Below are 57,228 nucleotides of genomic sequence, written 5' to 3'. Positions count from 1 at the left end.
ATTGGAGCTGACACGCAATGTCTGAACAGGCTGAAAAAGAGATCGAAGTTACTCAATCTTCAGAAGTTAAAAATGAGGAAAACGCTTCAGCAGAAGCGAAAAAAGCCACAGTGGAAGAGGTTGAAGACTTAGTGCTGGAGCCGATTCCTGAGCAGCCGGTTGACCCAAGTCGCTTGGCGATCGAGGAACGTCTACCGGAGGATATTGATCTTGCAGACCCTGAGCTCTACTTTAACCGTGAGCTGAGTCACCTTCAGTTTAACGCACGGGTATTAGAGCAAGCGATGGATGAGAACCATCCGGTGCTCAATCGCCTAATGTTCCTATGTATTTTTAGCTCGAACATGGACGAATTCTTTGAGATTCGTGTCGCGGGCCTTAAGAGTCAGATCGAATATGGCCGTGAGAAAAATGGTCCCGATGGCATGCACCCACGTAAGGTGCTGCAATTAATCAGTGATCATGCCCATCAATTAGTTCGCCGTCAGTACCGTATTCTGAATGACATCATCTTCCCAAAACTAGCGGAAGAGAACATTCACTTTATCCGTCGTTCCGTCTGGACAGAAAAACAGGCTGCATGGGTCAAGCGCTATTTCCGTGATAACGTGCTGCCGATTATTAGCCCGGTGGGCTTGGACCCTGCGCACCCATTTCCTCGATTGGCCAACAAGACCTTCAACTTCGTTGTGGAGTTAGAAGGTCGTGATGCGTTTGGCCGTGAAAATGGTCTTGCCATTGTGCCTGCACCAAGCTCGTTACCACGTTTGGTGAAACTGCCAGACGATGTTTGTGATGGCGGTGATAACATGGTCTTCCTATCGTCAATCATTCACGCGCACGCGGATCAGTTGTTCCCTGGCATGACGGTTAAAGGCTGTTTCCAATTCCGTCTGACGCGTAATGCGGACATGGAAGTGGACTCTGATGATATCGGCTTGGACTTGGCCGGTGCATTGCGTACCGAACTGCAAAGCCGTCATTACGGTAGCTCGGTGCGTCTTGAGATCGCCGATAACTGTCCTGCGCACATTGTGGATGCGCTGTTGGCTCAGTTCGACCTGTCCGAGCAAGACTTGTACTGCATTGACGGTCCTGTGAACCTAAGCCGATTGATGGCTGTATTGGAGCTGGTGAACCGTCCAGATCTGACTTATCCGCCATTCTCACCAGGCTTGCCAAACAAACTGGCGAAATCGGGTGGTATCTTTGAAGCGGTGCGCCAGCGTGACTATCTATTGATGCATCCGTTTGAAAGCTTCTCGCCGGTCATTGATATGCTGAGTGAGGCGGCCAAGGACCCCAATGTCATCGCGATTCGTCAAACCCTATACCGTACCGGAGCTCGCTCGCCGATTGCCAATGCCTTGGTAGAGGCGGCCCGTAATGGTAAAGAGGTGACCGTGGTCATCGAGTTACGTGCGCGTTTCGACGAGGCGGAGAACTTGGCGTTAGCGAGCCGTCTACAAGATGCGGGGGCGATTGTGGTTTACGGTGTGGTACGCCATAAAACCCACGCTAAGATGATCCTTATCGTACGTCGTGAGGGGGCTGAATTAACCCGTTACGTTCACCTAGGTACGGGTAACTACCACGCAGGTAACGCACGCTTATACACTGACTACAGTTTCCTAACGTGTGATAAAGAAATCGGTGATGATGTGCATCGCGTGTTCCAGCAGCTGACCGGCATGAGTAAAGAGCTGAAAGTGAAGAAGCTGCTTCACGCTCCTTTCACGCTACGTGATCGCCTATTGGATATGATTGCCCAAGAAGCGGAGAATGCGAAAAAAGGCGAGCCAGCGCGTATCATTATCAAGGTGAACTCACTGACAGAGCAACGCTTGGTACAAGCGCTTTACAAAGCGTCTCAAGCGGGTGTGAAGATCGATCTGATCGTGCGTGGTATTTGTACACTGCGTCCAGGGATCAAAGGCGTCTCTTCCAATATTCGTGTGCGCAGTATTATTGGTCGCTTCCTTGAGCACACTCGCGTCTACTACTTCTATAACAACCGCATGCCAATGGTGTACTTGTCGAGCGCCGACGGTATGGACCGTAACCTGAATAACCGTGTGGAAGTCGCCTTCCCAATACAGGATTACAAGTTGGCCCGTCGTGTGAAGCAAGAGCTTGAGTATTACCTAAAAGACAATACCCAAAGCTGGCTATTACAAAGTGATGGCTCCTACCAATTATCGAAACCGCGTAAGGGCGAGTACCGCAGTGCCCAGCGCGTACTGTTGCATGATCTAGCTGATAACGCCCGTTAAGTCCTTATCTTATCCGATTCGCTCTTTACCGAAGGCGATTGAATAATCGCTTTCGGTAGAGGGTTCTGACACATTTTTATTGCCATAGTCGTAACTTCGCTTACTATTAAACTCATACCGGCGCCTTGATTGGCATCAGCCTTGGAGTGACGATATGAGCAATGCAGCAGACCTATTGGCAAGCTACGGCCTCTCTTTTTCTCAAGGGAGAGACTTTGTCTACGCTAATCTGGGTAATCCTCAAATTATTTATAGCACCGCATTTGAGTATGGCGTTACTTTCTCGATGCTGGCCGAGCTATATGGACACGGTGTTTCGGACGCTGAGGTCATTGGCTTTTTTGATGCATTGGGCTTTGATACAGCGATTCCACGATTACTGGGGACAGAATCCGGCACTCTAAACTTAAGTGCGAGAAGTAATAGCATTTCGACCTTATCGGCGAGTGCCTCTAGCAGCACGCCTTGGGTAGATAGCCTGATCAGTGGTGAGAGCTGGGACAGCAGTTTTGTTACCTATGGTTTTCCGACTTCAATGCCTGCCTCTTATGCCTCGGATTTTGATCTCAGCTATGGCTGGAGAGCGCTTAATAATCAAGAGCAAAGTGCCTTCAGCAATGTTGTGGCATCACAAAATCAGTACATCAATACTGACTTGTTACTCTCGTTTGGCACCATTGAGGTGAATGCCTCGGCGGTATACCAGTCTTCCTCTGAAGCGTTTGCTTACTTCCCTGGAGATGATCTAGGAGGCGATGTCTTTTTAAACCGTGAGGCAGGGAGTGAATACTATTACAGTGTTGGAGGTTATGGGATTTTCACCATGGCGCATGAGCTGGGGCACGCTATGGGCTTAGAGCATTCTTTTGAAGGTGTGCGACTGAACAGCGCCTATGACAATACCTACTATACGGCCATGAGTTATACCTTGCTTGGTGGCTATGAAGTAGAAGCATTGGATCAAGGTTCTAGCTATTCGACCTATACCGTAGATGCGTATCGTAATGAGTTAGGCATTATCGATGTCGCCGCTCTACAAGCCATTTATGGCGCAGATATGTCTACCAATACTGGCGATACGGTGTATGTCTATAATGAGGCTGAGCGTGCTTTTACCACAGCCTCAGGCCATTACCATACCATTTGGGACGCGGGTGGAACGGATACGCTTGACCTGAGTGGCGCTGAATATAACAGCACCATTAATCTAAACGATTACACCTTATCCTCAGTATCGCAGCGTACCAGCTTTGAAGAAGCGGTCGATGTTGCATATGCAGCAGGACTCACCAATCAATCGGCGATCGCCTTTGTCCAAGGCTTTATTGATGACCTAGGTGACGAGGCATTTTTAAACCAGAATAATCTAGGGATCGCCTACGGTGTGGTGATTGAGAATGTGATCACCGGGTTTGGCGATGACAGTGTGATCGACAACGAAGTGAATAACCAAATCTACACTGGCGTCGGTAACGATATTGTTTACTTGGGGGCAGGGGGCTATGACTACGTCGATGGTGGCACAGGCAATGATATCGTGGTGCTGAATGTCGCGTCTTCTACTGTAAAGACATCATTAGATAGCGATGGCTATCATTTATTAGCGGATGACTTTGCCGCGACCTTAGTGGGTATTGAGACCATTCAATTCACGGATACCAGTATTTCGATTGCTTAGTGTCTAAGGCCTTCTCACAATCCAATAAAAAAGCATGCCGTTGGCATGCTTTTTCGTTTTTGCTTATCAGAAAGTCTAATTAGTCTTTCTTTGGACGCGGCGCGTAGGCAAATACATCCGAATGGCAGTTGGCTTCTTGAATGCCTTTGGCTTCCAGTTGATCCAAGGTGCCGTAGACCATTGGCACAGAGCCGCTGATAAAGGCATGGCTATTTTGCAGCGCCAGGTGGTCTTCAATGATGGCTTCGTAAAGCCAGCCAGTACGGCCATCCCAATCGTCACTTTTCTCATTCACGACTACATGAATATGGAAGTTTTCCGGTGATTGGTGGCTGTTGATCCAGTCCATTACAAAGGTGTCTGCTGCGGTGCGTAAGCCCCAGTAAAAATGTACTGGGCCTTGGTAACCTTTGTGGACTAGGTCGTCAAACAGGCTCTTCATTTGTGCAAAGCCAGTACCGCCAGCGATCAATAGCAATGGCGCATCCAAGTCTGCTGGGACTTTCTCGATGTGAGCATCGCCGCCAGGTAGAACAAGATCAACGCTAGCGTTGTTTTTTAGATGTTCAATGACCTTGAATGCCAAGGACTCTTGATCGGCAACCAAAATGTATAGGCTAAGCGTTGGCAGTTCGTGTGGTGCACTACCAATTGAGTAAGGGACTTTCTCCCCCGTTGGTAAGGCGATCATTAAATATTGCCCAGCGATGAATTGGCTGTCGTTGACTTGCAAATCCACTTTATAAACTGTGCTATTTAGTGATTCGACTCGAATGACTTTAGCGTTAACGTCTTTCACCTAGATAACTCCATTGTGCTCTCTGGCAGCTGTTGAGACAGCTTTCTAATAATTTTAGCGCATGAATCCACGCGATGGGCGCCATTATATCGATGCTTTTTGCATAAAAAAAAGCCACTTTCACATAAAAGTGAGGAAGTGGCTTCTGTGTATCCTTTATGGAAACGCGACTTACTTATTCTTGCCTTTCATTGACTCGAAGAAATCGTCGTTAGTCTTGGTCACTTTTAGGCGGTCAATCAAGAACTCTGTCGCCGCGATGTCTTCCATCGGGTTGAGTAGCTTGCGTAGAATCCACATACGTTGTAGTTCGTCTTCTGTGGTCAGAAGGTCTTCACGACGTGTGCCTGAGCGACGAATGTTGATCGCAGGGAAAGTACGTTTTTCAGCAATCTTACGGTCAAGGTGTAACTCAGAGTTACCGGTACCTTTAAATTCTTCGAAGATAACTTCGTCCATCTTAGAGCCAGTGTCTACCAGTGCTGTGGCAATGATGGTCAAGCTGCCGCCTTCTTCTACATTACGCGCTGCACCGAAGAAACGCTTAGGACGTTCTAGGGCGTTAGCATCCACACCACCTGTTAGGACTTTGCCTGATGAAGGGATCACAGTGTTGTAAGCACGGGCAAGACGAGTGATCGAGTCAAGTAAGATAACCACGTCTTTTTTGTGTTCCACTAGACGTTTCGCTTTCTCGATGACCATCTCTGCTACTTGTACGTGACGAGCTGGTGGCTCATCGAACGTAGAAGCGACTACCTCGCCACGTACGGTACGTGACATCTCTGTTACTTCCTCAGGACGTTCGTCGATTAGAAGTACGATCATGTGACATTCAGGGTTGTTGCGAGTGATCGCGTTAGCGATGTTCTGCAACATGAACGTTTTACCCGCTTTCGGCGGAGATACGATTAGAGCACGTTGACCTTTACCCATTGGTGCAACCAGATCAATGATACGAGAGGTAACGTCTTCTGTAGAGCCGTTACCTGCTTCCATCACTAAACGATCGTCTGCAAACAGTGGCGTTAGGTTTTCGAATAGGATTTTGTTACGTACGCTGTCAGGCTTATCAAAGTTGATTTCGTTAACTTTTAGAAGCGCGAAGTAACGTTCGCCATCTTTTGGTGGGCGAATTTTTCCGGCAATGGTATCGCCTGTACGTAGGTTAAAACGACGAATCTGACTCGGTGAAACGTAGATATCGTCTGGACCCGCTAGGTATGAGCTATCAGGAGAACGTAGGAAGCCAAAGCCGTCTTGTAAAATCTCAAGGATGCCGTCGCCGTAGATATCTTCACCACTTTTCGCGTGGCGTTTCAGAATCGCGAAGATAACATCTTGTTTACGGGAGCGGGCAAGGTTGTCTAACCCCATTTCCGCAGCGATATCTAATAGTTCGGGTACTGATTTCTGTTTTAGTTCGGTAAGGTTCATAAACGAATTTAGTTGTTAGCTCATATGAGGAAAAATGACGGGACCATAGTGATGCAGTAATACAGCTATACATGATCAATGTCGGAAGTATTTATGTGTAAAAGTGCTTTTCGACACCGAATACCGGCTACGGGCATAACCATGGCTGGAGTTCTATCAGTTCGCGATGGGCGAAGTCGAACAGCGTGTATTACTTGATTGGAGTCTTACAGCAGCCACTCGATGAGCCAGCAATCTATAAGACTGGTTAACTATAGTGCGACAAATTCCCGAGGTCTATAGTCAAAAAGGTTTAATAGCGCCTTTTTTGTTAGTTTTTTGACCGTATTCAGTAAAAGTTTTGCCCTTAGTGGGGCTTTACATCAAAAAAGTCCATGGAATTTGCCCATGACAGATGGTGCCAAACCGGTTAATCTTCCGCTCATTAGTTGAATAATCGAAAAGGCGTTGATGGATGCAATCACTTTTAGTGCAACAATCGCATGATTTTCCATTCGAAAAAATTGCAGCGATAGACCTAGGATCAAACAGTTTTCATATGGTCGTCGCACAAGTTACCCATGGGCAACTGCGTATTACTGGCCAATACGGTGACAAAGTACAGTTGGCGGCTGGCTTGCAAGACGATGACACTTTAGATGAAGCATCGCAACAGCGAGGCATTGATTGTATTGCGCAATTTGCCCAAGTGATTGATGACTTACCCCTTGGTTCAGTACGTATCGTGGGCACCAATGCCTTACGTGCGGCGAAAAACCGTTACGACTTTATTTCCAAAGCCATGGATGTGATCAGCCACCCAGTGGAAATCATCGCCGGTCGTGAAGAAGCGCGACTTATCTATGTCGGTGTGGCGCGTACCATGGATCACGGTGACCAAAAACGCGTGGTGGTGGACATAGGTGGTGGTTCAACAGAGTTCATTATCGGCCAGCAGCTTGAGCCGATCTTAACGGAAAGCTTGCACATGGGGTGTGTGAGTTACCGTCAGCGTTTCTTCCCAGATGGCGTAATTACCAAGTCTAACTTCCAAAAAGCCGTAACGGCGGCACGCCTTGAGTTACTGAGCATCCAAGATGATTATCTTGACGAGGGCTGGGATGTGGCGATTGGTTCATCCGGTACCATTAAAGCGGCTTATAACATTGCCGTGGAAAATGGCTGGAGCAAGAAAGGCATCACCCCAAAAGTCCTAAAACAGATCCAGAAAGAGCTGTTTGAAGCGGGTCATGCTGACAAGATCAACCTGTTGGGCTTAAAGCCAGAGCGTAAGTCGACCATTGCGGCGGGTATTGCCATTTTAACGGCAGTGTTTGAGTGTTTCGGCATTAAGCAGATGGATTTCTCAAACGGTGCCCTGCGTGAAGGGGTGTTGTACGACATTATGGGTCGTTATGCGGATACTGATATTCGTGAGCGCACCGTTAGTTACATGTTGAACCAGTACCATATCGACATGGAGCAAGCGAAATTAGTAACCCATACGTCCCTGTCGATGCTGGAACAGGTTAAAGACAGCTGGGGCTTGGCGTCGCTTTCCAGTGAGGACATTCTGCGCTGGGCAAGCTTGTTACATGAGTGTGGCATGGGGATTTCCCACAGCCGTTATCACAAGCACGGCGCTTACATCATCAGTGAATCGGATATGCCGGGCTTCTCGCAGCAGGAGCAGCAGGCGCTAGCGTCTTTGGTATTACGCCATCGCCGTAAATTTACCCAAGCATTGGAGTTTCGCTTTACCAAGAGCGATCAGCAGGATTTAGATCGTTTAGCGATTCTACTGCGCATTGCGATCTTATTGCATATCGATCGCAAGGAAGGGGATATGCCGATCTTTACCCTTAAAGCCGACGATAAGTCTTTGCATGCTGAGTTCTTGCCAGGCTGGCTGGATGCGCGCCCTCTGACACTGGCCAACCTACAAAGTGAAGCCGATTATTTAGCCATGGCAGGCTATACCCTGACCTTTAAATAAGTCAATCTGCAGCATAATGACAGCGCCCTGTATCGGATTCTCCTGTATGGGGCGTTTTGCTTTCTGCTAAGCGGCTGATAGCGGTTATTTCGTAAGTTTATAAAGCCCAATCCATCCCTGCTTTCTTGCTCTGCGCAGCGGCTCATAAGATCGTATATTTTCTTTTAAAAACATTATCTTAAGAAATTACCTTAGTTGGTAAAAGGTTGCATGATAGCGAACTAAAGATCGCGAAACTAATACCAAGGTATCAAGACATTAGCGTCAAAATCCGTATAATCTGCGACAAACCTGCTTAAAACCCTTGCACGGTTGATCGCTTTGCTTCTGAACGGCGTATTTCTGTGAAGAACAGCGTTCTCAGGGGAGTAATGAAGAAGTGCAATGATCTTTACCCAGATTGCAAAGGGACAGTCCGAATGCGTCTGTTTCGGTTCGTATTCGCACCTTCCCTTATAGATGGTTAACAGCCTTTTTCCGAATTACTCTCAAACTACAACTGGCTATGATACGGCGAACTCATATGACCTCAAACATTGTAGACGTACTACTCGTTGGTGGTGGTGCCATGAGCACTACCCTTGGCATGCTACTAAAACAGCTCGACCCTTCACTTTCCATCACCATGGTTGAGCGTTTAGAAAAAGTAGCGCAAGAAAGTACCGATGGTTGGAACAACGCGGGTACCGGACACGCGGCCTACTGTGAGCTTAACTACACCTCACCAAACCCTGATGGCACGACCAACATCGACAAAGCCGTCAACATCAACGCTGCCTTTGAAGTGAGTCTACAGTTTTGGTCTTACCTAGTTGAGAAAGGCCTGCTACCTGAGCCAGCCCAATTTATTAACCGTGTGCCACACCAAAGTTTTGTCTGGGGCGCGGACAACGTGAAAAAACTGAAATCACGTTTTGAAGCCATGAGTGCTCACCCTGCATTCCGTGAAATGGAATACACCGAAGATCGTGCCACCATGGCCGAATGGATGCCTCTGATCATGCAAAACCGTAGCGGCGATGAGCCGCTGGCGGCGACCCGTATTGAGCACGGTTCAGATGTTAACTTCGGTGCCATTGCCCGCAATATGGCTAAGTTCCTAGAAACGCAAGACGGTGTTAACATCGAGCTGAGCGCGGAAGTAGAAGAGTTGAAGCAACTCTCTGATGGCACTTGGAAAGTGACCGTGAATCAGAAAGGCCAGCGTCGTGATTTGCAAGCGAAATTTGTATTCCTTGGTGCGGGTGGTGGTGCGTTACCATTGCTACAAAAATCCGGCATCAAAGAAGGCAAAGGCTACGGCGGCTTCCCAGTAAGTGGTCAGTGGTTAGTGTGTGAGAAACCAGAATTGGTGCAACAGCACTTGGCCAAAGTCTACGGCGCTGCGCCGATCGGTGCGCCGCCAATGTCGGTCCCCCACTTGGACACGCGTATTATCGACGGTAAAAAAGCCATCCTGTTTGGTCCATTTGCCGGCTTCACGACGAAATTCCTTAAACAAGGTTCGGTCTTTGACCTGATGAAGAGTGTTCGTGCGGACAACCTTGGCAATATGCTGAGTGTCGGTAAGAACAATATGGACCTGACCAAATACTTGATCAGCGAAGTGCGTCAGTCGCACAAAGATCGTTGCGACTCACTGCGTAACTTCTTCCCTGATGCCCAAGACCAAGACTGGCGCTTGGCTTATGCTGGCCAGCGTGTGCAGATTATCAAACAAGGCCCAGATGGTGCCGGTAAACTTGAGTTCGGTACTGAAGCCATCGTTTCCGAAGACGGTTCCATCGCCGCACTGCTCGGTGCGTCACCAGGGGCTTCGACCACGGTGAACACCATGATTGGTATTCTTGAGCGCAGCTTCTCTGAGCGTATGCAGTCAGGCGAGTGGCAAGCCAAAATGAAAGAAATGGTGCCATCTTACGGCGAATCGTTGGTGGACAATACGGATCTGCTGCTTGAGATTCGAGCACGTACCCTTGAGACATTGCAACTGAAGCCGTAAGCTTTAGTTCCCAGCTTTTCAAGCCGACCTCATCGCAAGTGAGGTCGGCTTTGTTATATTTAAGGAAATCAACATGACAACTTACGCTGAACGTTCTGATGCACTATGCGACACCCTGCGTGATCTAGAGCATCAAGCCGAAGACGGCGACCAATTGTTTTACTGTGCGTATCTACTGGGCTTGCTAGGCCTACACAGCGCCGCCGAAGGTGACGGCGCGGATGAATTCGATGCTTACTTTGAAACTGAATTGAAAGCGACATTAGAAGCGGAAGGGGTTTCTGAAAAAGACCAAGATGCGATCTTAGCGCTTTGGAATCAGGTGAAGTAAGTTCTTTCGTACGCCCCGACTCCGTCTGGGGAAGTAGACTCTCAATCGCGGGATGCAACCCGCTCGTACGACCCGGCTCCGTCCGGGGAAGCAGGCTTAATCGCGGGGTACAACCCGCTCGTACGACCCGGCTTCGTCCGGGGAAGCAGGCTTTGAATCGCGGGGTACAACCCGCTCGTACGACCCGGCTCCGTCCGGGGAAGCAGGCTTTGAATCGCGGGGTACAACCCGCTCGTACGACCCGGCTTCGTCCGGGGAAGCAGGCTTTGAATCGCGGGGTACAACCCGCTTGTACGACCCGACTCCGTTCGGGGAAGCTGGCTTTGAATCGCGGGGTATAACCCGCTCGTACGACCCGATTCCATCGGGGGCAGGGGCTTCAAATCGCCATCAGGAGATGGCTCGTACGACCCGACTCCGTTCTGGGAAGCGGGCTTGAATCGAGGGGTAATTTCCTTCGCACAGCGAAGTCCTACAAAATGTCGCTCGAATGAAAGAACATTGTTCGCTAAGCTCAGTCTAATTCCATATAAGAGTTCTGTTATGTCTGAAGATATTCGCTGGTTACAACGCTTTGATCACTTCAAGAAAGCCTATGCACAACTCCAAGAGGCGCTTCAGCTAATGTCTGAGCGGGAGCTTAGCAATATTGAGAAACAAGGCTCTATTCAGGCATTTGAGTTTACTTATGAACTGGCTTGGAACGTACTGCGTGATTACTTGATCTGGCAAGGGATTGAGTCTGTATCAGGCTCTCGCGATGCCATACGCGAAAGTTTCAAACGTGAACTTATCTCGGATGGCCATGCGTGGCTAGCGATGCTACAAGACCGAAACCGCACAGTGCACACTTATAACGAAGCCACTGCGAATCAGATTATCGAGCATTTGCGTACTCAGTACGCGCAGCTTTTTGCCGAGTTTGTGGTGACGTTTCAGGCAAAAGCTGATGAAGAGTTGGCAGGTTTTTAATGTCTGATCAATTTGGTTTAACTTCCTCTGAAATACAGCAAATTTGTTCAGTATTTGCGCAATTTCCTGAAGTCACTCAGGTGTTAGTCTACGGCTCGCGAGTGAAAGGCAATTATCGAGCTGCCTCCGATATTGATATGACCATCATGGATGAAATTGATTGGACGCTATTTAACCGAATAGAAGCAGAGCTAGATGACCTGATGTTGCCGTATCAAATTGATTTATCAATCTTTTCTCAAATTGAAAACGATAACTTGATTGATCATATCCAACGTATTGGCCAGCCGATTTATCAAAGACTATAAAGCAACTTTTGTACGGCCTGGCTCCGTTCTGGGAAGCAAGCTTTGAATCGCGGGGTACAACCCGCTCGTACGCCCCGACTCCGTTCGGGGAAGCAGGCTTTCAATCGCGGGGTACAACCCGACTCCATTCGGGGAAGCTGACTTGAATCGCGGGGTACAACCCGCTCGTACGACCCGGCTCCGTCCGGGGAAGCGGACTGTCAATCACGGGATGCAGCCTGCTCGTACGACCCGGCTCCGTCTGGGGAAGCAGACTTTCAATCGCGGGATACAACCCGCTCGTACGACCCGACTCGATCGGGGAGCAACGCAGATCACATCCCCATAAACAGCGGAATCAACACTGGCACTAAAAAGCTCATAATAAAGCCGCTGGCGATGCAGACGGGGACGATTTCAGCGCCGTGAACTTTGCCCAGCAAAGGTAGGGTGAAATCCATCGCGGTGGCGCCGGAGTAGCCAACGGACAAATGGCTATTAATACGGGCAAACATGGGAATCAACATCAGCGCGACGATCTCTCGGCCTAGGTCGAGTAAGAACGCTGTGGTGCCGAGCACGGGATCACCAAGGCCGGTAATTAAAATGCCCGATAAACTGTACCAGCCGAACCCCGAGACCACCGCCAAGCTTTTATGCCATTCTAAGCCAAGCAATGAGCCTGCGATTAGGCCAGCAGCTAAGGTCACGGCAACCGTGGTGCAGGCAATGGCGACGCCTTGGGTATTGAGGAACAGTTTGCGCAAACGAAAGTTGCCGTGACGAAGCTGGCAGCCCACTAAAAATAGCAATAAATACAGTAACCAAGTGACCAGTTCATCCACGCTGGGAAGCCAACTTTTGAGGCTCCATCCGGCTAAAACACCCGCTAAAACCCAGCCTAATGTCTTGGCGGCATCGATCAGCGCGTGTTTGGTTGATGAATTATTATCCACATGCTCTACCTTGCTGGCACCGGCGTGGAAAACTTGACCGCTTATCCACAATGCTAATAAAGGCAATACTGTTATAGCAATGAACAACACAAGTGCTTGATAGCCAGCAATGACGATCTTAGAGGCGAGGTTATCCAGTGCGCCAATGCTGTAACCGATCAGTCCAAGAATCAGATAAGTCAGCTGAGAAAGCCCTTTGGCAACCCGTTCAGGTGTGGCAACGGGGACCTTTATCCAGTAGCCGATCAAAAGCGCTGCGAGAAGTGGTCCAAGGGTCGAAAGAATGGTCATAATCCATTGATCCTAAATCGTTTTTATAAAATGGAAGCGGTTAGCTTAGAGCAGTTTGGTATGGCACTGAAAAGCACACAATTGGTGCAATTATACTGAGTTATCGTGCAAAGTTGACCACTTGGTGATAAATTCGCCGCCTATTACATTTAATACCTTTCACAGACTCCAAAGCCATGTTGACACTGTTCGCCAAACGCCACCCAGCATTGAGTGAAATCCTGCATTTGCTGTTTCCCATGATCCTCACTATGACCTTGGAATTGTCCATCAGTCTTGTGGATACAATTATGCTAGGACACTACGATTCACTGCATTTGGCCGCGGTGGGCTTGGCGTCGAGCCTCTGGAGTCCGGTGGCTTGTTTTATGATTGGCGTGACCTTTGGCTTAACGCCACTGATTACCCGCCACCTGCATGGCCGTCAACGTTTGCTGGTTAACGTCTACATGTCACAGGCCTTTGGCCTGTCGATTATTTTGGGCATTATCGGCGCAATCATGAGCCTAACCTTGCTGCCTTGGGCGGCCAAGTTGATGGCCAGTGAAGCGGAAACGCAACAGGTAGCGCAGCAATATTTGTATCTGTTTTCGCCCACCTTTATGGCGTTGGCATTAATGACGTCTTATAAGAACCTGTTTGAGGCGGCAGGCAAGCCGCGGGTGCCCTTGTTGGTGGCAACGCTTAGTTTGATTCTAAATATCGTCTTCAACTATGTGCTGATTTACGGGAAATTTGGCTTGCCGGAAATGGGCGCCAGTGGTGCAGCAATCGCTTCGGCGGCATCGGTTTGGCTGTCGTTGACGGTGTTTGTGTTATATGACCTAAAAGCCAACCAGGATACCTTGTTTAGCAAAATTGATTGGTACTACGTCAGACACTTTAAAATCCTCTTTGGGGTGGGCATGCCAGCGGGCTTTGCCTTTGCCTTCGAGATTGGCTTGTTCTCATCGCTGACTTGGCTGATTTCTGCCTTTGGCGATTTAGCCTTGGGGGCAGGGCAAATTGTCATGTCGTACTCGACGATTCTCTTTACACCGTTAATGGCCATGAGTGCCGTCACCGCGATCGTAGTGGCGAAAGCCATGGCGACCGATGGTATTGAAGAGGTACAGCGTCGTATTCGCATCATCCTAATGTTAGGCGCTGGCTATGTGGCGGTGTGTTTTACCCTAACGCAAACCTTCAACGAACAGATTCCACTACTGTTTAGCTCGAACGAAGTGGTCGCTGCCATGGCGGCAGGGATTCTATTGATTTCCTCAGCTTACCAGCCACAAGATATGGTGCAGACGGTGTTTACAGGGGCTCTTCGAGGCTTCCGCGATACCCGCTCTAGCATGATTGCCATGGCGATATCCTTATTTGGCTTAAGCATCCCGCTAGGCTATTGGCTAGCCCACCTAAGCCCGTGGGCTGAGACGCTAAATGTGCGCGGTTTGTATGTCGGCTTGGGGATTGGCCTCTTTGTGTTGGCGTCTATTTTAGTGACACGCTACCGCATGACGCTAAAGAAATTCCGCAATAAGAAACTGCCACATCCTGAGGAAGTGGCTTAGGATCGTTGTACGACCCGATTCCCTCGGGGACAAAAGTCTTAAGTCGCTGTCAGGAGACAGCTCGTACGACCCGACTCCGTTCGGGGAAGCTGGCTTTCAATCGCGGGGTGCAACCCGCTCGTACGATCCGACTCCGTTCGGGGAGACAGGTTTTCAATCGCGGGGTGCAACTCGCTCGTACGACCCGATTTCATCGGGGATAAAGGTCTTAAATCGCTGTCAGGAGACAGCTCGTACGACTCGGATCCGTTTGGGAAAGCTGGCTTTCAATCGCGGGGTGCAACCCGCTCGTACGTGCAAGCCTTGTAGGACCGCGGTCCCCGCGGGAACGATATATGGGAGTGCTATGATCTTTCCTGCGCGCAGCGCCGTCCTACAGTCGCTCAGCCTGAAACGCTCGACACTGCTCAATCAGAGCATCGATATCCATATGCTCATCGCAGCTTTTCGCTAGACGTGCAACTTCTTGCTCGCGGTAGGCTTCGTAGTCGAAGTCTTGGCTTTCGGCGGCACCGGCCCAGTCGAGTAGGGCTTTTAGTGCGTGCTTATCATCGAATAAGCCATGTAAATATGTGCCAATGATTTGGCTATCTTCTGATAGGTAGCCTTCCAGTTCACCGTTTTCAAGCTCGGCAAAGTGTTGCATAGGCTGGTGAAACTCTGAAATACCACTGTGGATTTCATAGCCTTTGACGCTGGCATTGCCTAAGGGCGAAATCACACCAGTACGTTGTTTTAGCTGTTTACCGTCTTTCAGCTCGGTGCGCATTGGAATGTAGCCAAGCCCTTTGGCGCTGGACGGTTCAGCGTTTTCCATACCCAGTGGATCGTCGAGGAACTCGCCGAGCATTTGGAAGCCACCACAGATGCCTAAGAGCTTGCCGCCGTAGCGCAGGTGACGGGCGATATAGTTTTCCCAACCTAGCTCACGTAAGAAGGCGAGGTCCGCTTGCACGCTTTTGCTACCCGGCAGAATAACGAGGTCGGCTGGTGGAATCGTTTCGTTTTTACGTACTAAGGTCACTTGGACATTAGGGTGTAAACGTAGCGCATCCCAGTCGGTATGATTGCTGGTGCGCGGTAGCACTGGAATGACCACGTGCAGTTTGGTGTCTGAACTGTCTTTGGTGGGGCTGGCTGCGACGGCGTCTTCCGATTCCAAATGAAAGCCCATCAAGTACGGCAAGACGCCTAATACGGGTTTACCGGTGCGTTCTTCGAGCCAATCAAGGCCCGATTGCAGCAGGGCAATATCACCACGGAAGCGGTTAATCACAAAGCCAATCACGCGCTCTTGCTCGCTTTGCGAGAGCAGCTCTAAGGTACCGACAAGGTGAGCAAAGACACCGCCTTTGTCGATATCGGCGATAATGATCACAGGGCAATCGATGCTTTCGGCAAAGCCCATATTGGCAATGTCGCGGGCACGCAGGTTGATCTCGGCGGGGCTGCCGGCACCCTCTATCACTACGCTGTCGTATTGATCGGCTAAACGCTGATAAGAGTCTAGGGCTGCATTCATCGCGATGGTTTTGTATTCGTGATAGCCCACCGCATTCATATTGCCTACCGAGTGGCCTTGGATAATGACTTGCGCGCCGATATCGGTATTGGGCTTGAGCAAAATCGGGTTCATATGCACATCCGGCTCAAGGCCAGCGGCATAAGCCTGTACCGCTTGCGCCCGACCAATCTCCTTTCCATCGGCGGTGACGGCACTGTTTAACGCCATGTTTTGGGGTTTGAACGGCGCGACGTTGACGCCACGTTCTTTCATCAAACGGCATAAGGCGGTCACCAAAGTACTTTTGCCAGCATCAGAAGTAGTGCCTTGCACCATAAGATTAAAAAAACGCATGTGGGTTTGTCCGTTCGATTGATTACAATGGGGCGATTTTAACGTATTTCACCTCTTTTTAATTGAAGGATGTCGCGGATAAGCTGATGGATTTTCTTTTTGGAACGGTTTCAAATGCTGCTTTAGCCTTACTTGGGGCGTTGTTGCTGGATCGCTGGCTTGGTGAGCCGCAATCTTGGCATCCCTTGATTTGGTTTGGTAACTGGGCGACACGCTGTCGTAAGGCGTGGCAGCTGCATGCTACTGCGCCAAAGTGGTTACAGCGTATTCATGGTGTGCTGGCCTGGAGTGTGGCGGTATTGCCCTGTGTGATGCTGCTGACGTTGTTACTTTGGCTATTACCCAGTTGGTTTGAATGGGCTGTTGGTACGCTGATTTTGTATTTCAGCATTGGTTGGCAAAGCTTACGTGAACATGCCACCGCCATTGCTAAGCCTTTGCACGAGCAAGATTTACTTCAAGCGCGCGACGCCGTGGGACGCATTGTCAGTCGTGATACATCGGTGTTGGACGAAACACAAATTGCCAAAGCGGGGATGGAGTCAGTGTTGGAAAATGGCAGTGATGCCATCTATGCTCCGATTTTTTGGTTCTTAGTGCTGGGGCCGTTCGGTGCCCTGTTATACCGATTGTCGAACACACTGGATGCCATGTGGGGCTATAAAACGCCAGCGCTTCTACACTTTGGTTGGTGCGCGGCGCGCATGGACGATGTGTTGAACTATCTGCCTGCGCGTCTGACGGTGCTGACCTATGCGCTGCTGGGTAATTGCAAACGTGCGCTGTGGTGCGCTTGGTATCAAGGCCGTGGTTGGAAAAGCCCCAACGCAGGTCCCGTGATGGCGGCGGGGGCGGGGGCGCTGCAAGTGTCGTTAAGTGGCGCGGCCACGTATTTTGGCGAAGTGCAGGTGCGTCCGACGTTGGGAGAAGGTCCAGAGCCGACCGCGAAAGATTTAGATCAAGCGGTACGCTTGGTGGATAAAGGCGTCTATCTGTGGGCGTTACTGATTTTGGTATTGATATAGTTTATGAATTTTACATTAGAGCCACCTAAGCATGGTGGTGATTTAGCCGCATGGCAGCGCCTTGAGCAAAATGCCGATCATTGGTTGGATTTATCTTCCGCTTGTAACCGTGAGCCTTGGCCGATCCCAGAATCTTTGTTGGAGAACAGCGCTAAGCTTTGGTACGAACTACCGGATCCGTTTGTACTTGAGCAAGCGGCGACGACTTACTTCGGTCAAGCGCCGTTAGCGATCGGCGCCGGGACTCAGCAATTTATTGAAGTGTTACCGTCGCTGTTGTGGGAAAAAGTACAGCGTAAAAAAGTTTTGGTGCCCGCTGTTGGTTATCAAGAACATAGCTATTGCTGGCGTAAATGGGGTTATGACGTCAGTGAATACCAAGAGGTGAGCGAGCTATTTAGCGCGGACTGGGACATTGCCGTGGTGATCTCGCCGAATAACCCATCTGGGCGATATGTTTCTGAGCAGGAATCTGAGCAGCTGAAAGCTTTACTCGACGACTCCGAGCGTTATTTGATCCTTGATGAAGCTTTTTTAGATGCCACGCCAGAACACAGTTGGCTGAAGGTGCCTCTTCCTAGGGGCTGTTTTGTGCTGCGTTCTGTGGGGAAGTTCTTTGGTTTAGCGGGGGCTCGAGTGGGCTTTATGTTTGCTGATCAGGCCTTCCTGCCAGCTATTCAGTCACTTTTAGGCCCATGGCCCGTGGCGACGCCAGCACTGCATTTGGTGGCGGAAGCGCTCAAAGATAGCGCATGGCAAGACGAGGCGTTGGCATCCTTAGCCGAACGTCATGACTATTTTATGGCGACTATTGTTCCCAAATTAAATACCTTATTTGACTCCCAAGACATGCACTATACTCCGCTGTTTTATACTTGGCAGCTAGACCAAGAGCAGGCGGTTAAAGCCTTTTCGGCGTTACACAGTGTGGGGGTTCATGTGCGCTTAGGGCAAGGTTGGGTACGACTGTCATTGCCTGCGGGTCATGAAATGCAACGCTTGAATAATGGGCTGGTGAGATTATTGCAAGGCCATCAGTTAAAGGAACTTGGATAATGAAGCATTTAGTATTAGGCGGCGTACGCAGCGGCAAAAGTCAATTTGCCGAGCGCTGGGTTGCGGCGCAGGCTGAGCAAATCGTCTACATCGCTACTTCTCAAGTGTGGGATGAAGGCATGGCTAAACGTGTGGCCAAGCATCAGTCCTACCGTCCTGAACATTGGCAAACCATAGAAGAGCCAATCCAATTGGCAGACACCTTGAGCAAGGTGGCTCAGGAGCAACCAAGCGCTGCGGTCATTGTCGAGTGCTGTTCACTTTGGTTGACCAACTTACTCTGTGCCGAAGGCGAAGCACAGCTGGAGCGTGAGCGGGAGCACTTTCTTACCGTATTGGAGCATTATCCGTTGCCAGTGATTTTAGTGAGTGCTGAAGTGGGGCTCGGCATTATGCCCATCAATGCTTTAGCACGGCGTTATGGTGATGAAATTGGTGTATTAAATCAGCGAATGGCTAAGATCTGTGAGGAAGTGACGTTCGTTACTGCAGGTCTACCCATGTCGTTAAAACAGAGCAAAGCGCACTGATATCAATATTTGCATCACTGTGCCCGAGTTTTTTATAGAAAAAACTTAACCGATTGGTCTAAAATACGCCGCTTAACCGATCTGGCCACCTTGTCTCCCTAACAATGGGGTGGGCCCGACTAGCAAGCTTAGGAGCAAAGCATGACCCCCTACTCAAAAGATTTCCCTGTTTCTTGGCATGAACTGCATCGTGATGCCCGCGCGCTGTCGTGGCGCTTGCTCGAACAAGGTCCTTGGAAGGGAATTATTGCGATCACTCGTGGTGGCTTGGTCCCTGCAGCGATTCTATGCCGTGAAATGGATATTCGTTTGATCGATACCATTTGTGTGGTGAGCTATGACTCGAATGAAGAGGGTGGCACGGCCAACGTTCAGGGTGACCTACGCATTTTGAAAGGGGTCGAAGGCGATGGCGACGGCTACATTCTTATTGATGATCTAGTGGACACGGGGAAGACGGCTCGCGAAATTCGTAAGCTTTTACCGAAGGCGCATTTCGCCACCATTTATGCCAAGCCTGCGGGCAAACCGCTGGTGGACACTTTTATTACTGAGGTGAGCCAAGACACTTGGATCCGCTTCCCGTGGGATATGGAATACACCTTCTCTACTCCGCTTGCGGACCGTCAAAAAGGCTAACGAGTGTAAATTGTTTTGAGTTATGAGGGGCGCCTTGTATAAACTTGCGCCCTCGCTCAAGCATTGCAAATTGCTACATAAAAAGATGCGTGACTGTGCGAAAAATAAGCTAACTTATATAGGCTTATTAGGCTATTCCCTAGAGTAGGGAATTTGATCCCATAGACAGTGTAGGAATGATTATGCAGCACACGCTTATTCGCTCCATGTTGCTTTGTTTAGCGCTAACCAGTGCTCCTATTGCTATGGCAGAGGGGACCGTCGCTCGTGCTTTGTTTGCTTCCGAGGTGTTGGATCGTGAGCCCATCGATGAGCTTGGTGACGTGATTAAAGTCGAATATGGTGAAATCCAGCGCGTGTATTTCTTTACTGACCTTCGTGATATGGATGGTAGTCAAATTGCTCATGTTTGGAAGTTAAATGGGCAGGTCGAGGTAGAAATACCGTTTGATATTGGTGGAGACCGTTGGCGAGTTTGGTCGAGTAAACGCTTAATGCCAGGTTTTGATGGCAAGTGGAGCGTGGATGTGGTCAAAAACGGCGAAGTCCTAGAATCGCGCTCGTTTGATTATGTGGATGAATGGTAAGATTAGCGCACGTTTGATTTCGACAGGTTGATTTTTATGCCACATATTCGTGTACGCGGTTTGCCGTTAGAAGATTTAGAGTCCGTTTCTGATACCTTGGTGGAAACCCTTGCGGAGTTAACCGACACTCCCAATTCTCACTTTACACTTGAGTACCAATCGTCCATTTATTTGGTGGTGGGCGGCGCCTCGCCTGCTTACCCATTTATTGAGATTCTATGGTTTGATCGTGGCGCAGAGGTGAAGGCCAAAGTGGCTCAGGCGATTGATGATTTAATTCGACCGTTAATCGATGCTGGGCAAGATATCACCACCCTGTTCCGTGACCTGAAAGGCGCTGATTACTTTGAAAACGGTGAGCATTTCTAAAGCTATAAGGCGTTATTGTAACGTTGAAAAAACCGTATCCTAGTTCACTGGGATACGGTTTTTTTGTAACAGAGTGTTAGCAACTAGATTTGTTGAAAGTCATATAGGCTGCCTAACTGCAAAATCTGCGTCAGCTCATCGAGGGCTTGGCGAGACTCCTGCAGTAGATTTGGATCCGCTAAATCCGCTTCCACCAGACGATCGCGGTAATGCTTTTCCACCCATTGATTGAGGGTGTCAAACAGCTGCTCGTTCATCAGGGTTGCAGGATTGACCGCCGCCAGTTCTGAGGGTGTGAGAGCCACTCGTAAGCGTAGGCAGGCGGGACCACCACCATTACTCATACTTTGTTTTAAGTCGAACACTTGCACATCTTGGATCGGCGTATTCTGCGCCAATAGCTCTTGCAAATAGCTCCAAACGCGCTCATTTTGCTGTACTTCCCCCGGTACAATCAGGGTCATGTCACCGTTTGCTCGGCTCAAAAGTTGGCTGTTAAACAAATAAGATTGTACGCAATCGCTCACGGATACCACGGCATCAGGTACTTCGACGAAATGAAGCGGAGTGTCTCGTTCGCCCCAGCTTCTCAACAGATCGGCTCTCATCTGCGCCGTATCAAGAAATGCCTTCTCATGGTAGAAGTGTACATTGCCGTTACCGACGGCGATGACATCATTGTGGAACACCCCGGCATCAATGGCCTCTGGGTTTTGCTGCACAAATACTGCGTGCTCGGGTGAGAGGTCATGTTTGCGAGCAACCGCTTGCGAGGCTTCTAAGGTGTGACGCGCAGGGTAGCGCTGCGGGCGCGGCAGTGAGGTATTAAACGCTGACATGCCGTAGACAAACAGCTCTACCCCTTGGCTACCGTAGTCACTACAAAAGCGCGTATGGTTGGCAGCCCCTTCATCGCCAAAATGATCTACGCTCGGAAGTGCTGCATGATGGGCGAAGCGCTCTGGATCTGGGAAAGTCGCCTGTAAAATACGCCCTGTGACTGGGTGCTCTATCGAACGGTGAAATTTGTTCACTAGGTTGGCAGGTGTGAAGTGCACACGGCCATCTAGGGTGTCAGCACTGGGCGACACCGTGGCGGCGTTAGCAGTCCACATGCAAGACGCCGAGCTGACCGCCGCCAGCACTTTAGGCGCTTGCTTGAGCGCTTGTGCGAGCACCTGTTGGTCCGAGCCAGTAAAGCCCAATGCGCGCAGGGTAGGGAGGTGCGGGCGCTCATGTGGGGCGAGCACGCCTTGCACAAAGCCTAAGTCTGCCAAGGCCTTCATTTTGACTAGGCCTTGTTTGGCAGCGGCTTTGGGATTAGATGGGTTCGCGGAGTTATTTTCCGAGGCGACATTACCAAACGATAAACCACTGTAGTTGTGGGTTGGGCCAACTAGGCCATCAAAGTTTGCTTCGATTGCAGAGTGCATGGTGGATCCTTTCATTACAGTGTTAGGCCGTTGGGCAATGTGTCAGGGACCTTAAGCGCGTCAACCTCGATACTGGTGACAGGGTAAGCACAGTAATCAGCAGCGTAGTAGGCGCTGGCTCTATGGTTGCCACTGTCACCTGTACCGCCAAATGGGGCGGCGCTAGAGGCGCCTGTGGTTTGGCGGTTCCAGTTGATGATGCCGGCACGAGAGTGCTGCAAGAGCCATTCATATTCACTGCGATCATCTGACAAAATCCCTGCTGAAAGGCCAAAGCGAGTATTGTTGGCAATCGCCATGGCCTGTTCTAGATGGTCGTAACGAATCACGGTTAACAAAGGACCAAAATACTCTTGATCTGGCAATTTCTTTAACATGTCGGTGGCATCGATGATGGCGGGAGTGACAAAGCCTGTCTCGGCCTCACCACGGGTCATGGGAATAATCGGCTGAGCACCAAGGATGACCAATTTGAGGTAATTCTTTAACAAGCCTTCGGCGGCCGCGGCGGAGACCACAGGACCCATAAAGGGTTGCGGATCAGCATCATAGCGATCCACTTTTAAGGCTTTGGTGGCGTCCACTAACGCGCTGAGGATGGCATCACCATGAGCGCCTTTTGGTAACAGCAGGCGACGGGCACAAGTACAACGTTGGCCGGCGGATAAGAAAGCCGATTGAATGATTTCATAGACTACCGCACGGATGTCCTGTGTTTTCTCAGTGACCAGCAGTGGGTTATTGCCGCCCATTTCCAAGGCGAGAATTTTGCCTGGGTGGCCTGAAAATTGTTGGTGCAATACATGCCCAACTTCAGGGCTGCCGGTAAAGAATAAACCATCAATGCCAGCGTGGTTGGACAGGGCAATGCCTGTGTCTCGCTCCCCTTGTACGAGGTTCAAGACGCCTGTAGGTAAACCCGCTTGCAGCCAAAGTTGGATCACAAAATCGGACACGGCAGGCGTGAGTTCACTGGGTTTGAAGACAATGGTATTACCGGCGATCAACGCTGGCACGATATGGCCATTAGGCAAGTGCGCTGGGAAATTGTAAGGGCCAAATACGGCGACCACACCATGGGGACGGTGACGTAAGACTGCGGTAGCGCCAGGCATGTCACTGGATTTAGTCCCAGTACGTTCATGGTAAGCCTGTTTTGAAATGCCCACTTTAGCAATCATGGCGGCGACTTCGGTGCGTGTCTCCCAGAGTGGTTTGCCGGTCTCACGGCTGATCAAGGTGGCGATGGCCTCGCTATTTTCTTTGACCAACTCGGCAAAGCGGTCGATGATGGCCAAGCGTTCTTCTAGGGGGCGATTGGCCCATTTAGGAAACGCACTTCGAGCGCTGGTCACGGCGCTGTTGACCTGTTCTTCTGAAGCGCTGCGGCCTTGCCATACGAGAGAGCCGTCTGCTGGGTCAATTGATTGAAAGCTTGCCCCTTCGCCATCGAGCCATTCATGGTTGATTAATAGTTGTTGTTTCATCGCTTGCTCCTTACCTTAGTGGCGAGTGTGTGGCAGCAGTTCGACAATACGAACTGGCTCTTTGTGATGCACTAGCAGGGCATCGGCTTCTTCTTGGCTTAATACCAAACCGCTGCCAGGTGGCGAAGAACGCTGGATCAAAATACAACGGAAGTCCTCAAGTTTGGCGTTGGAGACCAGGTAGTGCAGTCCATCCCCCAGGTTTTTCGGTTGGCCAATCGTCGCCAGTACCAGACGGCTATCACGCACCGCACGAATGTCTTCAACACGCGCTTCAAGGGTTGGGCCGCCGTCAAAAATGTCGACGTAATTCTCATAACGGAAGCCTTCTTGCTCTAGCAAACGGCGCGCAGGTTCTGTTTTTGGGTGCACCTTACCCAATACATCGCGCGCGTCTGGTGGCAGTAGGTTCACGTACACTGGGTTGTTTGGCATTAGCTCAGCGATAAACTGTTTGTTGCCTTGGGCGGTCAATTCATCGGCACGTTCAAAGTCGATGGAGAAGAACTGGCGGCCGAGACTTTCCCACAGTGGCGAAATCCCTTGCTCATCACAGAAGCCGCGCATTTCGGCAAAGATCTTTTCATCGAAGCGTTCAGGGAATTGCGCCAAAAACATAAAGCGGCATTTCGATAACAGTTGACCGTTGCGCGAGTGGCGATAGTCTTCTTGTAAGAACAAGGTGCAGACTTCACTGAGTCCGGTGAAATCGTTGTTGAGGATCAGGGTTGGGTGAATATTGTGAATGCCCAGCTCCCGTGACGAATGGGTGATCGTCCCTAGGTGATAGCTGTAGAAGGGTTCATCTAAGCCGACAGCGGCGAGCAGGCCTGAGGTGCCAACAATGGTGCCCGTTGCGGTATCTTCTAGGACAAATAAGTAGGACTCGTCTCCTGGAGCGGGGATGGTTTCTTTTTGAAAAGAGCGCTCAGACAAGGCGATTTTGCGTGTCAGAATGTCCTCGTCGGCGACTAGGGAAGTAAAACCGACGCCCGTTAGTGCTGCGAGACGATAAAGCTCTTTTAAGTCATCTTGGCGAATAGAACGTATGACCATCATAGCAGTGTTCCTCTTAATACTTCGTACAGGGGCGCGGGAAAGAACGCCTTGTTCATTACAGTTTAGACCATTGAATGAGGCTACCTGAGTGAATACTCATGGTGTCCTGAATCTCGTTATCCATGACCAATCCAGCCACCTGTGGTTCGGCCTCGGCGCAGGTCACGCGAAAATCATGTAAGTGTCCGGCAGCGATTAAATAGTGCTCGTTATGATCGAAATTGGGATCGAATAAGGCTTTGCCTTGGCGCTGTTGGGTCACGGTTTTGAGATCTTGTACGCGCGCTTCAATCGTTGGGCCGGCATCAAAAATATCGACGTAATCGCGAAACACGAAACCTTCGTCGAGCAATATATTGGCAACTTTTTCGGAGTCAGGGTGGAACACGCCAATCACGTCTTGCGCGTCTTCTGGTAGGGTCGGCACATAAATGGGGTAGCGCGGCATCAGTTCAGCGATAAAGTGTTTATTACTGATCCCTGATAGGTAATCGGCTTTCTTAAAATCCATACTGAAGAAATGTCGCCCCAGCGCTTCCCAAAAAGGCGAGTAGCCTTTGTGATCGCTTTCGCCACGAATCTCGGCAAAGATCTTCGACGTAAAGCGGTCTGGGTGTCGAGCAATAAACAGTAGGCGTGCGCGTGATAATATGGCCAAGGCTTCTGCGTTTTGATGCTCTTGATCGAGTACCAATGAACTCAGTCGAGTCGTACCACTGTAGTCATGACAGAGAAAAAGCGCCGGCACGCGGTTGTGTATTTGCAGCTGAGGAGAAGCATGCACTACGTCATCGATACGATAGCTGTAAAAGGGCGCATCCACACCGACCATCGCGTCGATGGAACAGGTGCCAACGATGGTTTGGCTGGTTTGCTCGACCATGACGAACAGGTAGGACTCATTACCAGGTTGCACCACATCGCTGAGCAGGGATTGACGCGACGCGGCAATCTTGTCATTCAGGCGCTCGCGATTTGCTGGGAAGTTCGTGATACCGATGCCTGCTTGACGCGCTAGGCGTTCCAAAGCGGGTAAATCAGGAAAATCAGCGGGTCTGACTAAATACACTAGACGCTCCTTTGGCATAAGCGGACAATAGAATTATTATCGTCAATGGTGCGCAGTAGAGACAGAGGTCAAGTTTCGTAATTGCGACCTAGCGTTCAATAACTGGGACATTTCAAGTCGAATTTAGGTAAATGATGAAAAAAGCAACGATCAAACCTGGTGTATACCGTCACTACAAAGGGGCTGAATACTGGGTCGAGCGCGTCGTACGACACAGTGAAACCGATGAAGAAATGGTGATGTATCAAGCCCTGTACGGGGATTACGGTTGGTGGGTACGACCAAAAACCATGTTTCTAGAAAGCGTTGAGATTGAAGGCGAAACGATTCCACGCTTTGACTGGATTCGAGCGCAGATTGAGAACTAATTGAGTGCTTAAGAAAAAGGGCGGTGGCAGCTACCTGCCATCGCCCTTTCGTGTTTCTAGCGTTACTCGTTGTGTACCCAAGGTGACGATTGCATAAAGGTGGCAATTTGCTCACGGAACCAACGATGCGCGGGATCTTTGTCATAGCGTTCGTGCCAACAGATTTGCACTGGGTGTCGGCCATGGTAAGGATCGGCCTCAACGGCATCGGCAGGCAGTGGTAAGACCTTGATCGAGGTGTAGTTGTCGCGACACGAGATGTTTTGGAACAGGTCACCTAGCTGTGCTGAGCCAATCAGGGCCATACCTCGTTTGACTGCTTCCGCGGTGACCGCGATGCTGTCGGTTTCGATCTTTGGCTCGATGACATAGCCCAATTGCTCTAGCTTCTCGATGGTGACACTGGTGGTGGCACTCTGGAAGTTACGAATGTTGAACACCACAATTTTGTGTTCCAGCAGCTCTTTTAAAGTCACTTCGTCTTTGTAGTAGAGTGGGTGAGCTTCACTAAGGATAACGCAACCATCCATGCTGCCTACCATCTTGCTACGGATGTTATTCGGGGTCGATTCGGCGTTAATAATGCCGAGGTCAACACCATTTACCAAGTCATCGTAACCATCGTCACTCCAGTTACTGCTGGTGAGACGAATGTTTGGCGCTTGGTAATGAAGCATGGCCAGTAGGGGTTCAATAAACGTCAGTAACAACTCTTCATCAGCTTTGATGCTGAAGCGACGCTTCAGGGTGCCTTGATCAAAATGACTTGGCTGCAGCAGGTTCGACATAGAGCCCAAGATTGGCGTGATTTGCTCATGCAATTCATAGGCACGAGAGGTCGGGCTTAAGCCATAGGCTTGGCGAGTAAACAGCGGATCTTTGAATAATTCCCTTAAACGCTGTAACGACTTACTGAGAGCGGGTTGGGTCACACCAAGTCGTTCGGCCGCGCGTGACACGCTGCACTCTTCCAGTATGACTTCAAATGACACCAAGAGTTTGATATCGAGTTTTAGTAAATCATCAATCTGCATAAATTCAATCCATATCGCCTCGCCCTCAGGAGAGCGAGGCATTTGTGCGCGATTTTAGCGGTCAAAATCGCTCTTTTTACGATACTTCACGCGATGCAAAATGGCGTAAAACACCGGTACTGCGATCAGGGTTAGAATCGTCGCAAAGCCTAAGCCAAACGCGATGACCACCGCCATACCTTCAAAAAATGCATCATAAAGCAGTGGTACCATCCCAAGGATAGTAGTGATCGCTGCCATACAAACAGGACGAACACGACTGACTGCTGATTTGAAGATCGCCTCGTAGGTTTCCGTTCCTTGTGCGAGTTCGAAATTGATTTGGTCTGCCAGCACTATACCGTTTTTAACGATCATGCCAGAGAGACTTAAAAAGCCTAACAATGCCATGAAGCTAAAGGCGGCATCCATGATCAAGAGTCCAGAGGACACACCGATAAGGGCCAGCGGCACGCAGAACCAAATCACTAATGGTACGCGCACGGAGTTAAACAATAATATAGTAATAATAAACATGAACAGATAGCCCATGGGAAGTGACGTAAAGATGTTTGCTTGCGCATCCGTACTACTTTCATATTCTCCCCCCCATTCCATGCTATATCCGGGCGATAAAGGAAGGGCTTCCACTTTTGCTCGGATACGGCTGAACACTGCCATGGCGGTTTCGTCCCCGAGAATCAAGGGGTCCGCTTTGACCGTGATGGTCCGCTTACGGTCGCGGCGCTCAATAATGGGGTCTTCCCAAACGGTTTCAAATCCGTCCACTAGGTTCGACACTGAGACATACGCGCCACTCGCTGGGCTGTAAATCTGCAGATCGCGCACCTGATCAATCGACACGCGCTCATTTTCGGGCACTGTCTGAATGATAGGTAATAGATCGGTTCCGTCACGATAAGTTCCGATTTCAGAGCCAGTAAAGTTGGTCAACAGCACTTCATCGAGATCGCTTTTATTGATTCCCAAACGACGCGCCTGAGCATCATTAAAGATCGGACGCAGTACTTTGACCGGTTGGCGCCAGTCGTCCTTAATGTTTTCTAAGCCGCCATCGGCACGATAAATGTCCTGTACTTTGGCACTCAGCTGACGCAACACCTGCGGATCAGGGCCACTAAAACGGGCTTCAATCTTCGCTCCGGTGGCAGGACCTAACTGCAAACGCTGTAGTTTGAACTCAACCTCAGGGTATTTGTTCGACATTAACTGATAGATTTCTTCCATCAGCGCTGGAATGTCGTCCCCTGACTTGGTTCGTACAATAAACTGGGCGTAGCTGCTGTCCGTTTGTGTGGCTTCATAGGTCAGCATAAAGCGCAGCGCACCTTGTCCTGTGGTACTGGTGATAAACTCAATACGTTCGTCACCCAGCAGGTCGGCTTCGATTTCATTAACCTTAGCGTAGGTGCTATTGATGTGTGTGCCTTCCGGTAGATTGATGTCGAGGTAGAACATCGGCGTGGTGGAAGGCGGGAAAAACGCTTGTTTAACAAACTGGAACGCCCAACCAGACACCAGTAGGGCGCCGACTAAACCCAGCACCGTGAGCCAGCGAAAATGCATGGCTTTGTCTAGCAGCCACTTGTAGCCCACAAATAGGAAACCTTGGTAAGGGTCCTGCTCTTCTTCGGCATTCATGGCCTCCTTGTTTTCTTTGAAGAACAAATCACAGAAGAAAGGCGTCAAGGTAATCGCAGTGACCCAGCTGAGCATCAGTGAGATCAGCAGTACGTAGAACAGGGAGCCGACAAATTCACCCACTGAGTCCGGAGAGAGGCCAATGGGCGCGAACGCCGTGACCGCGATAACAGTGGCACCCAACAGCGGCCATTTGGTTTGTTTGACCACCCCTGATGCGGCGGCAAATTTGCTTTGGCCCTTGTGTAAGCCAATCAAGATGCCTTCCGTGACCACGATGGCGTTGTCCACCAGCATCCCGAGGGCAATGATCAAGCCGCCTAAGGAAATACGCTGTAGGTTGATGTTGAAGTAATCCATGACAATAAAGGTGCCAAGGATGGTCAACAGCAAGATTAGGCCAATCAAGATGCCTGAGCGCACGCCCATAAACACCAGTAGTACTAGAATAACGATGCCCACGGCTGCCGCGAGGTTGGATAAGAAATCGGTCACGGATTTTTCTACTTCTTTTGATTGGAAGTAGACGGTATCCATGCTGATGCCAATCGGCTGCTGGTATTCCAGTTCGTACAAACGCTGCTCAATGTGTTTTCCGACATCGACTACATTGACGTTATTGCTAAAGGAAATGCCCAATAACAGAGAGCTGGCACCATTAAAATTGACCATATGGGTCTGTGGGTCTTGGTACTCACGCTTGATGCTCGCCACATCGCTTAAGCGAATCAGGTTACCATCCCCTGGTGTACCGACCGTGAGATTCTCCAGCTCGGAAATATCGTTAAATTCTCCGGTCGGGCTGATACGAATGTAATCTGATCCCACTTGTACCTTGCCGGCATTGGAGACGATATTCTGGTTCGCCAACAGGTTTTGCAACTGACTGGGAGAGACGCCCATGGTGGCAAGCTTAGAGCGAGAAATCTCAATCGTGACTTGTTCTGACTGCTCGGCGGCCACTTCTACCTTGGCGACGCCATCAACCAGTACCAACTCACGTTTAACGTAATCCACGTAGTTTTCTAGGTCTTTATAGGGATAGCCCTCTCCGTGGACGGCCAGCATCACGCCATAGACATCGCCAAAATCGTCCACCACAATGGGGTTGGCCACGCCGACAGGGAATTGGCCCTGCATATCACGGATCTTCTTACGTACCTCGTCCCATATTTGCTTTAACTCTTGGGCGCGGTAAGTGTCTTTGATGGTGATCTGAACCTTGGAATAGCCTTCCTTAGAAGTCGATTTGATCTCATCGACATAGGGCAAATTCTGTAGTTCTAGCTCAATCGGGTAGGTGACTTCCTCTTCCACTTGCTCGGGACTGGCGCCTGCATAATGGGTGATCACAAGGGCGTCTTTGATGGTAAATTCAGGGTCTTCCAATTGACCCAAATTGGTAAAGGCGAGGGCACCACCAATGAGGAGAATCAAGGTCACCAGCCAACTGGAGACTTTGCGCTCGATAAAATAGCCAGCAATATTCAACTTAGATACCTCGCTCACGTGTCCAAGGGCGCACTTTAAGGTCTGGAGTTAAATCGTGTACTCCTGCCGCGACCACTTGCTCGCCAGGGGCTAAGCCAGTCAAGATTTCAATGCTGTTTTGGGTCATGTCGCCAAGCGTCACTTCTCGTGGCGTTACGCTCCCTTGTTCCGGGTTAAACACCCACACCACACTTTGGCTATCCCCAGTGCTGGTCTGGCGACGCATCACCGCTTCGATAGGGACGGTGATATGCGTCGGTTTGCCGCTGATTTGGCTAATGTCTAAGTCGACGGTGGCGGTCATGCCTGGCAGTAAATTGATGGGCGTATCTTCGGTATTCAATAACGAGAGGGTGGCGTCGTAGGATTTGGTGGTCACATCTGGGCTGGTACGGTGCTCTTTATAAGCCGCTTCAAACACTTGTGACGGTACGGCATCGATGCTTACCTGCGGATGGTATTGCAAGGCGACTTTCTGAATGTTGGCCACTAGACGCTCAGGGATCTGAAACTCCACATCCATTTGCTCTATGTTTTGAATGTGCAGGATCGTTTGTGTGGCGCCCACATATTCGTAGTTGTCGATGCTCAATGAGGCAATCACACCATCGTAAGGGGCGCGTAACTCACTGTAACCTAATTGGTTTTTGGCTGTTTCAAGGGCATTCTCAGTTTGATCGAGGGTGGCTTTGGCTTCGTCGAATTGGGCTTGCGTGGTGGCATTTTTGGCGAGCATGGTTTTGATGCGATCAAATTGCGCTTTAGCCAACTTGTAATTGGCTTCAGACAGTTCTACTTGTAAAGCGTAGTCGGTTGGATCAAGGGAGGCGAGTAGCTGGCCACGCTCTACCCGTTGCCCTTCTTTGACATTTAATTGCGTCACTTGACCGCCCACACGGAAGGCTAAATCGGCCTCATCACTGGCTTTCAGCTCTGCTGGAAAATGGCGAATACTGACGATGTCTGTGGCATCAATGGTGTACAGCTTCACAGGGCGAATGACCGCTTCTGTTGTTTCAATCTGTTCGTCTGTTGAACAGCCTAGTAGAACGCCTGTTGTGGTCAGAGCAAGCAGCAGCGGCGTTAAGCCTTTAAATGGACGTACCATGAACCCTCCATGAGAGATGGTTAAATTTTAATAGGAATAACTCGATTTTATATCCATATGGTCAAGTTATAAATTTACTGAGCGCTATGCTAGATAGTCCTTATGGTTATACTTGTTTCTAAGTGATAGTTAATGTGATTATAAGTGTCCACTCGCTCGGATAACTTGTCAGCTTGTGTGGTCTGTGTACCAAATGGCAGGGGTAGGGCTTTGTTAAGGTAAACTTTACGCAATGACGAGAAACCTTAGCAGTTTCTTGACGGCTGGAACGCTGACGTTTTGCATAGAATTAGCGGACTTCTCTTGCGCTTAGGTAAAGAATTTCGTAAAGCTTTACAGGTAGCGTGTTATTGATACGTAGCGAAAGCAAAGTGGTGATCCGAGTAAGGAGTGATCGGCCAATGCAGGTCCAAAGTGTTCGTGTTTTATGTGCAATGTCCCTCGCGTTACTGATGTTGACTGGGTGTTCCAGTAATACAGCACAACAAAGCCTTCAGCCAACGCCGCAACAGGGCGAAGAAGTGTTCATTTATGTGGAAGACGATGTTGCCTACTTATCAGGCTTACTTAATAGTCGCTTACCGCAGCAACTCAAGCGTGCCTTGAGTGAACATCCTAATGTCACCGACCTGGTGTTGGTGGATGTATCGGGCTCCAGTGATCAACTGGCGACCATGGAAGCCGCTCGTATGATTCGTCACTTGGGTCTGAATACGCACATTGCCCAGACTGGCTATGTTTTGTCTGGTGGCGTAGATTTATTCCTTGGCGGCGTGGAGCGAACCATTGGCGCAGGGGCCGGTGTGGGCGTGCATTCTTGGCGTGATACGCAAAACTGGGGCGATGCCATTAATCTGGCCGACCCTGTGCATGCCAGTTATGTAAACTTCTACTTAGAAATGGGCGTGCCGGAGCGTTTTTATTGGTTCACTTTAGACGCAGCCCCCGCTGAACGCATTTATTTCTTGTCCCCAGAAGAGATTTACGATTATCGTTTAGTGACCGATTCATAATGTAAATGAGGAGCCTGGCATGGAGCAGATTGAACTCTTTCAAATCGAAAGTCCGTGTCGTGGCATTTGTGAGTCCAGTAGCAAGGGCTACTGCAAAGGCTGCTTACGTAGCCGTGAAGAGCGCTTTCATTGGCATGAAATGAACGATGCCCAGAAGCGTCAAGTGATTCAACTGTGTCGCAGTCGCTGGCAACGTATCTTAAAGGCCAAGCAAGAACGCCTTCAAGCCGAGTCGAATAAAGGTTTGCCTTATGGGATGGAAGGCGAAGATGTGCAAGATCTCTTCGCCACCCCAATGTCCGAAAACGATTAGCGTGTTAGGTTAGCCAAAGATGGCTTCCAGCGCTTCAGATAAACGCTCAACGCCCACCACCGTCATGCCTTCGATGGGCTTCTTCGGGCAATTGCCTTTGGGGACTACGGCCCGCTTAAAGCCATGCTTGGCGGCTTCACTGATACGCTCTTGGCCGGACGGCACAGGGCGAATTTCGCCAGACAGGCCCACTTCCCCTAACACCACCAGATCGTGTGGCAGCACTTGATCACGGAAGCTTGAGACCACGGCAGCAATGGCCGCTAAATCGGCGGAAGTTTCTAATACTTTGACGCCGCCGACCACGTTCAGATACACGTCTTGATCGGCGGTCATCAAGCCGCCGTGTTTGTGTAGCACGGCTAACAGCATCGACAGACGATTGTGATCAAAGCCGACTGTGACGCGGCGCGGATTGCCTAGCGCTGAGTCATCGACAAGCGCTTGCAGTTCCACCAACAGCGGACGAGTGCCTTCCCACACCACCATGACCAAACTCCCTGCGGCGGGATGGTTGGAGCGGTTTAGGAAAATTGAGCTAGGGTTTTTCACCTCTTTCAGGCCATTTTCCAGCATGGCAAATACACCTAGTTCATTAATGGCACCAAAACGGTTCTTCATACCGCGCAGGGTACGAAAACGCGAATCCTCCGCGCCTTCTAATAGCACCGAACAATCAACCATGTGTTCCAACACCTTTGGACCCGCCAAGGTACCGTCTTTGGTGACATGGCCGACTAACAGGACGGTGGTTTGCGTTTGCTTAGCAAAGCGCGTTAATACCGCAGCGCTTTCACGCACTTGTGAGACACTGCCGGGCGCTGATTCAATGCCATCTAGGTGCATTACCTGAATGGAGTCGATTACCATGACTCTAGGTTTCTCTTGTTCTGCTACCGCGAGAATGCCTTCAACGCTGGTTTCGGAGAGCATTTTTAAATTCTTGGTCGGTAGTCCAAGACGGTGAGCACGCATGGCGACTTGTTGTAAGGATTCCTCACCGGTGACATACAAGGCGCTTTGTTGCTGTGCCAACCAACACATGGTTTGCAGTAGTAAGGTACTTTTACCGGCACCAGGATGGCCGCCAATGAGTACGACACCGCCGGGGACTAAGCCACCGCCTAATACACGGTCAAATTCGCTGGCGCCTGAGCTAAAGCGTGGCATATCCCCTAGGTCGACTTCCGACAAATCCTGAATGCCGGTATTGGCCCCCGCGTAACCTTTACGTCCCGCCTCTTGGGTCGCCGCGACACGAGCGGACGTTTTAGCAGAGCTGACCTTAAATTCTTGTAAGCTGTTCCATGCACCACAGGCCTGACATTGGCCTTGCCATTTTGCGTAGTCTGCGCCGCATTCGTTGCAGACAAAGGCGGATTTTGCTTTTGCCATGACTGATTGGTTCCTAATCTTCACTACAGTAGATGCGTATAAACAAAACAGCCGCTAGGGTTAGCGGCTGTTATAAGGTGTGCCTGATACCGATATGGTATCAAAGAGTTCGCTTATTTGCTTTTCCAGTTGATGCCATACAAGTCTAAGCGACGGTCTTTCAGGTTATTCACCGAACCTTCACTGCGCACCAGCTTCAGCTTATCCAAGTCTAAATCTGAGAACATCAACATCTCAGTGTTAGGCGTGGTTTCGGCCATGGTGGCATCGTGTGGGAAGGCAAAGTCAGACGGCGAGAAGACCGCGGCTTGCGAGTACTGTACGTCCAAGTTTTCAACTTGAGGCAAGTTACCACAGCTACCACAGATGACTACGTAACACTCGTTCTCGATGGCACGAGCTTGGGCACAGCGGCGCACACGCAGATAGCCGTTTTTAGTATCGGTCCAGAACGGCACGAACAGAACGTCCATATCTTGCGATGCTAGGTGACGGCCTAACTCTGGGAATTCCACATCGTAACAAATCAAGATACCGACACGGCCGGCATCGGTGTCCCAAACGCGCACTTCATCACCGCCCTCGATGACCCAGTCACGGCGTTCGTGGGGCGTAATGTGGATCTTACGCTGTTCTTCAATGGTACCGTCACGGCGACACAGGTAGCTGGCATTGTACATCACATCGTCTTCGATCAATGGCATGGAGCCGGTGATGATGTTGATGTTGTAGCTCACCGCAAACTGTGACATCTCACTGACAAAGCGGTCAGTGAACGAGGCTAAGAAACGAATCGCTTCGGTTTGGTTGGTTTGATCCGGTGCCAAGCCCATCAGCGGTGCGTTAAAGAACTCTGGGAAGAGGGCAAAGTCACTCTTGTAGCTCGACAAGGCATCAATGAAGTATTCAACTTGTTTCAGTAGCTCTTCAACACTGTCTACTTCACGCATTTGCCATTGTACGGCACCAATGCGCACCTGGGTTTTACGGTATTCCAGTACTGTGTCTTTTTCTGGTTCGTAAAAGATGTTTTTCCATTCCAACAGGGTCGCGTAGCCACGTGACTTCTCGTCTTCCGGCAGGTACTTAGTCAAAAGACGGGTAACTTGGAAATCGTTTGACAGCTGGAAGGTCAGAATTGGGTCGTAGATTTTACGTTTGTCGACCGCATCTAGGTATTCCGCAGGCGTCATTTCATCCGCGTGCTGGTAGTAGTTCGGGATACGGCCACCGGCGAGGATGGCGATCAAGTTCTCTTGGCGACACAGTTCTTTACGCGCTTCGTAAAGACGGCGGCCAAGACGGTAACCACGATAATCTGGGTCAATCAAAACGTCTAAACCATACAGCGCATCCCCTTCAGAATCGTGGTGGATGCGTTCACGCTGATCGACTAAATCGTCATAGGTGTGCGGGTTGCTGAAGCGGTGATAATTCACTTTAACAGACAGGGCCATACCGACGATCTTGTCGTGGTCGACTAAACAGATTTGGCCATCAGGTAGGTCTTTGATCAGCTTACGAATAGTGTGCTTTGGCCACGAACCACCGATGTCATGGTAGACGCGGTCCATTAATTCTTTAACTTGTGAGTAGTCATCCAAGGTTAAGTTGCGGATCTTTAAATGTAGATCTTCCAACATACAGTCTCCATAAAGGTGCTATCGATGCTACGACTATAACTTACTTTGCTAGCGATAATGCAAGTATTGTGGACTCTAAACATGAAAAACCCTCGCAGTGCGAGGGCTTTCCAAGGAGAGACAAATAATCGTTAGGGATTATTTTTTGAACTCAGGGTAGGCTTCCATACCACATTCAGAGATATCGACACCCTCGTACTCTTCTTCTTCAGAAACGCGTACACCCATGATGGCTTTGATCACTAACCAAACCACTAGGCTAGCTGCGAATACCCATACGAAGATGGTAAGAGCACCAGCGATTTGACCACCGAAGGTTGCACCGTCGTTGGTTAGTGGCACCGCTAGAAGCCCCCAAAGACCTACCACACCGTGCACCGAGATGGCACCCACTGGATCGTCAATTTTCAGCTTATCAAGCGCTAGGATAGAAACCACTACGATCAGACCACCGGCAACACCGATTAGCGTTGCGCCTAGAGCTGAAGGCGTAGAAGGCTCGGCTGTGATCGCTACCAGACCTGCTAGGGCACCGTTTAGTAGCATGGTTAGATCCGCTTTACCGAATAGGATACGAGCTAGAACCAATGCACCGATCGCACCACCTGCTGCGGCCGCGTTGGTGTTTAGGAACACCATAGCAACGGAGTTAGCGTTAGCGATGTCGCCAAGTTTTAGGACAGAACCACCGTTAAAGCCGAACCAACCCATCCAAAGGATGAAGGTACCTAGTGTTGCTAGCGGTAGGTTAGCACCTGGGATCGCACGAACTTCACCGTTAGGACCGTATTTGCCTTTACGCGCACCAAGGATTAGCACACCGGCAAGGGCTGCTGCAGCACCGGCCATGTGTACGATGCCTGAGCCTGCGAAGTCAGAGAAGCCCATGTCGCCTAGGTTGTACATGCCAAATACGTCGGCACCGCCCCAAGTCCAAGAACCTTCAAGTGGGTAGATAACCCCTGTCATCACTACCGCAAAGGCTAGGAATGACCACAGTTTCATACGCTCAGCGACCGCACCCGAAACGATAGACATTGCCGTTGCAACGAATACCACTTGGAAGAAGAAGTCAGAAGCGCCAGAGTAGATAGAACCACCTTCGAAGCCACCTTCACGGCCAGCGAAGTCAGTTAGAGTAGAAGTGACGTCTACGTCTTGGATACCAGATAGGAACCAAGTGCCGCCGTACATGATGGCGTAACCGCACACCAAGTACATGATACAAGAGATCGCGAAGAGCGCGACGTTCTTAGTAAGGATTTCTGTGGTGTTTTTAGCACGTACTAGACCTGCTTCCAACATCGCAAAGCCCGCAGCCATCCACATAACCAGTGCGCCACACACCAAGAAATAGAAGGTGTCCATGGCATATTGTAAGTGAAAAATTTGATCTTGCATGTTTCGCCCCCCTAAAGGCTTGTAAGATTGAAGCAGTGATTAAACTGCGTCTTCCCCAGTCTCGCCGGTACGAATACGAACCGCTTGCTCAAGATTAACGATAAAGATCTTACCGTCGCCGATTTTGCCAGTGTTGGCGGCGTTAGAAATGGCTTCCACCACTTGGTCGGCCATGTCGTCTGCAATGGCTAGCTCAATTTTTACTTTTGGTAGGAAATCCACAACATACTCTGCACCGCGGTACAGTTCAGTGTGGCCTTTTTGACGCCCGAAACCTTTAACTTCTGTGACGGTGATACCTTGTACACCGATTTCAGAAAGTGCTTCGCGAACATCATCCAGTTTGAATGGCTTGATGATGGCAGTGATAAGCTTCATACCCACAGTCTCCTTAGATTTAAGTCTGTCTTGTGTCGTATCGCAGGTAACTGGGTATATTCAATATGTGTGCCAGCTTTAAAATATTTGCCTTAAAACCGTGCAAAGCCTTATCAGATAAGACTTGTAAAGAAATTGCGCTAAGAGATGCGTATTTGCGTCTGAGCTAGGAATGCAAACAAAGTGGTGCGAGTGCACTTTTTTGGTGCTAGATGCTCGTGGTAGGTAATGTTAAGGACAGTTGCAGAACTATTTGGTTGTTTTTCTTAGTTTTGCAGCATATTTGTCTGACCTAATGGGGGGCGCAATCGGAATCTCAGCGAGCTTTAACTGGTCATAGTGCTTTAGGGTTGCACAGTTACGACGCATGCTAGGCTTATAGAGGGGCGGAAATGTGTACAGACAGAACCACTGTGGACATTTTATAATGGAACAAACTCTGCAAACGAATGAGGCAGCAATGATTGATCAATTTATTAAGCAACTGGGCACAGGCTTGGAACAGGCGGCGACAACGTTAGGTAAGCTTCCTGCAGAAGAAATCCAAGCTCAGCTACAACTGGTGGCAAAGGATACGCTCACAAAGATGGACTTAGTGACCCGCGAAGAATTTGAAGTGCAGGCAGCCATGCTGCAAAAGTACCGTGAGAAGCTGGCACAATTGGAAGCACGTCTAGCGGAACTTGAGCAAACCGAGCAGAAGTAACCTGATGGTTACTTCCAACCTTGTTGCCAGAGATCATCAAGCAGTGTTTGCCAAGGGAATTGGTAGACATTCTTGGTGTACACTGCTTCAAGGGTGACATCGATCACTGTGTTGTCTTCATCGCGAATCAGCTCTGTGACGATGAAATGCTTCTCTTTATTTTTCGGAGCAGCAGACGTCCATTTTGAAAGTAACAATTTATTAGGGTTCAACTTTTTGCTCATAAGTACCTCCGCATAAGGATACGTGCGGGATCGAAAGTTGGATGCGTTGGCGAATAATCAAGGAGTGATCATGAGCCTAGCGACTATCTATAGCCGTGCCCGCGTGGGTGTGTCGGCGCCTTTAGTGACCGTGGAAACCCATATTTCCAACGGTTTGCCTTCCTTAAGTATTGTTGGCTTGCCTGAAGCCGCAGTGCGTGAAGCCAAAGATCGCGTGCGCAGCGCCATCATCAATAGCAAGTTCGAGTTTCCCCTGAGACGTATCACCATTAATCTCGCGCCAGCGGATTTGCCCAAAGAAGGTGGTCGCTATGATCTCGCCATTGCCATCAGCATTTTGTTGGCCTCTGGGCAACTGGGGGAAACGGAACTGCGTGATACCGAGTTTGTTGGAGAGCTGGCATTGTCTGGGGATCTACGTGGTATTCCCGGTGTATTGCCATCCGCTATGGCCGCCAAAGACGCACAGCGTAAAATGATTGTTCCGGCCGATAATCGCAATGAAGCGGGATTGGTCGATTATGAGGTCTATTATGCCAACCATCTGACCCAAGTGACGGCCGCGCTGATTCAGCAAGCTAAGCTACAGCGTTGCAAGTCAGAAAGTATTCCGACAGAAGCGTTCTCATTATTAAAAGATATGGCCGATGTAAAAGGCCAGTATCAAGCGAGGCGTGCCTTAGAAGTCGCCGCCGCAGGAAGTCATAACCTATTGTTTATTGGCCCCCCTGGTACCGGCAAAACCATGCTGGCGTCCCGCTTACCCGGCATTATGCCTCGCATGACGGAGTCCGAAGCGCTGGAAGTCGCTGCGGTGCACTCTGTCTCTGGTCGTAAAATGGGCGTCGATTGGCATTGGTCCGAGCGTCCATTTCGCAGCCCGCACCATTCTAGTTCGGCCGCTGCGCTCGTCGGCGGCGGCTCGATTCCTAAACCTGGCGAAGCGTCCTTAAGTCATTGCGGCGTGCTGTTCTTGGATGAGCTGCCTGAATTTGACCGTAAGGTGTTAGAAGTTCTTCGTGAGCCGTTAGAAAATGGCGAAGTGCATTTGTCTCGTGCCCGTGGGCAAATCTCCTATCCCGCGCGATTTATGTTGGTGGCGGCGATGAACGCGAGCAATGAAGCCTACAGCGGTGGCGCGGATTATTATCAATCCAGCGCCAGCCAAAAATACTTACGTAAACTCTCGGCGCCGTTTCTCGATCGGATCGATTTACATGTGGAAGTGCCGCCTTTGCCCACCGATGTACTGGTCAATCAGAATGAAACGGGGGAATCCAGCGCAGCAGTACGTGATCGAGTCGAGGCGGCGGTGAGTCGACAGCGCGCTCGCCAAGGCGTGCAAAATGCCCATTTAAGTGGCCGTGAACTGGAGCGTATTTGCGCTCTAAGCGATGCCGACAAGCATTTTATGCAACAGGCACTAGAGCGTTTAAAACTTTCCGCTAGGGCTTATCATCGCGTGTTGCGAGTGGCGCTGACGTTAGCGGATTTAGAAGGCAAAGCGGTCGAGCGTAAGCATCTAATGGAGTCGTTAAGCTATCGCAAGATGGAGAAAACTCTCGCCGCGGTAGTAGGTGGCGCATAAGGTGTTACAGCAGTTAAGTGCCTAGCCGAAACCGCACGCTTTACTAGACAAACGATTTTGCAATCGTACTGGGCACCTTCGTTTTTTACAGGTTTAAGTAAATAGTGGTGCGGGATCAACCTTCCACCACACACATAGGCGTGTTTGAGACGGGATCGCTGTGGATTTGGGCATTTAGAGAAAACACCTCTTTGAGCATGGTAGAGGTGAGAACCTCTGCTGGTGAGCCTTGGTATTTCAGCTCGCCGGCTTTCATCACCACGAGGTGATCGCAATAACGTGCTGCTTGGTTAATGTCATGCAGCACGGTAATGATGGTTTTGCCTTGTTTATTAAGCTTTTGCAGCTGGTGCATCAATTCCACTTGGTGATTGATGTCCATATAGGTAGTGGGCTCATCGAGTAATAGATAGGGCGTATCTTGCGCTAAGACCATGGCCAGCCAAACACGCTGGCGTTGTCCGCCAGACAGTTCACTGACTAATTGTTCTCGTAGTTCATAGGTACCGGTTTGCTGCATCATCAGCTCAACGATCTGATGATCTTGCTGGCTTAACTTGCCCCAAAAACCGGTGTAGGGACTGCGTCCGTAGGCGACGAGGTCTTTTACCTTAATGCCTTCAGGAATTGGTTGGGTTTGCGGCAATAGCGCCAGCTCTTTGGACAGTTGCTTAGAGGGGTAATCGTGCAGGTTATGACCTTGCCAGCGGGCTTCCCCAGACATGGCTGGTAAGATACGTGCAAAGCATTTGAGTAACGTCGATTTACCACAGCCATTGGGGCCCAGTAAGGCAATAAAGCGACCATCGGGTAGCGTTAAATCCATCTCTTTGACGATGGTGTGGCCATGGTAGCCAACACTGAGTTGGTGAGCGCTCAGGGACATAATTATTTCATCCTCAACAGTAGCCATAGGAAATACGGGGCGCCAATGATGGCGGTTAAGATACCAGCAGGCAGTTCAATCGGTGGATCGAGTGTACGGGCAGCCAAATCCGCGGCGAGCAGCAAGCAAGCGCCAGTGAGCATGGTGGCTGGCAGTAGGGCTTGATGACGTCCGCCAACCAGTTTGCGAGTCAGATGTGGGGCGACCAAGCCGAGAAAGCCAATTGGACCACAGATGGATACGCAGGCGGCGGTGAGGGCAACTGCGATGGCTAAGCTCAATAAACGTAGTAGCTGTGGTGAAATACCAAGACTGGTGGCGCAGTCATCGCCAAGGTCCAATAAGTTAAGATATTTACTTAGGCCTAGTGCTATAGGAGTGAGCACAAACCAAGGTAGCAGTGCTTGTAACTGAGGCCAACCGCGGCCCCATAAACTGCCGGTTAGCCAAAGCAAGGCGTTGTTAATTTCGAGCGGCTTGGTGAGCATCAAAAAGTCGATGCAGCTGGCCCAAAAGGCCGCCAAGGCGACCCCCGTGATAGCAAGTTTAATGGCGCTGCTGTGAACACCGCATAGGTACCACAACACCAAAGCTGCAAGAATACCGCCGGCCAAAGCGACTTCCGGTAGCCAGTCAGTGGAGGCGCCACTGAAATAGGTCATATAAAACACGGCAGCAAGCCCGGCCCCATGACTGACGCCCAAGACATCCGGGGAAGCCAGTGGGTTTCGGATTACCCCTTGTACCAGCGCACCGGATAACGCGAGGCCCGCGCCCACTAACATGGCGAGGAAAATACGCGGCAAACGGTATTCATACACAGTAAAGTGCTGCTCTGAGCCGAGAAACAATCCCTGCCAGACCTCTGGCAAGGATAGGGACACTGCGCCAAATAGCAAATTGGCAAGGCTTAAGGCAATCAGCAAAACGATCGCCAAAGGGAAAAAACGTTGCGCGTTCATAGGGTGCGTTTTCTCACCAAGTAAATAAAGAAGGGCGCGCCGATCAGCGCAAGGATGGCTCCAGCAGGCGTTTCCATGGGGTAGGTCACGGCACGACTTAAGGTGTCGGCCAAAGTGACCAACGCCGCCCCAAGTACCATAGCCACGGGGAGAAAAATGCGAAAATCTTGCCCCATCAGTAAGCGAGCCATATGCGGTACGATCAAACCGACAAAACCAATACTGCCAACGGCGCTGATGGAGGCACCGACTAACACCAGCACCAAGACGCTGCCGATCAGCTTGCTGTACAGTAAATTGATGCCAAGATTACGGGCATTGTCTTCGCCCAGTTGCAATAAATTCAGCGAAGGTGTCAGTAGCACTGCGCCAATTAGCCCTACTACGGCAACGGGCCAAAAGCTTTGCCAAGTCTGCCAGCGGGCATCCGCTAGACTGCCTGCCAACCAGGTCATAACGCCCGCAGCTTGGTCCTCTTCCATAATGACGACAGCCTTGGTTAGTGCTGCACACAGGGCAGAAATGGCCACGCCTGCGAGTACGAGACGACCATGTTCGTTACCGCCCATACGCCACGCGCTGCCTAATAACATCACTAATAGCCAAGCAAGACCGCCACCTAGCATGGCGGCAATCGAAGTGCCGAGCGCGCCGTATAGAAACGGCAGGGTGGAGACTAACGCCATACCGAGCGCAGCACCAGCGTTGACGCCCAATACCGAAGGTGCTGCCAGCGGGTTACGGGTCAGTCCCTGCATAATGGTACCCGCTGCGGCAAGGCTGGCGCCAACCAATAGGGCGGTAAGCAAACGCGGCAGGCGTAAATCGATCACAATCCGCTGTGCAATGGCTTGGCTATCAAACGCGCTAACGGCATGCCAAACGTCTAGCTCAGTGACAGGGACAACCGACCAAGCAAACAGGTTCCACCAGCTGATTAAAACTAAGCCCAGGCTCAGTAATAGGCCTAGGCTGAGTGAGCGAAGGGGATGAGTCATGAGAAGCTTAGGATTTCGCGAAAATACGTGCTAGATCGGTGGCCATGTGTTCGGCTGCCATAACACCACGGCAGCGTGACCACACATTGGGATCAACTTGGAAGATGCGCTGATGACTCACGGCTTGTAGTAGGCTCCACAGGGGCTCATTTTGCCACTGATCAACAATGCTCGGATGGACGTAGTTGCCCACCACAATGTACTCAGGGTTGATGGCCAGTAGTTGCTCTAGGCTGGTTTGACGGTAGGCGGAATCATCGCGGTCAGAAGCGGGCGTTTGCATACCGAGTGCCTGAATCACGCCGCCGGCGTAGGAATCGTCAGTATGCAGAAACAGAGCGTCGGCACGAGCCACACCAAACTGCACACTTGCCTTGGCTGGCAGCTTAGCCGCCATGGCATCCATAAACTGCTGATGCTGTGCAAGACGCTCCGTCATTTGCGTGTCTTTACCGACCACTTTGCCGATGATTGCTGCAGCTTTTAGATTGTCTTGGTAGGTTTCACGACGGGAAGGCAAGATCAGCGTCGGCGCAATTTTCTGTAAATCGTCGTAGACCGCTTCGTGACGGGAAATGTCGGCAATGATCAAATCAGGGTTAAGCGAAGCGATCACTTCAAGGCTTGGCTGTGAACGAGTGCCCACCGATTGCCAATCACCGATTACGTCTCGTACTGCTGGCAAGACGCGGTTTTTATCTTTATCGTCGGCGATGCCTACTGGGACTACGCCGACTGAAGCCAGCGCGTCGGCAAAGGAAAACTCCAATACCACAATGCGCTTAGGTTCATAGTCTAAAGAAAACGGGCCTTTACTGTCTTGCACTGTGACGGCTTGAACAGAAGTGGCCAGTAGGGCACTGCAAACCAATAAACTCAGACGCTTGAACGCAGATATAAGCATAGCGGGATAACTCTTATCATAAACATTTTACTCAATGATAATGTTTATCAAGAACATTTAAAAGCGAGTTCCATTACTATTTGGGTTGCAGATTATCCAAGTAGCAAGTTTAGGGCGTGGTTAGTGAGTGTACCCAGGCGACCTAATGGGTTTTTAGGCGTGTCATATTAAGGATAAACAGGGGAAGACAGGTACTGTGCGCTGCTGAAGGAATGTCTCTGCCTGTACACTAGCGCTCCCGCGCAGAGACTGTGGTCAGTCTATCAAACTGAGCGTCTGCGTGGACTAATAATAACGATTGGGAGTCCCTTCATGATCATCCAGCTCTTCCCGCTGTGGGCACTGTTATTGTCCGTGTTAGCCTATTTTCAGCCCTTAATGTTCATCGATCTAAAAGGCTATATCTTGCCTTTACTGATGACTATTATGTTGGCCATGGGCTTAACGCTTAGTCCTAAAGACTTTAAGAAAGTCGGTAAAAACACCAAAGCCGTGGGCGTGGGTGTGCTACTTCAATTTCTAGTGATGCCAATTACGGCGCTACTGATTGCAACCCTGTTTGGCTTTGATAGTGAGCTGACCGTGGGCATGTTGCTAGTGGGCAGTGTGGCCGGCGGTACATCCTCTAATGTGATGTGTTATCTCGCCAAAGGCGATACCGCCTTGTCGATTTCGATGACAGCGATTTCTACTTTATTGGGCGTGGTATTAACGCCATTATTGGTCTCTTGGATGATTGGTACTTCGGTGGATGTTCCAGTGAGTTCCATGCTCTTAAGCTTGGTAAAAATTGTTCTAGTACCGGTCGCCATTGGTGTGCTGTTGAATACCGTCGCCCACGGCTTTACCCGTAAACTAGAACCGCTACTACCGTATGTCTCCATGTTTGCCATTGTCTTGATCATTGCCATCGTGGTGGCATTGAGTGCAGGTAAGATTGCCTCTGTGGGACTATTGGTCGCGGCCGCAGTGGTAATTCATAATGCCATTGGCCTAACGCTAGGTTACTGGGTCACTGCCATGCTGGGCTTTGATAAGAAGGTTTGCCGTACTATCGCCTTTGAAGTAGGCCTGCAGAACTCTGGCTTAGCCTCTGCATTGGCGATTAAATTCTTTACCCCTGCAGCGGCGCTGCCTGGCTCGATTTTCAGTGTTTGGCACAATATTTCTGGCTCGCTATTGGCGAGTTATTGGAGCAAAAAGCCAGTTAAAGAATGATTTTAATCGCTAGTTTTCTACAAAACGGGTCACTATTGTGGCCCGTTTTTGTTTATGCAAATTTGTCTGATTAGAGATCATCTGCTTATCAACACGGATCGGTAACTGGTGTAGAATACGCCCCTATTTTCGAATTTCTGGTGACCACCAATGAGTCAGTCTTTACCTTCTATTTCCCAGCGTATGCGCACTCTAAACGAGCGGCAGCTTGAGGCGGTGAAGCAAATTGATGGGCCACTGCTGGTACTGGCTGGTGCTGGCTCCGGTAAAACCAGTGTAATCACCACCAAGATTGCTTATTTGATTCAAACCTGTGGTTTCAAAGCCAACAATATCGTTGCTGTTACCTTTACCAATAAAGCGGCCCGCGAGATGAAAGAGCGTGTGGTGGGCATGTTGAGTAAGGAGGAAAGCCGTGGTCTGAGCATTTCGACTTTCCACACACTGGGGTTGAATATCTTGCGCAAAGAGTTTCGCAAAGCCGGTTTAAAGGAAGGCTTTACCCTGTTTGATGCGCAAGACGCGTTAGCTCTCGTGAAAGAGATCTTGGACAAAGAATTCAATGGCCAAATGGATGCCGCGGGTTTTTGTCAGCACACCATTTCCAATTGGAAGAACGATCTGACTCCGCCACAGGAAGCTTTGACGCAAGCGGACACGGAAGAGCTGCAACTGGCGGCACAAGTCTATTGCCAGTATCAGCGTTACATCCGTGCTTACAACGCAGTCGATTTTGACGATCTAATTTTATTGCCGGTCAGTTTATTAATCTCGGACCAGATGTTGCGTGACAAGTGGCAACGCAAAGTGCGCTACCTGTTAGTGGATGAGTGTCAGGACACCAATGCGAGCCAATACGAGTTGATCCGGATCCTTGCTGGTGATCGTCGTTGTTTTACCTTGGTTGGCGACGATGATCAGTCGATCTATGCCTGGCGTGGCGCCCGCCCAGAAAACTTAGAACGCTTGTCTGTTGATTACCCCAATTTAAAACTGGTGAAGCTGGAGCAGAACTATCGCTCTACGCGCACCATTCTAAAAGCGGCCAACACTCTGATCGCCAATAACCCGCACGTGTATGATAAAGCGTTGTGGTCTGATTTAGGTATCGGTGACCCGATTCGCGTCATGGTCACACGTAATGAAGATGCGGAAGCGGAACGCGTCGCGGCGGAGATTCAGGCGCGCCATTTACGCCATAATATCCCTTATCAAGACTTCGCCATACTTTACCGTGGTAACCACCAAGCGCGTCTGTTAGAGATCAAGTTACAGGCCTATCGTATTCCTTACAAAATGAACGGTGGCTCGTCGTTTTTCTCGCGCGCGGAAATCAAAGATTTGATGGGCTATTTGCGGTTATTGGTGAACCCTGATGACGACAATGCCTTTTTGCGCGTGATTAACTTGCCACGTCGTGAAATTGGCCCGGCGACCTTGGAGAAAGTCGGTAACCTTGCCAATCAATTGCATGTGAGCCTATTTGAGGCGGCGGGCGATAAAGCACTGGATGAAACCGTTACCGCTAAGCCGTTGCTGCGTTTGCGTGAGTTTGAATCTTGGATTCAGGCCTTGCGTCAACGTTTATTAAAAGGTTCGCCCATCCCCGTGATCGAACAAATGATTCACGATATGGATTATTTCGGCTGGTTACAGGATCAAGCCAGCTCGCCAAAAGCGGCGGAGAAACGGATTGAAAACGTACGCTTCTTGATTGAGTCGATTCAGCGCATGATGGAAAGTGCTTGGGAGGAAGACGCCGATGCGGGGCTTGATCACGCCATTTCGAAACTCTTGCTGATCGACATGCTGGAGCGTCAAGAGGAAGAAGAGGACGAGGATAAAGTTCAGCTGCTGACCTTGCATGCTTCCAAAGGCTTGGAGTATCCCCATGTGTTCTTGATCGGTTGTGAGGAGGAATTGCTGCCGCACCGTAACAGCATTGAAAACGATGATATCGAAGAAGAGCGCCGTCTAGCCTATGTCGGCATCACTCGGGCAAAGCGCACCCTCTGCATCACTATGGCGGCCAAGCGCCGTCAGTTTGGTGAAGAAATTGATTGTTTGCCGAGCCGCTTCTTAGACGAATTACCGGAGGATGATCTGGTGTGGGAAGGGCGCGGCGACGAGAGTGATGCGCAAAAGAAAGAGCGTGGTAAAGCGTCTTTGTCAGCCTTAAAAGCCATGCTGAATTCGTAAGGTGCAGTGAGTAGATATAAAAAATGGAGACCTAGGTCTCCATTTTTTATATCTGTCTAAAGTGACGAATTACTTGCTGTTGTCGAGCATGTATTCGATGGCAGCTTGAATTTCATCATCGCTACAGGTTGAACAAGTACCGCGCGGTGGCATGGCATTGAGGCCATTGATAGCATTGCTCATCAAGGAATCAAAGCCGTTGGCAACACGAGGGGCCCAATCGCTTGCACTACCTAGTTTTGGTGCGCCTGCCACACCCACTGAGTGACATGCGGTACAGAATTGATTGTAAACCGCTTCCCCTGAGCGTGGGCCATCGTTCGAAGCAACTGCGGCAGCGGAGGCCACTTCACATTCTTCGCCTGCCACACATACATTACCAATCGGAGCAATACGAGCCGCGATGTCGTCAGGGGTTTGTCCAATAGCGCTAACCGATGAACTCATTACTGCAGAAAAGCCTGCAATGCTGATTAGAGTAAACAGTTTGCGATGAATAGATTTGATCAGCGAGCTCACTATGTTTTTCCTCGATCCAAAGTTAGGCAAGTTAAATATTTGATTGGCGGGAGTATACCCAGAGGGGAAATCCGTCGAAACCAAATTAGCATGAAATTTGGACAAACACCGCTCTAGGTCAAAAAATGTGCCTTCTTTTTAACTTGCTTAGTCTGCCAGTAAGCGACAAACACCCTCAGCGGCAGTGCGTCCGGTGGCGAAACACGCAGTCAGTAGGTAGCCACCCGTTGGCGCTTCCCAGTCCAACATTTCGCCCGCACAAAATACGCCTGGGATCTTTTTCAGCATAAAATGCTGATTGACGCTTGCTTGGCTAATGCCACCTGCAGTGGAGATGACTTCATCGAGGGGCTTGGTTTTATAGAAAGACACAGGGATGGATTTCAGGCAACGGGCCAGCTTTTGTGGCGTATCAAAGTCTTCTTTCTGGTAGGCCTCATAAAGCAGAGCCGATTTGATGCTATCGAGTTTAATGGTGCGTTTGAGATACTTCGCTAGCGACTCTTTTGCCTTCGTGTTGCTAAGCTTTAATATTAGTTGCTCACGGCTTAGATCCGGTAGTAAATCAATGGTCAATTTGCCTTCACCACGAACATTGATGGCGTCACGTAAATGCTTGGAGAATGCATAAATCAGGCTACCCTCCATACCATCACGGGTGACGATACACTCGCCCTTTTGCTCCATTAAGCTGCCGTCAGGAAGTTTCATAGAAAAGCTCACGCCTTTCAGTGGCGCGCCGGCAAGTTTGGTTTGTAAGTGCTCACTCCAATGGCTGTGGAAGCCACAGTTCGTGCTCTCTAGAGGCGTAATATCAACGCCTTGACGTGCTAAGAAGCCCACCCATTTACCATCTGAGCCAAGCTTAGGCCAGCTGGCGCCGCCCAGCGCTAAGACAATCGCGTCAGCGCTTTTGCTTTTATCTAAGCCTTCGTAATTGAATGTTGCTTGCAAGCCGTCTAGGGCGATCAATTTATGGCGCATATGAAACTCGACGCCTGCGTCTTTTAGGCGTTTCAGCCAATTCCGCAGTAACGGTGCAGCTTTCATCTTTTCTGGAAAGACGCGACCTGAAGTACCGACAAAGGTGTCAATACCAAGGTCGTGAATCCATTGGCGCAGAGCGTCTGCATTAAACGCTTGGATAGAGGGGGCAAGCCACTTGGCTTTATCGTAGTAGCGTGTAATGAAATCGTTGTAGGGCTCTGAGTGAGTAATGTTCATACCGCCAATACCCGCCAACAAAAACTTACGGCAAGCACTGGGCATCGCATCATAAACATGTACTTGATGGCCGGCGGCTTGAATCACTTCGGCAGCCATTAAGCCGGCTGGTCCTGCGCCTATAACGATGACTTGTTTCACTCAATGTTCTCTATCTTAAATAACAAAGGCGGCATGATAGCGAATTACGCTAAAACTGCCACCCTTATGGTCGTTTCGCGCGCGAAATGGCGGCCACTAGGTGGCGTTTAGTAATGTATCGTTGTTGTAGCTGAAATTTTGAAAGCCAAATCTTGCAATTTGCTTAGATATAAAACAATGATATGAGTTAAAGTTTTATTATGCATTAAAAGTGCACTTCATTAGATCGGGCAACAAAAAATAACGCTAACAGTCGTCAGTTGCTTACCTAATTTAACAATGCTGTGTTGTGGGTGGTGCACACTAGAAGAATAGATTGATAAGCCTTGCTTATGGATTGAGATACGGAAGAGAAATGGGGGCGGGTATGTTTTTTAAGGGAAATAAGGATAATCAGCTAGTGGCTGATCTGGACGAGCTTTGCTCTCTGCGTCGTGACTTAGAGGCCATTCGCGCTTATATGCCTTTTATTAGTTTTGACCCCAATGGGCATATCCTCAATGCAAATGATCTGTTTTTATCTGTAGTGGGATACCAGCTGGATGAGGTGGTTGGTAAGCATCATAAAATATTTTGTCCGCCGAGCCAGGTCGTTAGCGAGCAGTATCGTCATTTCTGGTCCAACCTTGCGGCGGGAGAATCTGCTTCTGGTAAGTTTACGCGGCTGAAAAAGAGCGGTGAAAAGGTCTATCTAGAGGCCAATTATTTTCCCGTTAAAGACGAGCAAGGCCGAGTCGTTGAGGTTATCAAAATTTGCTCCGATGTCACTGCTACTCAGAATGAGTTGCGCTCACAAAATGCCATTTTGGATGCCTTAGACCGTTCTCAAGCGGTGATCAAATTTGAGCCTGATGGCACTATTATTGATGCCAACCAAAACTTCCTCAACACAGTGGGCTATCGACGCGAAGAGATCGTAGGCCAACATCATAAAATCTTTTGTGACGATGACTTCTATCGTCACAACCCCGACTTTTGGCAAAAGCTATCCAATGGTGAGTTGTCTAAAGGCCGCTATAAACGCCTTGATCGCCACGGCAAGGTATTGTGGTTACAAGCGACCTATAACCCCATACTTGATGAAGAGGGTAAGGTGTTTCAAGTGGTGAAGTTTGCCTCAGATATCACTGAACGAGTGACGGTCGCGCTGAATGCGGTCGACATGGCAGCAGCGACCTCAGAGCAAACCAGTCAAATAACCAGTAATGCGGTGCAAGTGTTGAGTGAGGCGGTTGATACTTCAGAGACCATTGCCGAGCAAGTGGGCCAGGCATCAAGTGTCGGGGTACAGTTGATGGAGCAGTTTAAGAATATTGCCGACATTGTCGTGACCATTCGAACCATCGCCGATCAGACTAATTTACTGGCATTAAATGCCGCCATTGAAGCGGCGCGAGCAGGGGATGCTGGACGTGGCTTTTCTGTGGTGGCCGATGAAGTGCGTCAGTTGGCCAATAACACCTCGGTGGCGACCGCTGAAATCTCCAAAGTGGTTGAACTTAACCATGAACTGATTAAGCAGATTGATACCTCATTAACGTCCGTTTCAGGAATCGCTGCAGTGGGCCAAGAAGGCATTAACAATGTGTCGTCAGGGCTTGAGGAAGTAAAGCGTGGTGTCGAGCAGCTTGTATCTATGGTGGAAGAAATGCGGCCTTAGATAAGCGGCCACAAAAACTAAAAAAGCCGCTAGCAATGAGCGGCTTTTTTATGTCTCTGGCGTCTCCACCAGGACTCGAACCTGGAATAGCCGCTTAGGAGGCGGCAGGTATATCCCGTTTACCTATGGAGACTGACCCACAGAGTATACCAATTCGTGCTTTAGATACCAACCTAATGCCTGGCTAGATCACTGTTTTATATGGAGTTTATTGAAAGATCAGGGTTAGGCGCGGCCGAGGGTGTGCTTGCTGCTAATAGGGCGAGTGCCACCAGAAGAGGTGTAGACTTTATTCTTGCGGTTGTGTCCTTGCAGCATTTCAAACATCTCTTTATTGCGTTTTTGTAGCGTCGCAAGGATCTGAGCATTGGTGTTATTTTCACGTTTGCAGCGATCTAGTAGGCCGTTGCATTCACTGACCAATCCTTTTACTTCATCAAGGTTTGGCTGCTTATCAAGCCATTTGAAAAAGTCCTCATCGGAAGGGTTCTTGGCGTCTAAAATACCAAATTTGATCAACATGCTTTGGCGTTTGGCATTGGCCGCATCGATGTTGTCTAGTAGCGTTTTTTTCTCTGAAGCGAGCTGGAGGATATCATCGGGAGTAGCCGTTGCTAGGGCTGTGCGCTCTCGTAACAAAACCTCGGACAGCTGTTCGAGGTTCTCTTTGATCTGGGTAAGGAGGGGGGCAAGCGGGATCATAACGAGAGCTAGTGATTAATTAGCTAAACAACTCATCCATTGCCATCATATTGCTTGCGAGCTTATCCGTGTCGATTTTGTACTCGCCGGCGGCAATTGCTTGTTTAATTTGTTCTACTTTATCCATGTCAACACTCGCTTCTGAGTCAGAGCTTTTGACCTGTAGAGACTGAGCCACACTGCTTAGTTGCACTGTGTCATCAGACAACCCTTCTTTGTTGTTCACACCAGTGTTGGCTGATGCGTTACTCGCTTCGTCATTTTTGACGCGATCGTTTTTGGTCGATGAAAGGGTCGGTTGTGTACCAACACCTGAGATGTTAATTGCCATGTGCTTGCCTCCAGAATTAGTCCGCTAACTCAGTTATCGGTCACGCGCGTTGAAACTTTAGAAAATATTTTCAACTATTTTTAACTGAAGATAGCAAGTCGCTATTACCTAGTAGTTTACTAAAACCTCGCCATCACTGACAACTTTTCCGTATACAATTCGACCAGAACTGACGTTTTGTACACGAATTTGCTCGCCTTTTACGCCATCTTCTAAAGCGACGCCGTTCATTCTGACCACAATACTATTGCTCTGGGCGGTGATCAGTACGTTACTGCCTTTTTTGATCAGGTCTGGCAGCTCGGTGACTTGGTCGGTAATGTAGTGATTGATGCGAATATTGCGCGATGCGACTAACCCATAGGGGGGATTAGCGCTGGTGTATAGGTGGCCCCTCAAGGTAGCGAGATCAATTTCCCCAATGTCGGTATTCTGCTTCGTGATGCGCTCGCCACGGGAAATAGGTGTAATGGCTTTAATACCTTCAATCAAAATGCTTTGTTCAACCGGTACATAGGACTTCCACACGGGGTCTTCACAGCTCAGTGCGTAGCTGGTGCGGTTGACTGCTTCAGGGCGCTGGTTCTCAATCGAGATCGCTTGATGGCATTGTGGCAGGTAATCTAGGGCCACTTTATTTTGCACGGTGACACCAATTCGTGCGTTAGGATAGATGTTTTGTAATCGTTTCAGCTCAACCTGTTGAATAAATTGTTCTATTTGAGTTTCTATTTGTGACGCACTACTCCAACTAGAAAGAAAAAAGAGTAATATGGTCAGAAGCTTGACGTGACCCATCGGTAATCTCCAAGGATGTCGACTTGGGTTAGTAAAAACACCAGAATCACTCTATCATTTGATGAGGGATTTTCATAACAATAGGGCTTCTCCCTGTTTTTAGAGCGCATATTTTTAGGAGGCTTTTATGGCCGGAGTTCTCGAGAGCGTAAACCAGCGAACCCAACTCGTCGGAGAAAACCGTCTTGAATTATTGCTTTTCCGCTTGAATGGCAAGCAGATCTACGGCATTAACGTTTTTAAAGTCAAAGAAGTGCTGCAGTGTCCTAAGCTGACCAGTATGCCGCACAGCAGTCCAGTGGTTCGAGGCGTGGCGCACATTCGTGGCGGTACGATTCCAATTTTGGACTTGGGGTTGGCGACCGGTGCTAGCCCGATTGAAAACATTGAACACTGCTTTGTGATCATTACTGAGTACAACCGCCGCATTCAAGGTTTCTTGGTGCGTGGCGTCGAACGTATTGTGAACATGAACTGGAGTGACATCCAGCCACCTCCAAAAGGTCTTTCGAATGACAACTACTTGACAGCGGTGTGTCAGGTGGACAAAGAGATGGTGGAAATCATTGACGTTGAGCAGATTCTGTCGGAAGTGGCGCCTACGCGACAAAATATTTCCGCTGGTATCGTAACGGACGATGTGCAAGAGAATGCCAAGCAGCATCATATTTTAATCGTCGATGACTCATCTGTGGCACGTAAGCAGATCAAGCGTTGTATGGAAGATGTGGGCTTTGCCACCACTGTGCTATGCGATGGTAAGGAAGCGTTAACTTACCTAGAAAACTTAGTCGCTGATGGGGTCGATGTGACGGAACATTTCTCTATGGTGATCTCAGACATCGAGATGCCTGAAATGGATGGTTATACTCTGACAACGGCGATTCGTAATGACAGTCGTTTGCAGGATTTGTTTATCTTGCTGCATACTTCCCTAAGTGGTGTGTTTAACGAAGCCATGGTGAAGAAGGTGGGCGCGGACGGATTCTTGGCGAAATTCCAGCCGGACGAATTGGCGCGTATCGCAATTGAGACGGTTGCAGCAACAGAAGAAGCTTAATCGTTAAGCTGGTTAAGTTAATGGCTGCGCTAAGGAGCATGAATGCTGAGTAGTTCGAATACTATCTCGCCACAGGGGTACGATCGTTTTCGTAAGTACCTGGTCAAAGAAAGCGGCATTTCTTTGAGCGACAATAAGCAATATTTGGTTGCCAGTCGTCTTGGGAAGCTGTTGGAGCGTGAAAAGTTCGTCAAGATAGAGGAGCTGGTGGATGCGCTTGAGCGAGGTGGTCGTACTTCTAAATTAAGGGAAGAAGTGATCAATGCAATGACCACAAATGAAACTTTGTGGTTTCGTGATGCCCATCCGTTCAAAATTTTGAAAGATATGATTCTGCCACAATACGACAAGCGTCCGCTGCGTATTTGGTCGGCGGCATCATCGACTGGTCAAGAGCCTTACTCGATCAGCATGGTGTTAGAAGCATTCAAGCAGTCTAAGCCTGGTAAACTCAAGCCTGGTGAACGTATTATCGCTACGGATATCTGTACTAATATTCTCAAGCATGCGAAGCAGGCTGAGTACGATAGCTTGGCAATTGCCCGTGGTCTAACTCCCGATAATCAAAACCGCTATTTTGATAAATTGAGCGCGACAACTTGGAAGGTGAAGCCAAGTATTGCTTCACGTGTTGAGTTTCGTCATCTGAATTTGATCGACTCATTTTCCTCCTTAGGGAAATTTGATGTGATTTTTTGCCGTAATGTGCTGATTTATTTTACCGCTGAAATGAAGCTAGACATTTTGAAACGCATGCATGCCTCCCTCAACCCTGGTGGGTATCTATTCCTAGGAGGCTCGGAAGCCTTGAGCGGTTTGTCCTCCATGTTTGAAATTGTTCAGTGTCATCCAGGGATTGTTTATAAAGCAAAATAATGGCGATGGACTCCGGTGTGTTAAAAAAACGGCAACTTATATAAGTTGCCGTTTTTTTTGTTTGCCGCCTATTGCCACTTTTTGCTTTTTTGTAATTTAAGTTATTGAAAAATATGGTTTTTATTATTTGGCACTGTATTTGCTTTAATAAGATCTGAATAGAAACTGTTCGATTGATAATGAGGAATGTATGTCGATTTCTTTCAAAGATGCGTTTGCTGGGCACGATCAAATGTTGATGCTCCGTACCGCGCGCGCGTCTGTGTTAGCAAACAATATTGCCAACGCCGATACACCGAATTACAAAGCGCGTGATATCTCGTTTGAGTCGATGTTGTCTGCAGAAAGAGATCGCTTGTCGTTGGCAGGGAGCGACGATCAACATATCGATGCACAAAGTTCTGTGGCGGTAGGGGATGAGTTGATGTATCGCAATCCAACTCAGCCTTCGTTGGACGGCAATACCGTGGATATGCAGCGTGAACAAGCCGAATTCGCACAGAACTCTATGCAATACGATACCAGTTTTATGCTTTTGAATAGAAAGATCAGCGGCATGAAGAAAGCGCTGTCTGGAGGACAATAATGTCATTGAATAATATTTTTGCCATTTCCGGGTCAGCGCTGAGTGCTCAGACGGTGCGTTTGAATACCGTGGCTTCGAACATTGCCAATGCGGACAGTATCGCCAGTTCAGCGGACCAAACCTATCGTGCGCGTAAGCCAGTATTTGAGCAAATGATGACCGACGCACTGCGTGAGCGTGGTTGGAATGCTTCTGATGATGTGTTGGAAGGCGGTTCTGGTTTAGGCGTGCATGTGGCAGGGATTATTGAATCGGATGCGCCACTGCAGCCACGTTATGAGCCAAACAGCCCGATGGCAAATGAAGAAGGGTATGTGTTTTACCCGAATGTGAACCCGGTGGAAGAGATGGCCGATATGATGTCTGCATCGCGCTCGTTTCAAACCAACGTTGAAATTATGAACTCTGCAAAAAGTATGATGCAGAAAATGTTGACCTTAGGCCAAGCCTGAGGGGGTGAGTGATGGCTGATATCAATACTAACTCGGCACTATCTGGACTGATTTCCCAGTACGGTACAGAACAGGCAAAAGCAAAAACTGGCGTTGGTAACAATACGGCGGGTGCCAGCACGGAAAGTGCTGATGGTTTAGCTAATCAGGACGTATTTATGCGTCTTTATATTGAGCAGCTGAAAAACCAAGACCCGACTAAGCCACAAGACTCTGGCGATATGGTGTCGCAGATGGCGGAATTTAGTTCGCTTGAGCGTCTGACTAAAATGTCGGATGAAATGGAAAACTTGTCTAACTCCTTGATTTCAAGTCAGGCGTTGACGGCATCGACCTTGGTTGGCCAGTATGTCTATGTGGAGCAGGACTCGGCAGCGGTGGCGGAAGGTAATCCAACCATGTTGAAGACATCCTTTGCCAGTGATGCGGTGAAGAATGAACTGCAAATCACCAACAGTGCGGGGCAAGTGGTCGATAAGATTACGCTAACTGATGAAGAGTTTCAGTGGGATGGTACAGATGGCAACGGTAATATGGTGCCAAGTGGTATGTATACCTTTAGAGCCACATCAACGAATGCAGAAGGAGAGATCACTCAGTTGAGTGTTTTAACCCCAGCAAGAATTAACGGTGTTACCATTAACGGTAGCGAAGGATCCACTTTGAATGTAGCCAACTACGGTAAGCTGCCATTGTCTGACAAACTTGATATTGTAGGTTAGCGGGAGAAAAATTATGGGTTTTAATACAGCACTTTCTGGTATCAAAGCATCCGCTGACTTTCTCAGCACAACGGGTAATAACATTGCCAACTCGGATACCACGGGTTTTAAAAAATCACGCGTTGAATTTGGTGACCTGTACAACACCAACGTTATCGGTGCCGGCAGTAGTAATACTATCGGTAGTGGTGTCAGTGTGAACAATATCGCGCAAGAGTTCTCTGCCGGTAATATTTCCTACACGGATAACAACTTAGACCTTGCGGTAGATGGTACTGGCTTCTTTGTTATTGATGTAGGTGGTACTCAGGCCTATACTCGAGCTGGGGATTTTAAGCTTAACGAAGAAGGTAACTTGGTCACCAATGATGGTGCTTATGTGCAAGGCTACAATGCCGTAAATGGCATTATTGGTGGTAGCCTTGAAGACCTTGTGGTGCCAACCGAGCGTATTGCGCCTGAGGCGAGTACAGAGCTGACCATTGAAACGAACCTTGATTCTCGCTTAGATGACGTCCCTCCATATATTGCCGCAACATTTGAGCCAGGTGACCCAGAGACATATACTTTTACGCAAACGGAAAACGTAACGGACAGTGGTGGTAATACCCATGCAGTAACGTATTACTATGCTAAATCTGAGTCACCTAATACTTATCAAGTTTATGCTACGGTAGATGGTGAATTAGAAGATGATAATGGTGTTCCATGGCTTAACACTGATCAGTTTGTAACATTTGATGATGAGGCAGGCAGTGTATCAGGCATAGCTTTTGAACCGATTTACGTTGGCGCAGCTGAGCCGCAGGTAGGGAATATTGGTACAACCGCTCCTATTGGTCCTGTATCTGGTACTTTTGCCAATGGCGATACTCTTGCTGGTTCTAACTTGGCGGTAGCGGGGATTATAGATCCCGATAATTTTGCTCGCAAAGCGTTTGATCCAACAGATCCTGCAACGTATACCTATGGCAACACTAATACCGTATATGATGCATTGGGTGAAGAGCATACC

53 protein-coding genes, 1 tRNA gene and 1 pseudogene (1 of these 55 running past the window's edge) are annotated in these 57,228 nt (G+C 49.4%); 29 read left to right on the top strand and 26 right to left on the bottom strand.

The window, feature by feature from the left end; translation table 11 throughout:
* The first annotated feature begins 17 nt into the window (after positions 1-17).
* The gene (gene ppk1, locus MAQ5080_RS01735; protein WP_197464539.1) at positions 18-2,273 is read left to right on the top strand and encodes a polyphosphate kinase 1; all 2,256 of its coding nucleotides are present in this window, start codon (positions 18-20) and stop codon (positions 2,271-2,273) included.
* A gap of 154 nt (positions 2,274-2,427) precedes the next feature.
* Positions 2,428-3,951: a M10 family metallopeptidase C-terminal domain-containing protein gene (locus MAQ5080_RS01730; RefSeq protein ID WP_067204647.1), complete on the top strand. Its 1,524-nt coding sequence runs from the start codon at positions 2,428-2,430 to the stop codon at positions 3,949-3,951.
* Between the two features lie 79 nt (positions 3,952-4,030).
* Here MAQ5080_RS01730 and MAQ5080_RS01725 read toward each other — a convergent pair whose 3' ends face one another.
* Both MAQ5080_RS01725 and rho read right to left on the bottom strand, forming a co-directional pair.
* The gene (locus tag MAQ5080_RS01725) at positions 4,031-4,750 is read right to left on the bottom strand and encodes an NAD(P)H-flavin reductase (RefSeq protein WP_067204644.1); all 720 of its coding nucleotides are present in this window, start codon (positions 4,748-4,750) and stop codon (positions 4,031-4,033) included.
* Positions 4,751-4,921: 171 nt separating this feature from the next.
* Positions 4,922-6,187 carry a transcription termination factor Rho gene (gene rho, locus MAQ5080_RS01720; RefSeq protein WP_067204641.1) on the bottom strand — a complete coding sequence of 422 codons (1,266 nt, stop codon included), beginning with the start codon at positions 6,185-6,187 and terminating at the stop codon, positions 4,922-4,924.
* Positions 6,188-6,641: 454 nt separating this feature from the next.
* Between rho and MAQ5080_RS01715 the strand changes: the two genes are divergently transcribed.
* From MAQ5080_RS01715 to MAQ5080_RS01695, 5 genes are all read left to right on the top strand, one after another.
* The gene (locus MAQ5080_RS01715) at positions 6,642-8,162 is read left to right on the top strand and encodes a Ppx/GppA phosphatase family protein (RefSeq protein WP_067204638.1); all 1,521 of its coding nucleotides are present in this window, start codon (positions 6,642-6,644) and stop codon (positions 8,160-8,162) included.
* A gap of 505 nt (positions 8,163-8,667) precedes the next feature.
* On the top strand, positions 8,668-10,164 hold the full coding sequence (gene mqo / locus MAQ5080_RS01710; protein ID WP_082860966.1) for a malate dehydrogenase (quinone): 1,497 nt from the start codon (positions 8,668-8,670) through the stop codon (positions 10,162-10,164).
* 73 nt (positions 10,165-10,237) lie between these two features.
* Positions 10,238-10,495, top strand: a complete 258-nt coding sequence (locus MAQ5080_RS01705; protein ID WP_067204630.1) for a globin family protein — start codon at positions 10,238-10,240, stop codon at positions 10,493-10,495.
* 543 nt (positions 10,496-11,038) lie between these two features.
* Positions 11,039-11,467 carry a nucleotidyltransferase substrate binding protein gene (locus MAQ5080_RS01700; RefSeq protein ID WP_067204626.1) on the top strand — a complete coding sequence of 143 codons (429 nt, stop codon included), beginning with the start codon at positions 11,039-11,041 and terminating at the stop codon, positions 11,465-11,467.
* Positions 11,467-11,775, top strand: coding sequence for a nucleotidyltransferase domain-containing protein (locus MAQ5080_RS01695; RefSeq protein WP_067204623.1), 309 nt, complete (start codon positions 11,467-11,469; stop codon positions 11,773-11,775). Before MAQ5080_RS01700 ends, MAQ5080_RS01695 begins: the two co-directional genes overlap by 1 nt.
* 314 nt (positions 11,776-12,089) lie before the next feature.
* Here MAQ5080_RS01695 and MAQ5080_RS01690 read toward each other — a convergent pair whose 3' ends face one another.
* A complete protein-coding gene (locus tag MAQ5080_RS01690; protein WP_067204620.1) occupies positions 12,090-13,001 on the bottom strand; it encodes a LysO family transporter in 912 nt (303 codons plus the stop codon).
* 176 nt (positions 13,002-13,177) lie between these two features.
* Between MAQ5080_RS01690 and MAQ5080_RS01685 the strand changes: the two genes are divergently transcribed.
* Positions 13,178-14,560 carry an MATE family efflux transporter gene (locus MAQ5080_RS01685; protein WP_067204617.1) on the top strand — a complete coding sequence of 461 codons (1,383 nt, stop codon included), beginning with the start codon at positions 13,178-13,180 and terminating at the stop codon, positions 14,558-14,560.
* Positions 14,561-14,933: 373 nt separating this feature from the next.
* Here the strand turns inward: MAQ5080_RS01685 and MAQ5080_RS01680 are convergent, their stop codons facing one another.
* Entirely contained in the window at positions 14,934-16,418 is a 1,485-nt protein-coding gene (locus MAQ5080_RS01680; protein WP_067204614.1) for a cobyric acid synthase, read from the bottom strand.
* 86 nt (positions 16,419-16,504) lie between these two features.
* On the opposite strand from MAQ5080_RS01680, the gene cbiB reads away from it, so the two are divergent.
* The 6 genes from cbiB (at position 16,505) to MAQ5080_RS01650 (ending at position 20,624) form a co-directional block, all read left to right on the top strand.
* Complete coding sequence (gene cbiB / locus MAQ5080_RS01675; protein WP_067204611.1) at positions 16,505-17,443, top strand: adenosylcobinamide-phosphate synthase CbiB; 939 nt, start codon at positions 16,505-16,507, stop codon at positions 17,441-17,443.
* Between the two features lie 3 nt (positions 17,444-17,446).
* Positions 17,447-18,499 carry an aminotransferase class I/II-fold pyridoxal phosphate-dependent enzyme gene (locus MAQ5080_RS01670; RefSeq protein ID WP_067204608.1) on the top strand — a complete coding sequence of 351 codons (1,053 nt, stop codon included), beginning with the start codon at positions 17,447-17,449 and terminating at the stop codon, positions 18,497-18,499.
* Complete coding sequence (cobU, locus tag MAQ5080_RS01665; RefSeq protein WP_067204605.1) at positions 18,499-19,029, top strand: bifunctional adenosylcobinamide kinase/adenosylcobinamide-phosphate guanylyltransferase; 531 nt, start codon at positions 18,499-18,501, stop codon at positions 19,027-19,029. Before MAQ5080_RS01670 ends, cobU begins: the two co-directional genes overlap by 1 nt.
* A gap of 141 nt (positions 19,030-19,170) precedes the next feature.
* Entirely contained in the window at positions 19,171-19,668 is a 498-nt protein-coding gene (gpt, locus tag MAQ5080_RS01660) for a xanthine phosphoribosyltransferase (RefSeq protein ID WP_067204602.1), read from the top strand.
* 182 nt (positions 19,669-19,850) lie between these two features.
* Positions 19,851-20,255 carry a DUF2914 domain-containing protein gene (locus tag MAQ5080_RS01655; RefSeq protein ID WP_067204598.1) on the top strand — a complete coding sequence of 135 codons (405 nt, stop codon included), beginning with the start codon at positions 19,851-19,853 and terminating at the stop codon, positions 20,253-20,255.
* A 36-nt stretch (positions 20,256-20,291) separates the two neighbouring features.
* On the top strand, positions 20,292-20,624 hold the full coding sequence (locus MAQ5080_RS01650) for a DUF1904 family protein (protein ID WP_067204595.1): 333 nt from the start codon (positions 20,292-20,294) through the stop codon (positions 20,622-20,624).
* Positions 20,625-20,707: 83 nt separating this feature from the next.
* Here MAQ5080_RS01650 and astB read toward each other — a convergent pair whose 3' ends face one another.
* The 4 genes from astB to MAQ5080_RS01630 are packed head-to-tail and all read right to left on the bottom strand — an operon-like array spanning position 20,708 to position 25,672.
* Entirely contained in the window at positions 20,708-22,057 is a 1,350-nt protein-coding gene (gene astB, locus MAQ5080_RS01645) for an N-succinylarginine dihydrolase (protein ID WP_067204591.1), read from the bottom strand.
* Between the two features lie 14 nt (positions 22,058-22,071).
* The gene (gene astD / locus MAQ5080_RS01640; protein ID WP_067204587.1) at positions 22,072-23,544 is read right to left on the bottom strand and encodes a succinylglutamate-semialdehyde dehydrogenase; all 1,473 of its coding nucleotides are present in this window, start codon (positions 23,542-23,544) and stop codon (positions 22,072-22,074) included.
* Between the two features lie 15 nt (positions 23,545-23,559).
* Positions 23,560-24,603: an arginine N-succinyltransferase gene (gene astA / locus MAQ5080_RS01635; protein WP_067204582.1), complete on the bottom strand. Its 1,044-nt coding sequence runs from the start codon at positions 24,601-24,603 to the stop codon at positions 23,560-23,562.
* Between the two features lie 55 nt (positions 24,604-24,658).
* Complete coding sequence (locus tag MAQ5080_RS01630; RefSeq protein WP_067204579.1) at positions 24,659-25,672, bottom strand: arginine N-succinyltransferase; 1,014 nt, start codon at positions 25,670-25,672, stop codon at positions 24,659-24,661.
* Between the two features lie 131 nt (positions 25,673-25,803).
* Between MAQ5080_RS01630 and MAQ5080_RS01625 the strand changes: the two genes are divergently transcribed.
* Positions 25,804-26,040, top strand: a complete 237-nt coding sequence (locus MAQ5080_RS01625; RefSeq protein ID WP_231870749.1) for a DUF1653 domain-containing protein — start codon at positions 25,804-25,806, stop codon at positions 26,038-26,040.
* 62 nt (positions 26,041-26,102) lie between these two features.
* Here the strand turns inward: MAQ5080_RS01625 and MAQ5080_RS01620 are convergent, their stop codons facing one another.
* From MAQ5080_RS01620 to MAQ5080_RS01610, 3 genes are read right to left on the bottom strand one after another with little or no spacing between them, the layout of a single operon-like run.
* Positions 26,103-27,074: a LysR family transcriptional regulator gene (locus MAQ5080_RS01620; protein WP_067204883.1), complete on the bottom strand. Its 972-nt coding sequence runs from the start codon at positions 27,072-27,074 to the stop codon at positions 26,103-26,105.
* Positions 27,075-27,128: 54 nt separating this feature from the next.
* Positions 27,129-30,206, bottom strand: a complete 3,078-nt coding sequence (locus MAQ5080_RS01615; RefSeq protein ID WP_067204573.1) for an efflux RND transporter permease subunit — start codon at positions 30,204-30,206, stop codon at positions 27,129-27,131.
* A gap of 1 nt (position 30,207) precedes the next feature.
* Positions 30,208-31,314, bottom strand: coding sequence for an efflux RND transporter periplasmic adaptor subunit (locus MAQ5080_RS01610; protein ID WP_067204570.1), 1,107 nt, complete (start codon positions 31,312-31,314; stop codon positions 30,208-30,210).
* Between the two features lie 401 nt (positions 31,315-31,715).
* On the opposite strand from MAQ5080_RS01610, the gene MAQ5080_RS01605 reads away from it, so the two are divergent.
* Complete coding sequence (locus MAQ5080_RS01605; RefSeq protein ID WP_067204567.1) at positions 31,716-32,327, top strand: COG3904 family protein; 612 nt, start codon at positions 31,716-31,718, stop codon at positions 32,325-32,327.
* A gap of 19 nt (positions 32,328-32,346) precedes the next feature.
* A complete protein-coding gene (locus MAQ5080_RS01600) occupies positions 32,347-32,640 on the top strand; it encodes a DUF1289 domain-containing protein (protein ID WP_067204563.1) in 294 nt (97 codons plus the stop codon).
* A gap of 9 nt (positions 32,641-32,649) precedes the next feature.
* On the opposite strand, the gene radA is transcribed toward MAQ5080_RS01600, so the two are convergent.
* The 4 genes from radA to glnK all read right to left on the bottom strand — a co-directional run bounded on the left by radA (position 32,650) and on the right by glnK (position 37,457).
* The gene (gene radA, locus MAQ5080_RS01595) at positions 32,650-34,035 is read right to left on the bottom strand and encodes a DNA repair protein RadA (RefSeq protein ID WP_067204560.1); all 1,386 of its coding nucleotides are present in this window, start codon (positions 34,033-34,035) and stop codon (positions 32,650-32,652) included.
* Between the two features lie 113 nt (positions 34,036-34,148).
* On the bottom strand, positions 34,149-35,678 hold the full coding sequence (locus tag MAQ5080_RS01590; RefSeq protein ID WP_067204557.1) for a carbon-nitrogen hydrolase family protein: 1,530 nt from the start codon (positions 35,676-35,678) through the stop codon (positions 34,149-34,151).
* A gap of 138 nt (positions 35,679-35,816) precedes the next feature.
* Positions 35,817-37,079: an ammonium transporter gene (locus tag MAQ5080_RS01585; protein WP_067204554.1), complete on the bottom strand. Its 1,263-nt coding sequence runs from the start codon at positions 37,077-37,079 to the stop codon at positions 35,817-35,819.
* A 39-nt stretch (positions 37,080-37,118) separates the two neighbouring features.
* Positions 37,119-37,457, bottom strand: a complete 339-nt coding sequence (gene glnK, locus MAQ5080_RS01580) for a P-II family nitrogen regulator (protein ID WP_067204550.1) — start codon at positions 37,455-37,457, stop codon at positions 37,119-37,121.
* A 460-nt stretch (positions 37,458-37,917) separates the two neighbouring features.
* Between glnK and MAQ5080_RS01575 the strand changes: the two genes are divergently transcribed.
* Positions 37,918-38,163: an accessory factor UbiK family protein gene (locus tag MAQ5080_RS01575; RefSeq protein ID WP_067204547.1), complete on the top strand. Its 246-nt coding sequence runs from the start codon at positions 37,918-37,920 to the stop codon at positions 38,161-38,163.
* Positions 38,164-38,171: 8 nt separating this feature from the next.
* Here the strand turns inward: MAQ5080_RS01575 and MAQ5080_RS01570 are convergent, their stop codons facing one another.
* Positions 38,172-38,387 (bottom strand): TIGR02450 family Trp-rich protein, encoded by a 216-nt coding sequence (locus MAQ5080_RS01570; RefSeq protein ID WP_067204544.1) that lies wholly within the window; start codon positions 38,385-38,387, stop codon positions 38,172-38,174.
* Between the two features lie 70 nt (positions 38,388-38,457).
* Here MAQ5080_RS01570 and MAQ5080_RS01565 point away from each other — a divergent pair, with 70 nt between their 5' ends.
* Positions 38,458-39,975 carry a YifB family Mg chelatase-like AAA ATPase gene (locus MAQ5080_RS01565; protein ID WP_067204541.1) on the top strand — a complete coding sequence of 506 codons (1,518 nt, stop codon included), beginning with the start codon at positions 38,458-38,460 and terminating at the stop codon, positions 39,973-39,975.
* A 115-nt stretch (positions 39,976-40,090) separates the two neighbouring features.
* On the opposite strand, the gene fecE is transcribed toward MAQ5080_RS01565, so the two are convergent.
* Genes fecE through MAQ5080_RS01545 form a run of 4 tightly spaced genes read right to left on the bottom strand, consistent with a single transcriptional unit; the run spans position 40,091 to position 43,725 of the window.
* Positions 40,091-40,861 carry a Fe(3+) dicitrate ABC transporter ATP-binding protein FecE gene (gene fecE, locus MAQ5080_RS01560; protein ID WP_067204538.1) on the bottom strand — a complete coding sequence of 257 codons (771 nt, stop codon included), beginning with the start codon at positions 40,859-40,861 and terminating at the stop codon, positions 40,091-40,093.
* Between the two features lie 2 nt (positions 40,862-40,863).
* Positions 40,864-41,823, bottom strand: a complete 960-nt coding sequence (fecD, locus tag MAQ5080_RS01555) for a Fe(3+) dicitrate ABC transporter permease subunit FecD (protein WP_067204534.1) — start codon at positions 41,821-41,823, stop codon at positions 40,864-40,866.
* Positions 41,820-42,821 (bottom strand): iron chelate uptake ABC transporter family permease subunit, encoded by a 1,002-nt coding sequence (locus MAQ5080_RS01550; RefSeq protein ID WP_067204531.1) that lies wholly within the window; start codon positions 42,819-42,821, stop codon positions 41,820-41,822. Before MAQ5080_RS01550 ends, fecD begins: the two co-directional genes overlap by 4 nt.
* A 7-nt stretch (positions 42,822-42,828) precedes the next feature.
* Positions 42,829-43,725, bottom strand: coding sequence for a Fe(3+) dicitrate ABC transporter substrate-binding protein (locus MAQ5080_RS01545; RefSeq protein ID WP_067204528.1), 897 nt, complete (start codon positions 43,723-43,725; stop codon positions 42,829-42,831).
* A 312-nt stretch (positions 43,726-44,037) separates the two neighbouring features.
* Between MAQ5080_RS01545 and MAQ5080_RS01540 the strand changes: the two genes are divergently transcribed.
* Complete coding sequence (locus MAQ5080_RS01540; RefSeq protein WP_067204526.1) at positions 44,038-44,943, top strand: bile acid:sodium symporter family protein; 906 nt, start codon at positions 44,038-44,040, stop codon at positions 44,941-44,943.
* 150 nt (positions 44,944-45,093) lie between these two features.
* The gene (gene rep / locus MAQ5080_RS01535; protein WP_067204524.1) at positions 45,094-47,142 is read left to right on the top strand and encodes a DNA helicase Rep; all 2,049 of its coding nucleotides are present in this window, start codon (positions 45,094-45,096) and stop codon (positions 47,140-47,142) included.
* A 69-nt stretch (positions 47,143-47,211) separates the two neighbouring features.
* Here rep and MAQ5080_RS01530 read toward each other — a convergent pair whose 3' ends face one another.
* Together MAQ5080_RS01530 and MAQ5080_RS01525 are read right to left on the bottom strand one after the other, a co-directional pair.
* Entirely contained in the window at positions 47,212-47,661 is a 450-nt protein-coding gene (locus MAQ5080_RS01530) for a c-type cytochrome (RefSeq protein WP_231870748.1), read from the bottom strand.
* A 147-nt stretch (positions 47,662-47,808) separates the two neighbouring features.
* The gene (locus tag MAQ5080_RS01525) at positions 47,809-49,026 is read right to left on the bottom strand and encodes a TIGR03862 family flavoprotein (protein ID WP_067204521.1); all 1,218 of its coding nucleotides are present in this window, start codon (positions 49,024-49,026) and stop codon (positions 47,809-47,811) included.
* A gap of 355 nt (positions 49,027-49,381) precedes the next feature.
* On the opposite strand from MAQ5080_RS01525, the pseudogene MAQ5080_RS17750 reads away from it, so the two are divergent.
* Positions 49,382-50,155: pseudogene (locus tag MAQ5080_RS17750) on the top strand (PAS domain-containing protein); the annotation flags it as partial.
* A gap of 33 nt (positions 50,156-50,188) precedes the next feature.
* Complete coding sequence (locus tag MAQ5080_RS17745; protein WP_231870755.1) at positions 50,189-50,686, top strand: methyl-accepting chemotaxis protein; 498 nt, start codon at positions 50,189-50,191, stop codon at positions 50,684-50,686.
* Positions 50,687-50,743: 57 nt separating this feature from the next.
* Here MAQ5080_RS17745 and MAQ5080_RS01515 read toward each other — a convergent pair.
* The 4 genes from MAQ5080_RS01515 to flgA form a co-directional block, all read right to left on the bottom strand.
* Positions 50,744-50,819, bottom strand: a tRNA-Arg gene (locus tag MAQ5080_RS01515).
* Positions 50,820-50,911: 92 nt separating this feature from the next.
* Positions 50,912-51,388, bottom strand: coding sequence for a flagella synthesis protein FlgN (locus MAQ5080_RS01510; protein WP_067204514.1), 477 nt, complete (start codon positions 51,386-51,388; stop codon positions 50,912-50,914).
* Positions 51,389-51,407: 19 nt separating this feature from the next.
* Positions 51,408-51,719: a flagellar biosynthesis anti-sigma factor FlgM gene (flgM, locus tag MAQ5080_RS01505; RefSeq protein WP_067204511.1), complete on the bottom strand. Its 312-nt coding sequence runs from the start codon at positions 51,717-51,719 to the stop codon at positions 51,408-51,410.
* Between the two features lie 108 nt (positions 51,720-51,827).
* Positions 51,828-52,517 carry a flagellar basal body P-ring formation chaperone FlgA gene (gene flgA / locus MAQ5080_RS01500; RefSeq protein WP_067204507.1) on the bottom strand — a complete coding sequence of 230 codons (690 nt, stop codon included), beginning with the start codon at positions 52,515-52,517 and terminating at the stop codon, positions 51,828-51,830.
* A gap of 127 nt (positions 52,518-52,644) precedes the next feature.
* Between flgA and MAQ5080_RS01495 the strand changes: the two genes are divergently transcribed.
* From MAQ5080_RS01495 to MAQ5080_RS01470, 6 genes are all read left to right on the top strand, one after another.
* Positions 52,645-53,577 (top strand): chemotaxis protein CheV, encoded by a 933-nt coding sequence (locus MAQ5080_RS01495; protein ID WP_067204503.1) that lies wholly within the window; start codon positions 52,645-52,647, stop codon positions 53,575-53,577.
* A gap of 42 nt (positions 53,578-53,619) precedes the next feature.
* Positions 53,620-54,453, top strand: coding sequence for a CheR family methyltransferase (locus tag MAQ5080_RS01490; RefSeq protein ID WP_067204500.1), 834 nt, complete (start codon positions 53,620-53,622; stop codon positions 54,451-54,453).
* A 190-nt stretch (positions 54,454-54,643) separates the two neighbouring features.
* Positions 54,644-55,039, top strand: a complete 396-nt coding sequence (flgB, locus tag MAQ5080_RS01485; RefSeq protein WP_067204497.1) for a flagellar basal body rod protein FlgB — start codon at positions 54,644-54,646, stop codon at positions 55,037-55,039.
* Positions 55,039-55,491, top strand: coding sequence for a flagellar basal body rod protein FlgC (gene flgC, locus MAQ5080_RS01480; RefSeq protein WP_067204495.1), 453 nt, complete (start codon positions 55,039-55,041; stop codon positions 55,489-55,491). Before flgB ends, flgC begins: the two co-directional genes overlap by 1 nt.
* Positions 55,492-55,502: 11 nt before the next feature.
* The gene (locus MAQ5080_RS01475; protein ID WP_067204491.1) at positions 55,503-56,213 is read left to right on the top strand and encodes a flagellar hook assembly protein FlgD; all 711 of its coding nucleotides are present in this window, start codon (positions 55,503-55,505) and stop codon (positions 56,211-56,213) included.
* A gap of 13 nt (positions 56,214-56,226) precedes the next feature.
* Positions 56,227-57,228, top strand: partial view of a flagellar hook-basal body complex protein gene (locus MAQ5080_RS01470; RefSeq protein WP_067204487.1) — the 5' portion only. The gene runs 681 nt beyond the window's last position; only the first 1,002 of its 1,683 coding nucleotides appear in the window; the start codon lies at positions 56,227-56,229; the stop codon falls past the right edge of the window.

The sequence above is a fragment of the Marinomonas aquimarina genome, assembly GCF_900089755.1.
GTDB lineage: Bacteria > Pseudomonadota > Gammaproteobacteria > Pseudomonadales > Marinomonadaceae > Marinomonas > Marinomonas aquimarina.
The sequence above is the reverse complement of the archived record's forward strand: the minus strand, read 5'-3'. Positions and strand labels throughout refer to the sequence as shown.

Excerpts from the sequence above, each read along its gene's own strand:
- fecE (WP_067204538.1), bottom strand. The coding sequence starts at position 40,861 with ATGTCCCTGAGCGCTCACCAACTCAGTGTTGGCTACCATGGCCACACC.
- MAQ5080_RS01565 (WP_067204541.1), top strand. The coding sequence starts at position 38,458 with ATGAGCCTAGCGACTATCTATAGCCGTGCCCGCGTGGGTGTGTCGGCG.
- MAQ5080_RS01610 (WP_067204570.1), bottom strand. The coding sequence starts at position 31,314 with ATGGTACGTCCATTTAAAGGCTTAACGCCGCTGCTGCTTGCTCTGACC.
- MAQ5080_RS01545 (WP_067204528.1), bottom strand. The coding sequence starts at position 43,725 with ATGCTTATATCTGCGTTCAAGCGTCTGAGTTTATTGGTTTGCAGTGCC.
- MAQ5080_RS01690 (WP_067204620.1), bottom strand. The coding sequence starts at position 13,001 with ATGACCATTCTTTCGACCCTTGGACCACTTCTCGCAGCGCTTTTGATC.
- MAQ5080_RS01570 (WP_067204544.1), bottom strand. The coding sequence starts at position 38,387 with ATGAGCAAAAAGTTGAACCCTAATAAATTGTTACTTTCAAAATGGACG.
- MAQ5080_RS01655 (WP_067204598.1), top strand. The coding sequence starts at position 19,851 with ATGCAGCACACGCTTATTCGCTCCATGTTGCTTTGTTTAGCGCTAACC.
- MAQ5080_RS01715 (WP_067204638.1), top strand. The coding sequence starts at position 6,642 with ATGCAATCACTTTTAGTGCAACAATCGCATGATTTTCCATTCGAAAAA.
- MAQ5080_RS01705 (WP_067204630.1), top strand. The coding sequence starts at position 10,238 with ATGACAACTTACGCTGAACGTTCTGATGCACTATGCGACACCCTGCGT.
- MAQ5080_RS01585 (WP_067204554.1), bottom strand. The coding sequence starts at position 37,079 with ATGCAAGATCAAATTTTTCACTTACAATATGCCATGGACACCTTCTAT.
- flgB (WP_067204497.1), top strand. The coding sequence starts at position 54,644 with ATGTCGATTTCTTTCAAAGATGCGTTTGCTGGGCACGATCAAATGTTG.
- MAQ5080_RS01475 (WP_067204491.1), top strand. The coding sequence starts at position 55,503 with ATGGCTGATATCAATACTAACTCGGCACTATCTGGACTGATTTCCCAG.
- MAQ5080_RS01695 (WP_067204623.1), top strand. The coding sequence starts at position 11,467 with ATGTCTGATCAATTTGGTTTAACTTCCTCTGAAATACAGCAAATTTGT.
- gpt (WP_067204602.1), top strand. The coding sequence starts at position 19,171 with ATGACCCCCTACTCAAAAGATTTCCCTGTTTCTTGGCATGAACTGCAT.
- MAQ5080_RS01650 (WP_067204595.1), top strand. The coding sequence starts at position 20,292 with ATGCCACATATTCGTGTACGCGGTTTGCCGTTAGAAGATTTAGAGTCC.
- MAQ5080_RS17745 (WP_231870755.1), top strand. The coding sequence starts at position 50,189 with ATGGCAGCAGCGACCTCAGAGCAAACCAGTCAAATAACCAGTAATGCG.
- MAQ5080_RS01495 (WP_067204503.1), top strand. The coding sequence starts at position 52,645 with ATGGCCGGAGTTCTCGAGAGCGTAAACCAGCGAACCCAACTCGTCGGA.
- astB (WP_067204591.1), bottom strand. The coding sequence starts at position 22,057 with ATGCACTCTGCAATCGAAGCAAACTTTGATGGCCTAGTTGGCCCAACC.
- astD (WP_067204587.1), bottom strand. The coding sequence starts at position 23,544 with ATGAAACAACAACTATTAATCAACCATGAATGGCTCGATGGCGAAGGG.
- MAQ5080_RS01575 (WP_067204547.1), top strand. The coding sequence starts at position 37,918 with ATGATTGATCAATTTATTAAGCAACTGGGCACAGGCTTGGAACAGGCG.
- cbiB (WP_067204611.1), top strand. The coding sequence starts at position 16,505 with ATGGATTTTCTTTTTGGAACGGTTTCAAATGCTGCTTTAGCCTTACTT.
- MAQ5080_RS01620 (WP_067204883.1), bottom strand. The coding sequence starts at position 27,074 with ATGCAGATTGATGATTTACTAAAACTCGATATCAAACTCTTGGTGTCA.
- MAQ5080_RS01685 (WP_067204617.1), top strand. The coding sequence starts at position 13,178 with ATGTTGACACTGTTCGCCAAACGCCACCCAGCATTGAGTGAAATCCTG.
- rho (WP_067204641.1), bottom strand. The coding sequence starts at position 6,187 with ATGAACCTTACCGAACTAAAACAGAAATCAGTACCCGAACTATTAGAT.
- MAQ5080_RS01700 (WP_067204626.1), top strand. The coding sequence starts at position 11,039 with ATGTCTGAAGATATTCGCTGGTTACAACGCTTTGATCACTTCAAGAAA.
- MAQ5080_RS01540 (WP_067204526.1), top strand. The coding sequence starts at position 44,038 with ATGATCATCCAGCTCTTCCCGCTGTGGGCACTGTTATTGTCCGTGTTA.
- mqo (WP_082860966.1), top strand. The coding sequence starts at position 8,668 with ATGATACGGCGAACTCATATGACCTCAAACATTGTAGACGTACTACTC.
- fecD (WP_067204534.1), bottom strand. The coding sequence starts at position 41,823 with ATGAACGCGCAACGTTTTTTCCCTTTGGCGATCGTTTTGCTGATTGCC.
- cobU (WP_067204605.1), top strand. The coding sequence starts at position 18,499 with ATGAAGCATTTAGTATTAGGCGGCGTACGCAGCGGCAAAAGTCAATTT.
- MAQ5080_RS01625 (WP_231870749.1), top strand. The coding sequence starts at position 25,804 with ATGATGAAAAAAGCAACGATCAAACCTGGTGTATACCGTCACTACAAA.
- MAQ5080_RS01680 (WP_067204614.1), bottom strand. The coding sequence starts at position 16,418 with ATGCGTTTTTTTAATCTTATGGTGCAAGGCACTACTTCTGATGCTGGC.
- MAQ5080_RS01730 (WP_067204647.1), top strand. The coding sequence starts at position 2,428 with ATGAGCAATGCAGCAGACCTATTGGCAAGCTACGGCCTCTCTTTTTCT.
- rep (WP_067204524.1), top strand. The coding sequence starts at position 45,094 with ATGAGTCAGTCTTTACCTTCTATTTCCCAGCGTATGCGCACTCTAAAC.
- radA (WP_067204560.1), bottom strand. The coding sequence starts at position 34,035 with ATGGCAAAAGCAAAATCCGCCTTTGTCTGCAACGAATGCGGCGCAGAC.
- flgC (WP_067204495.1), top strand. The coding sequence starts at position 55,039 with ATGTCATTGAATAATATTTTTGCCATTTCCGGGTCAGCGCTGAGTGCT.
- MAQ5080_RS01670 (WP_067204608.1), top strand. The coding sequence starts at position 17,447 with ATGAATTTTACATTAGAGCCACCTAAGCATGGTGGTGATTTAGCCGCA.
- glnK (WP_067204550.1), bottom strand. The coding sequence starts at position 37,457 with ATGAAGCTTATCACTGCCATCATCAAGCCATTCAAACTGGATGATGTT.
- astA (WP_067204582.1), bottom strand. The coding sequence starts at position 24,603 with ATGATGGTCATACGTTCTATTCGCCAAGATGACTTAAAAGAGCTTTAT.
- MAQ5080_RS01590 (WP_067204557.1), bottom strand. The coding sequence starts at position 35,678 with ATGTTGGAAGATCTACATTTAAAGATCCGCAACTTAACCTTGGATGAC.
- MAQ5080_RS01600 (WP_067204563.1), top strand. The coding sequence starts at position 32,347 with ATGGAGCAGATTGAACTCTTTCAAATCGAAAGTCCGTGTCGTGGCATT.
- MAQ5080_RS01490 (WP_067204500.1), top strand. The coding sequence starts at position 53,620 with ATGCTGAGTAGTTCGAATACTATCTCGCCACAGGGGTACGATCGTTTT.
- MAQ5080_RS01510 (WP_067204514.1), bottom strand. The coding sequence starts at position 51,388 with ATGATCCCGCTTGCCCCCCTCCTTACCCAGATCAAAGAGAACCTCGAA.
- flgA (WP_067204507.1), bottom strand. The coding sequence starts at position 52,517 with ATGGGTCACGTCAAGCTTCTGACCATATTACTCTTTTTTCTTTCTAGT.
- MAQ5080_RS01550 (WP_067204531.1), bottom strand. The coding sequence starts at position 42,821 with ATGACTCATCCCCTTCGCTCACTCAGCCTAGGCCTATTACTGAGCCTG.
- ppk1 (WP_197464539.1), top strand. The coding sequence starts at position 18 with ATGTCTGAACAGGCTGAAAAAGAGATCGAAGTTACTCAATCTTCAGAA.
- flgM (WP_067204511.1), bottom strand. The coding sequence starts at position 51,719 with ATGGCAATTAACATCTCAGGTGTTGGTACACAACCGACCCTTTCATCG.
- MAQ5080_RS01605 (WP_067204567.1), top strand. The coding sequence starts at position 31,716 with ATGCAGGTCCAAAGTGTTCGTGTTTTATGTGCAATGTCCCTCGCGTTA.